Here is a 56,050-nt window from a genome sequence, read left to right on the forward strand (position 1 = left end):
GAGACCGCCGAAGAGGCCGTCGAAGCCGAAGAGGCCGTCGAAGAGGACGCGAACTGATGCGTCTCGACGTCGTCACGATCTTCCCCGAGTACCTGGAACCGCTGAACGTCTCCCTCGTCGGCAAGGCCCGCGCCCGCGGTGTCCTCGACGTCCAGGTGCACGATCTGCGCGAGTGGACGTACGACCGCCACAACACCGTCGACGACACCCCCTACGGCGGCGGTCCCGGCATGGTCATGAAGCCCGACCCGTGGGGCGCGTGCGTGGACCAGGCGCTCGCCGACGGGTACGAGGCGGGCGCGCACGGTCCCGTGATGGTCGTCCCCACGCCCAGCGGCCGTCCCTTCACCCAGGAGCTCGCGGTCGAGCTCTCCGAGCGGCCCTGGCTGATCTTCACGCCGGCGCGGTACGAGGGCATCGACCGCCGCGTCATGGACGAGTACGCGACCCGGATGCCGGTGTACGAGGTCTCCATCGGGGACTACGTGCTGGCGGGCGGCGAGGCGGCGGTCCTGGTGATCACCGAGGCGGTCGCCCGGCTGCTGCCCGGCGTACTCGGCAACGCGGAGTCGCACCAGGACGATTCGTTCGCCCCGGGCGCGATGGCCAACCTCCTGGAGGGGCCCGTGTACACGAAGCCGCCGGAGTGGCGCGGGCGCACCATCCCCGACGTACTGCTCAGCGGGCACCACGGGAAGATCGCCCGCTGGCGGCGGGACGAGGCGTTCCGCCGGACCGCGGCCCACCGGCCGGACCTGATCGAGCGCACGGACCCCGCGGCCTTCGACAAGAAGGACCGCGAAATGCTCTCCATCCTGGGCTGGCGGCCGGGGCCCGACGGCCGATTTGGGCCGGACCCCGAGGCCGTGGAAGAATAAGCAGCTGCTGTCCGTCCGCGTGCGCCCCTGCCACAGGGGGAACGACGCCCGTCCGACGTGACCGGCACTCCTTTTCATCTCCGATATGCCGCTGATGACCTGTGGCATCAGCGAAGAAAGCAGACAACATGTCTCACCTGCTCGACGCCGTCGACGCTGCCTCGATCCGCAGCGACGTTCCGGCCTTCCGCCCCGGTGACACCGTGAACGTTCACGTGCGCGTCATCGAAGGCAACCGCTCCCGTGTGCAGCAGTTCAAGGGTGTAGTCATCCGTCGCCAGGGTGCGGGCGTCCGCGAGACCTTCACGGTCCGCAAGGTCTCCTTCTCCGTCGGCGTCGAGCGCACCTTCCCGGTGAACTCCCCGATCTTCGAGAAGATCGAGGTCGTCACCCGTGGTGACGTGCGTCGCGCGAAGCTGTACTACCTGCGCGAGCTGCGCGGCAAGGCCGCCAAGATCAAGGAGAAGCGCGACAACTGATCGCGCCTCCGGCGTCCAGGACCGGCCGGATAGGCTCGGATCCGATGGACACCGAAGCAGCACAGCACCCGGAGCGCGACCGCTCCGCCGTCCCCGGCAACCGGGACGGCGAGCGGTCGCGCTCCGCGTGTTTGGCCGGACAGGAGGAACAGGCCGACGAGGCTTTGTCTGGACAAACCGAGCAGGGCGACGAAGCCTTGTCCGGACACACCGTCCGGACCCCGTGGCGGCGGCCGGTGTTCCTCGCCTTCGCGTGCCTCACCTTCCTGCTGCTGTTCAGCGGCTTCGTACTGCAGCCGTTCCTGATCCCCAGCACCTCGATGCAGCCCACGCTCCAGGTCGGCGACCGGGTCCTGGTGAACAAGCTGGCGTACCGTTTCGGGGCCGTCCCGCAGCGCGGGGACGTGGTGGTCTTCGACGGCACGGGATCGTTCGTACGGGAGGAGCCCGCGGTCAATCCCGTGACGGGGGCGCTGCGCTGGGCGGGAGCGGCACTCGGAATCGCCGAGCCCGCCGAGACCGACTTCGTGAAGCGGGTGGTGGGGGTGGGCGGCGACCGCGTGGTCTGCTGCGACAAGCGGGGGAGGATCCAGGTGAACGGGCAGGGCGTCGACGAGCCGTATCTGTATCCCGGCGACAGTGCGTCCCGGGTGCCCTTCGACATCGTCGTACCGGACGGGAAGCTGTGGATGATGGGCGACCACAGGTCCCGCTCCAGCGACTCCCGCGACCACCTGGGCAGCCCCGGCGGCGGCATGGTGCCGGTCGACCGGGTGATAGGCCGCACGGACTGGCTCGGCTGGCCCGTCGGACGGTGGGGCTCGCTGGAGCGCTCGGACGCCTTCACGCACGTACGGGCGCCGGCCGCCGGGTCCCATGGGTAGCCGCGGCCGGGACCGGGCTGCGCAGGACGTCCCGCTGCCGACGGGGAGCCGGCCCACCACGCCTGCCGCCGCCGTCGGTGGCGACGGGCGTACGGGGCCGGGACGGGCGGAGCGGCGGAAGCTCGCCCGCAAGGTGAAGCGGCGGCGGCGCAGGTCCGCCGTCAAGGAGATACCCGTCCTCATAGTCGTGGCGCTGCTCATCGCGCTCGTACTGAAGACGTTCCTGGTGCAGGCCTTCGTGATTCCGTCCGGCTCGATGGAACAGACGATCCGGATCGGCGACCGGGTGCTGGTGGACAAGCTGACCCCGTGGTTCGGGTCGCGTCCCGAGCGCGGTGAGGTCGTGGTCTTCAAGGACCCGGGTGGCTGGCTGGAGAAGGAAGCGGCCCCGGAGAAGGAGGACCCGGTGGTGGTCAAGCAGGTCAAGATGGGGCTGACCTGGATCGGACTGCTGCCGTCGGCCGACGAACAGGACCTCATCAAGAGGGTGGTCGCGGTCGGCGGGGACACCGTGCGGTGCTGCGACAAGAATGGTCAGGTCACCGTCAACGGCGTACCGCTCAGTGAACCCTATGTCTTTCCGAACGACCGGCCGTCGAAGATCCCGTTCGAGGTGAAGGTCCCCGAGGGACGGGTCTTCGTACTGGGGGACCACCGGTCGAACTCTGCCGACTCCCGGTACCACCTGGACGAGAAGTACCAGGGGACGGTCTCGGAGCAGGACGTACTGGGCCGGGCCGTCGTCATCGCCTGGCCGATCGGGCACTGGCGCCGACTGGAGGTCCCCGAGACCTTCGCCCGCGTCCCCGAACCGCGCGCCGGGACGGCGGCGGCCCCGGAACCGTCGAATAAGGTGGCGTCCCAGGATCGTCAGGTCCTACTCCCGAGCCCAGGGGAACTCCCGCTCGTTATGGGAGTGGTGGGCCTGCGCCTTCTCGGGCGCGGGCGGTGGCACGGAGTGAGGAGTGGACGTGGGGGATGTGGCGGTCGGTGCCCGGTCCGGACACGACGGACCCGAGGAAAAGCCCGAGCCGGAACGGCGTGCCGATGCGTCCCCGTCCGTGACCCCGGGCCAGGCGAGGGAGCAGCGGAGCGGTGAAGAGTTGAGCGACACGGAGAACGGCCCGCAGGACAGCGGCGCGCACGACGGCAGCAGCGAGGACGGTCACCGGGGCAGCCAGAAGAAGCCCCGTTCCTTCTGGAAGGAACTGCCGCTGCTGATCGGCATCGCCCTCCTCCTCGCACTGCTGATCAAGACCTTCCTGGTGCAGGCCTTCTCGATCCCCTCCGAGTCGATGCAGGAGACCCTCCAGAAGGGCGACCGCGTCCTGGTCGACAAGCTGACCCCGTGGTTCGGTGCGGAGCCGGAGCGCGGCGAGGTCGTGGTGTTCCACGACCCGGGCAACTGGCTCAACACCCCGGTGGAGGAGCCCAACGTCGTACAGAACGTCCTGAGCTTCATCGGCCTGATGCCGTCCGCCGAGGACAAGGACCTGATCAAGCGGGTCATCGCGGTCGGCGGCGACACCGTGGAGTGCAAGACCGGCGGTTCGGTGCACGTCAACGGCAAGGCTCTGGACGACAAGTCGTACATCTCGCCGCAGGGCACCCCGTGCGACGACCAGCCCTTCGGCCCGCTCAAGGTGCCCGACGGCAAGATCTGGGTGATGGGCGACAACCGGAAGAACTCCGAGGACTCCCGCTACCACCAGAACCTCCCCACCAAGGGCTTCGTGAACAACGACGAGGTCGTCGGGCGGGCCGTGGTCGTGGCCTGGCCGATCAGCCGCTGGTCGACCCTGCCCGTGCCGGACACCTTCGACCAGCCCGGCCTCGCGAGCGCCACCGCGGCTGCCGCGTCGGCCGCCCCCGGAGCGCTCGGTCTGGCGGGTGCGGTGCCGGTGGTGCTCTGGCGCCGCAGGAGGCTGACCCGCGGGCGTACCGCCGGGTAGGGTGCCGTCCCAGATCGTTGATCTCCGAAGCAGGGGGAGCGCTGGGATGGGCAATGCAGGACGTACGGAAGACGGCCGCGGCCGCCTCGGCAATGTGCTGTCGGGGCTGGTCGTGGCCGTCGGCTGTGTGCTCTTCCTCGGCGGGTTCGCCTGGGGAGCGCTGGTGTACAAGCCGTACACGGTGCCGTCGGACTCGATGACCCCGTCGATCAACACCGGGGACCGGGTGCTCGCCCAGCGCATATCCGGCACCGAGGTGCGGCGCGGCGACGTGGTGATCTTCACCGACGACGTGTGGGGTGCCATGCCGATGGTGAAGCGGGTGGTCGGAGTCGGCGGCGACACGGTCGTCTGCTGCGACAAGGACAAGCGGCTGACCGTGAACGGGAAGTCCGTGGAAGAACCGTATCTGCGCTCCAAGGACGGGGCCGGGTCGGAGTCCTTCAGTGCGACGGTCCCACCGGGCGAGCTCTTCCTCCTGGGGGACGAGCGCCGTACCTCGGTGGACTCCCGCAGGCACCTCGGTGACTCCACCGGGGGCACGGTCCCGGTGGGCAAGGTCGACGCCCGGGTGGACGCCGTGGCCTGGCCGGTCGGCGGCGTGCTGGAGCGGCCTGCGTCCTTCGCTTCGCTGCCCGGGGGCATCTCCGAGCCGGGCCCGGTGAGGCTGGTGGTGACCGCGATCGTGGTGGGTGTGGTGCTGATCTTCGGCGGAGCGGCGTACGGGCCGCTCGCCGGACTGGCCGGGCGACGGAAGGTGCGGGCATGACGACCGGGACGACGGGCGCGGGCGACCTGGCGGGCAGGCCGCTGCGGAAGGTCGCGCGGGTCATCCTGTTCGACCCGGCGGACCGGGTGCTGCTGATGCACGGCTTCGAGCCCGAGGACCCGGACCGCAGGTGGTGGTTCACCCCGGGCGGCGGCGTGGAGGGGGACGAGACCCTGGCCGAGGCGGCGCTGCGCGAGGTCGCCGAGGAGACGGGGATCACGGATGTCGAGCTCGGACCGGTGCTCTGGCATCGGATCTGCTCGTTCCAGTTCGACGGGCGCCGCTGGGACCAGGAGGAATGGTTCTTTTCGGCACGTACGAAGCAGACCGAGACGGTCCTGACCGGGCTGACCGAGCTGGAGCGGCGCAGCACCGCGGGTCTGCGGTGGTGGTCCTCCGCCGCCCTGTCGGCGACGCGTGAGACGGTGTACCCGACCAGGCTCGCCGAGCTGCTGCGCACGCTGCTCGACGAGGGTCCTCCGAGTACGCCGATCGTCCTGGCCCCGGAAATCGCATAGGGGCGTACGGGGCTGGCGCACAATAGGGGGACGTACGGCTGAAGGGGAACATGCCATGAGCGCCGAGGACCTCGAGAAGTACGAGACCGAGATGGAGCTGAAGCTCTACCGGGAGTACCGCGATGTCGTCGGTCTGTTCAAATATGTGATCGAGACCGAACGGCGCTTCTACCTCACCAACGACTACGAGATGCAGGTGCACTCGGTCCAGGGCGAGGTGTTTTTCGAAGTATCCATGGCGGACGCGTGGGTCTGGGACATGTACAGGCCCGCCAGGTTCGTCAAGCAGGTACGGGTGCTCACGTTCAAGGACGTCAATGTGGAAGAGCTCAACAAGAGCGATCTGGAACTTCCGGGTGGCTGAGCGCCCCTTGTGGGTGACTGAGTTTTCCACAACGGCGGAGCTGTCCACCAAGATCCACTAGTTCGCGGGGATTGCGTCACATTCGGTTCCGGAGGTGGAACCGAATGAACGCGAACAGCGAACGCAAGCAGCGCACCGCACGCGGAAACCTCGGCCGGTACGGCGAGGACCTGGCGGCCCGCTGGCTGACCGAAGTGGGCATGTCCGTACTGGAGCGCAACTGGCGCTGTCAGGCGGGAGAGATCGACATCGTGGCCCGGGACGGCGACTCGCTCGTCGTCTGCGAGGTCAAGACCCGCCGCACCGGCCCCTTCCAGCACCCGATGGAAGCGGTCACCCCCAGGAAGGCGCAGCGGCTGCGCACCCTGGCCGAGCTCTGGCTGTACGAGCACGGCGGGCCGCCGCCCGGCGGCGCCAGGATCGACCTCGTGGGCGTCACTCTGCCCAGACGCGGGGCCCCGGTCCTGGAGCACGCGCGGGGGGTGGCCTGATGGGATTCGCGCGTACGTGCTCGGTGGCGCTGGTCGGCGTCGAGGGCGTGGTCGTCGAGGTCCAGGCCGACCTGGAACCGGGTGTCGCGGCCTTCGCCCTGGTGGGGCTGCCGGACAAGAGCCTGACCGAGAGCAAGGACCGGGTGCGGGCGGCAGTGGTCAACTCGGGTGTCGCCTGGCCGCAGAAGAAGTTGACGGTGGGGCTCAGCCCCGCCTCGGTGCCCAAGGGAGGAAGCGGCTTCGACCTGGCCGTCGCGGTGGCGGTACTGAGCGCCGCCGAGCGGATCGACCCCCGGGAGATCGCCGACCTGGTGATGGTTGGCGAGCTGGGTCTCGACGGCCGGGTCAGACCGGTGCGGGGCATCCTGCCCGCGGTGCTCGCCGCCGCCGAGGCCGGCTATCGGCAGGTGGTCGTGCCCGAACAGTGTGCGGCGGAGGCCTCGTTGGTACCGGGCATCTCGGTCCTCGGCGTACGCAGCCTGCGCCAGCTCATCGCCGTGCTCGCCGGGGAGGAGGTGCCCGAGGAGGAACCGGCCGAGGAGGGCCGGCCCGACGCCATACTGGCCGGGCTCATGGTGCCCGGTGCGGGAGCGGGCACCGGACTGGCGCCCGGCAGCGCGAGCACGGGAGCGGACCTGGCGGACGTGGGCGGCCAGGAAGGGGCACGGCTGGCCCTGGAGATCGCCGCGGCGGGGAGCCATCACCTGCTGCTCTTCGGCCCGCCAGGGGCGGGCAAGACGATGCTGGCGGAGCGGCTGCCGGGGCTCCTGCCACCGCTCACCCGGCAGGAGTCCCTGGAAGTGACGGCGGTGCACTCGGTGGCGGGCATCCTGCCGCCGGGCGAACCGCTGGTCACCAGGGCGCCGTACTGCGCACCGCACCATTCGGCGACCATGCAGTCGCTCATCGGCGGGGGCAACGGACTGCCGAGACCCGGAGCGGTCTCGCTGGCCCATCGTGGAATCCTCTTCATGGACGAGGCGCCCGAGTTCACCGCGAAAGCCCTCGACTCTCTGCGCCAGCCGCTGGAGTCGGGGCATGTGGTGGTGGCGCGCAGCGCGGGAGTGGTGAAGTTTCCGGCCCGATTCCTGATGGTGCTGGCGGCGAATCCCTGCCCCTGCGGGCGGCACGGCTCCCAGGAGGCCACCTGTGACTGCGGCCCGGCGACGGTCCGCCGCTATCAGTCGAGGCTGTCGGGGCCGCTGATCGACCGGGTCGACCTGCTGGTCAGGGTCGAAGCGGTGACTCGCTCGGACCTGATGGGGCAGGGCGGCCGCGGGGAGTCGACCGAGCCGGTCGCCGCCCGGGTGCGCGAGGCACGGGAGCGGGCCGCGGCCCGGCTCGACGGAACCCCGTGGACCAACAACAGCGAGGTGCCGGGGCACGAACTGCGCACCCGGTGGCAGCCGGTGCCCGGAGCGCTCGGCGCAGCCGAACGGGACATGGAACGGGGCCTGCTGACCGCACGGGGCTTCGACCGGGTGCTGCGCGTCGCGTGGACCGTCGCGGATCTGGCCGGGCACGACCGGCCCGACGAGGCCGACCTGGCGGTGGCGCTCCAGATGCGGACCGGGATCGACAGGGGAGCGGTCCGCGACCGCAGTGCGGAAAGATCCCCGCTGGTGGCCGGAGGTGTGGTGTGAACACCGGGACCGGGAGGGGAACAGAGGCGGGGACAGGAGCGGGGACGGGAGCGGGGGAGGGGGCTGGTACGGGCGCGGTGGTGAGCGAGGCGGAGCGGCTGGCCAGGGCCGCGCTCACCGGCATCATCGAGCCGGGCGACGAGACGGGCGGACGCTGGCTGCGGGAGCACGGGCCGGTGGAAGTGCTGAGACGGCTGACGGCGCCCGGGCGGGACGCGGCTGAGCGGGAGGGGCTCGGGCGGGCGGAGACGATGCGGGAGGAGACCCGGCAGGAAAGGACCGGGCCGGAGAGGACCGGGCCGGAGGAGCTCGGGTCGCAGGAGCTTGGGCCGGAGGAGATCGGGCCGGAGAGGTTTCTCCGGGAAGCGGAGGTCTCGCTGACCGGGGCGAGCGGGAAACGGCTCGCCGGCTACCGGAACCGGGCCGCGGCCGTCGATCCGGCGCGCTACCTGGAAGCGGCGGCCGCCGTCGGGGGCCGCCTGGTGTGTCCGGGGGACGAGGAGTGGCCGACCCAGCTGGACGACCTCGGCGACGCCCGCCCGGTCGCACTCTGGGTGCGGGGCCGGCCGAACCTGCGGATGTGGGCGCTGCGGTCCGTCGCCGTCGTCGGGGCCCGCGCCTGCACACCGTACGGAGCACACATGGCGGCGACCCTCGGCGGCGGGCTCGCGGAGCGCGGCTGGGTGGTGGTGTCCGGGGCCGCGTTCGGGGTGGACGGGGCGGCGCACCGCGGGGTGCTGGCCGCCGGCGGGGCCACCGTCGCGGTGCTGGCCTGCGGGATCGACGTCGGCTATCCGCGCGGGCACGCCGAGTTGATCGGCCGCATCGCCGAACAGGGGCTGGTGGTGGGTGAGTTGCCGCCGGGGAGCCATCCGACGGCGAGCAGGTTCGTGCTGCGCAACCGGGTCATCGCCGCCCTCACCCGGGGCACCGTCGTCGTCGAGGCCGAGTACCGCAGCGGCTCGCTCGTCACCGCCCGCAGTGCCCAGCGCATCGGCCGCTTCACCATGGGGGTGCCCGGCCCGGTCACCAGTGGACTCTCCGCCGGGGTGCACGAACTGCTGCGCGGTGAGGGCGTACTGGTGACGGACGCCGCCGAGATCGTCGAACTGGTCGGCGAGATCGGCGATCTCGCCCCGGCCAGGCGCGGCCCCGTACTCCCCAGGGACCTCCTGGATCCCGTCACCGCACGGGTGCTTGAGGCGCTGCCCGCCCGCGGGACGGCCGACGCGCGGAGCGTCGCACGGGATGCGGGCACCACCGGCGACGAGGCGCTCGCCAGGCTGTACGAACTGCACTCGCTCGGGTTCGTCGAACGTCACGGCGACGCCTGGCAGTTGGCGTCAAGCGCCGTACGCGGTGCGCGTGCCCGGCGAGGCGGTGCTTGACCAGGGGCGTCCGAGTGAAAAGGTAAAGACGATGACCTTTGAATCGTGCACCGGATCCCGGGTGGAGCGGTCGTGTACGGCGGCGGCTCCGTCACCGGGGTGCGGGCCGGGGCTGTCAATCGTACGATCCGGTCTCATATCCTTCGCGCACTGCGACGCTCCAGTCACGCTACGCTCGCAAGGATTTCGCCCCGCTCAGGCATCACGCACGGCATCAAGTCCCCCCTCACATCACAGCAGAACGGCTCAAGGCAACGCATGCCCCAGCACACCTCCGGGTCTGACCGCGCGGCAGCGCCCCCGGCTGCCCGCGGTGCCGTACGGCCCCCGGCGCCCTCGTCCGTGGACGAGTTGTGGCGGTCGTACAAGACCACGGGCGACGAACGGCTGCGGGAGCAGCTGATCCTGCACTACTCGCCGCTGGTCAAGTACGTCGCGGGCCGGGTCAGCGTGGGGCTGCCGCCCAATGTCGAGCAGGCGGACTTCGTGTCCTCCGGGGTCTTCGGGCTGATCGACGCCATCGAGAAGTTCGACATCGAGCGCTCCATCAAGTTCGAGACGTACGCCATCACCCGCATCCGCGGCGCGATGATCGACGAACTCCGCGCCCTGGACTGGATCCCGCGCTCGGTGCGGCAGAAGGCGAAGGCCGTCGAGCGTGCGTACGCGACCCTGGAGGCGAAGCTGCGCCGTACCCCCTCCGAGGGCGAGGTCGCCTCGGAGATGGGCATCGCGGTGGAGGAACTGCACGCGGTTTTCAGCCAGTTGTCTCTCGCCAACGTGGTCGCGCTCGAAGAGCTGCTGCACGCAGGCGGCGAGGGCGGCGACCGGCTGAGCCTGATGGAGACGCTGGAGGACACCAGCGCGGACAATCCGGTCGAGGTCGCCGAGGACCGCGAGCTGCGCCGGCTGCTCGCCCGCTCCATCAACACCCTCCCCGACCGGGAGAAGACCGTGATCACCCTCTACTACTACGAGGGCCTCACCCTCGCCGAGATCGGCAATGTGCTCGGCGTCACCGAGAGCCGGGTCAGCCAGATCCACACCAAGTCGGTCCTCCAGCTCAGGGCCAAGCTGGCGGACGTCGGCCGCTGACCCCGCGGGGGCGGTGAAGGGGCGCTGAATCGTCCCTGCCGGGTGTACCCGTCGTCATCCCGGGCCCGCATCCGTAGAGTGGGGCCGTGCCAAGGATTCGAGCGGCCTCCGTGGCCGAGCACCGGACGATGCAGCGCAGTGCCCTTCTGGACGCCGCGCGATCCCTCCTGTCCGAGGGCGGTACGGAAGCGCTGACCTTCCCCGCCCTCGCCGAGCGCACGGGCCTGGCCCGCTCCTCGGTCTACGAGTACTTCCGGTCCAGGGGTGCGGTCGTCGAGGAGCTGTGCGCCGTCGACTTCCCCGTCTGGGCCGCCGAGGTCGAGTCCGCCATGGCGGCGGCCGACACCGCGGAGGACAAGGTCGAGGCGTACGTACGGCAGCAGCTGACGCTGGTCGGCGACCGCCGCCACCGTGCCGTGGTCGCCATCTCGGCGAGCGAGCTGGACGCCGGCGCCCGCGAGAAGATCCGTGCCGCGCACGGCGGTCTCGTCACGATGATCGGTGACGCCCTGCGCGACCTGGGCCACGAGCAGCCCCGGCTGGCGGCCATGATGCTGCAGGGCGTGGTCGACGCGGCCGTACGGCGTCTGGAGCTCGGCGGCGCCGCCGAGGAGCCCTGCCTCATCACCGAGGCGGCCGTCTCCATGGCGCTGCGCGGCGTCCGGGGCTGAGCCCGGGGCCCCGTGGTCCGGGAGCCTGGTCCAGGGCCCGGCCCGGGGCCGCGCAGCCGGTGTGTCCGGTGCGCCAGCACCGCGGCCACGGACAGCGCCAGCGCGTGCAGGGCGTCCGGTGCGAGCGCCGCGATCTTCGGAGGCGGCAGGGGCCCCGGGCCCGGCCCGGGCAGCGGGACGCCGAACACCGGCAGCAGCCGGGGCGGCCCCCGGCGCAGCAGCCCGGGCGGCAGCAGCGACAGCGGGTCGAGGTACTCCTCGCCCCGCAGCAGCCCCCAGTGCAGGCAGCTCTCTGCCGGGCAGTGGTACGTCCCGGGCTCCAGCACCGCCACCGGCTGCCCCGCCGTCACTTCGTCGCCCTCCGTGACCAGGGCGCGCACCGGTTCGTACGTCGTGCGCAGCGGTGGATCCCCGCTCGCGGTCAGCGTGATCGAGAGCACCCCGCGGCCGGCCACCCGGCCCGCGAACGAGACCCGGCCGGGTGCCGCGGCCCGCACCTCCGCACCCGCAGGCGCTGCCAGGTCCGCCCCCCGGTGCCCGGCCGCGTACGTCGACGGCGGCGGCTCCCAGCCCCGTACGACAGCAGGGCGCTCGCCCACCGGCCAGGCGCGGTCGGGGGCTTCCGCGGCGAGGGCCTCGGGCGCCCCCGGCAGTACGAGGGCGGCCAGTGCGGACAACGCTGTGATCACGAGTCGGTACATGCCGAAAACGGTCCCGTACCGGGCCCGATCGCGGGGATCATGGACCGTTTCTGTGGACGGCCGATCGGTTGTGGACAACGCCGTCACCCGGCACTGTGCGGGTCCCGTACACTTCTTGTGGCGATCCGGGTCACCGGATCGACTTCGCACGTCCCGCCACCACCCACTCTCAGCGGTCAGTGGCAGCGCTGCTCGGTCCTCAGGGGTTGTCAAGACCTCATGGGCACAGCGCGTGGGACGTCAGGCGCGACCGCCGTCCGGCGGGAGCGATAACCGAGTATCTCAAGGAGTACGGCCATGGCCGTCGTCACGATGCGGGAGCTGCTGGAAAGCGGCGTCCACTTCGGTCACCAGACCCGTCGTTGGAACCCGAAGATGAAGCGTTTCATCTTCACGGAGCGCAACGGCATCTACATCATCGACCTGCTCCAGTCGCTGTCGTACATCGACCGCGCCTACGAGTTCGTCAAGGAGACCGTCGCGCACGGCGGCTCCATCATGTTCGTCGGCACCAAGAAGCAGGCGCAGGAAGCGATCGCCGAGCAGGCGACGCGCGTGGGCATGCCCTACGTCAACCAGCGCTGGCTCGGCGGCATGCTGACCAACTTCTCCACCGTCTACAAGCGCCTCCAGCGCCTGAAGGAGCTGGAGCTCATTGACTTCGAGGACGTGGCCGCGTCGGGCCTCACCAAGAAGGAGCTCCTGGTTCTCTCGCGCGAGAAGGCCAAGCTGGAGAAGACCCTCGGCGGTATCCGCGAGATGTCGAAGGTTCCCAGCGCCGTCTGGATCGTCGACACCAAGAAGGAGCACATCGCCGTCGGTGAGGCGCGCAAGCTCCGCATCCCGGTCGTCGCGATCCTCGACACCAACTGCGACCCCGACGAGGTCGACTACAAGATCCCCGGCAACGACGACGCGATCCGCTCCGTCACGCTGCTCACCCGCGTGATCGCCGACGCTGTCGCCGAGGGCCTCATCGCCCGTTCCGGTGCCGCCACGGGCGACTCCAAGCCGGGCGAGAAGGCCGCCGGCGAGCCCCTCGCCGAGTGGGAGCGCGACCTGCTTGAGGGCGACAAGAAGGCTGACGAGGCTCCGGCCGCCGACGCCGCTGCCGCTCCGGCCGCCGACGCCGAGGCTGCCCCGGTCGCCGAGGCCGAGAAGCCGGCCGAGGCCGCTGCCGAGGCTCCGGCCGCGGACGCCGAGCAGGCCTGACCCAGCCCTCACGGCTGATCGACGGCGGGGGAGGGTGCGCCACCGGGCGCCCCGCCCCCGCCGTCCACCCGTAGATCACGTGTTCACGGCGATCGCGCAGGTCACGAGCTCGCGCAGATCACGTTGATCACGACCTTCGACTTTCGAGAAGAGATTCACAGACTCATGGCGAACTACACCGCCGCTGACGTCAAGAAGCTCCGCGAGCTCACCGGCGCCGGCATGATGGACTGCAAGAAGGCCCTCGACGAGGCCGACGGCAGCGTCGACAAGGCCGTCGAAGCCCTCCGTATCAAGGGCCAGAAGGGCGTCGCCAAGCGCGAAGGCCGTTCGGCCGAGAACGGCGCCGTCGTCTCCCTGATCGCCGACGACAACACCTCCGGTGTCATCGTCGAGCTCAAGTGCGAGACGGACTTCGTCGCCAAGGGCGAGAAGTTCCAGGCCGTCGCCAACCAGCTCGCCGCGCACGTCGCCGCCACCAAGCCGGCCGACCTCGCGACCCTGCTCGCCTCCGAGATCGAGGCCGGCAAGACCGTGCAGGCGTTCGTCGACGAGGCCAACGCCAACCTCGGCGAGAAGATCGTCCTGGAGCGCTTCGCCCAGTACGAGGGTGCCTTCGTCTCCGCGTACATGCACCGCACCATGCCCGACCTGCCCCCGCAGATCGGTGTTCTGGTCGAGCTGGACAAGGCCGACGCCGAGCTTGCTCGCGGCATCGCCCAGCACATCGCCGCCTTCGCGCCGAAGTACCTCACCAAGGAGGACGTTCCGGCCGAGGTCGTCGAGACCGAGCGCCGCGTCGCCGAGGAGACCACGCGCGCCGAGGGCAAGCCCGAGGCCGCCCTCCCGAAGATCGTCGAGGGTCGCGTCAACGGCTTCTTCAAGGAGGCCACCCTTCTTGGCCAGCCGTACGCGCTGGACAACAAGAAGTCCGTCCAGAAGGTCCTGGACGAGGCCGGTGTCACCCTGAAGCGCTTCTCGCGCATCAAGGTCGGCATCTGAGTCCGTACGTCCGACTCTGTCGACGTAACGCGAACATCGCCAGACCCGGCTAGGGTCTGATGCAGTCGTCGGCGTACGCGCCGGCCGGCCGCAGATCTGACGAGGAGGCCATTGCCGCAGAGGGAACCGCAAGGATCCACCGGCAATGGCCTTCTTCGTATGTGCACGAGGAGAAACCCCCCATGAATCAGGCGAATCAGGACAGCGGCAAGAAGACCGGGCGCTTCATGCTGAAGCTCTCCGGCGAGGCGTTCGCCGGCGGCGGTGCGCTCGGCGTCGACCCCGACGTCGTACACGCCATTGCCCGTGAGATCGCCGCGGTCGTACGGGACGGCGCGGAGATCGCGGTCGTCATCGGCGGCGGCAACTTCTTCCGCGGCGCCGAGCTGCAGCAGCGTGGCATGGACCGGGCCCGCTCGGACTACATGGGCATGCTCGGCACGGTCATGAACTGCCTCGCCCTCCAGGACTTCCTGGAGAAGGAGGGCATCGACTCCCGCGTGCAGACCGCCATCACCATGGGCCAGGTCGCCGAGCCGTACATTCCGCTGCGTGCCGTGCGGCACCTGGAGAAGGGGCGCGTCGTGATCTTCGGCGCGGGCATGGGCATGCCGTACTTCTCCACCGACACCACGGCCGCCCAGCGCGCCCTGGAGATCGACGCGGAAGCCCTGCTCATGGGCAAGAACGGGGTCGACGGGGTCTACGACTCCGACCCGAAGAAGAACCCGGAAGCGGTCAAGTTCGACGCGCTGGAGTACAGCGAGGTGCTGTCCCGCGACCTGAAGGTCGCCGACGCCACCGCCATCACGCTGTGCCGCGACAACGACCTGCCGATCCTGGTCTTCGAGCTGCTGGCCGAGGGCAACATCGCCCGCGCGGTCAAGGGTGAGAAGATCGGCACGCTCGTCAACGCGCAGGGCACCCGCGCCTGACCGGATGTGCGGTCCGTGATCCCGGTCCGCGCCCCCGATTGTGACCCCGGCCCGGCCGCAGGGACGGTCTCGGGGGATGGACAATGTCCTGCCGGTCGGACACCGTGCAGGAGAAGACGCCCGCAGCAGCGGTCCAGGCTGTGCAGCAGCCCGGGCCGTGCAGCAGTCCAAGCCATGCAGCAGCAGTTCACGACAGCAGGAGTACGTGGTGATTGAAGAGATCCTCCTCGAGGCCGAGGAGAAAATGGAAAAGGCCGTCGTGGTCGCCAAGGAGGACTTCGCCGCGATCCGCACCGGCCGTGCGCACCCGGCGATGTTCAACAAGATCGTGGCCGAGTACTACGGAGCCGTGACGCCGATCAACCAGCTGGCGTCGTTCTCGGTGCCCGAGCCGCGGATGGCCGTGGTGACCCCCTTCGACGCGAGCGCCCTGCGCAACATCGAGCAGGCGATCCGCGACTCCGACCTCGGCGTCAACCCGAGCAACGACGGCCGCATCATCCGAGTGACGTTCCCCCAGCTGACGGAGGAGCGCCGCAAGGAGTACATCAAGGTCGCGCGCAACAAGGCCGAGGACTCCCGGATCTCGATCCGCTCCGTCCGCCGCAAGGCCAAGGAGACCCTCGACAAGCTCGTCAAGGACAAGGAGTCCGGCGAGGACGAGGTCCGCCGTGCGGAGAAGGAGCTCGACGACACCACCGCGAAGTACGTCGCGCAGGTGGACGAGCTGCTCAAGCACAAGGAAGCCGAGCTGCTCGAGGTCTGATGAACGACTCTTCCTGGGGGGCCCCGCCGAGGGCGGGCTATGCCGGTGAATGGGTAACCCCCGACCAGGGGCCCCTCCCGGCGGGTCCCGCGTACGATGCGCATGACGCCCAGCACACTCGGCCCATGCCCATCGTGCCTGAGACAGGCAGAGACGCCGACGACCGCGACGACCGGAACCGGGGACCTGCTCCCACCGCGCGGAATTCCGCTGCCCCAGCTGCTTCGGCGGCCGGGTCCCCAGCCGGGATTTCCGCTGCCGGGGGCGGTCCCCTGTTCCGCGACGAGATGCCGCAGGAGCCCATGTCGACCCCGCCCCCGGCCCCGCAGCCGCCCCAGAAGAAGCGTGCGGGCCGAGACCTGCGTGCGGCGATAGGGGTCGGCCTCGGTCTCGGTGCCGTGATCGTCGCTTCGTTGTTCATCTGGCCGCCCGCCTTCATCGGCGTGATAGCGGTCGCCGTGGTCGTCGGGCTGTGGGAGCTCACCTCCCGTCTCGAAGAGCGCAAGGGCATCAAGGCGCCGCTGGTGCCGCTCGCGGTCGGCGGTGCGGCCATGGTCGTCGCCGGTTTCGTGCGCGGGCCCGAGGGTGCCTGGGTCGCCATGGCGCTCACCGCGCTGGCGGTGCTGGTCTGGCGGATGACGGAGCCGCCGGAGGGGTACCTCAAGGACGTCACCGCGGGAGTCTTCGCCGCGTTCTACGTGCCGTTCCTGGCCACCTTCGTCGCGATGATGCTCAGGGCGGACGACGGACCGCAGCGGGTGCTGACGTTCCTGCTGCTGACGGTGGTCAGCGACACCGGGGCGTACGCGGTGGGCTGGCGCTTCGGCAAGCACAAGCTGGCGCCGCGCATCAGCCCCGGCAAGACCCGGGAAGGACTGCTCGGCGCGATCGCCTTCGCGATGGTGGCCGGCGTGCTGTGCATGACGCTGCTGGTCGACGGCGGTACGTGGTGGCAGGGCGTACTGCTCGGCCTCGCGGTCGCCGCCAGTGCCACGCTCGGTGACCTGGGCGAATCCATGATCAAGAGGGACCTCGGGATCAAGGACATGGGCACGCTGCTGCCGGGCCACGGCGGCATCATGGACCGTCTTGACTCGCTGCTGCCGACCGCTCCGGTGGTCTGGCTGATGCTGGTGATCTTCGTCGGTTCGGCGTGACATTGCGTCTGTGACCTGCTGCGTTGTTGCGTGAGGGGCCCGTTGTCCACAGGACGGCGGGCCCCTTCTCGTACATCTGAGACACTGGTTTGACCATGCCTGTACCCGGAGAACTCACTTTCGTCGCGCCCCGCGGAGCCAAGAAGCCCCCGCGGCACCTCGCCGACCTCACGCCCGCCGAGCGCAAGGAGGCCGTGGCCGAGATCGGTGAGAAGCCGTTCCGCGCCAAGCAGCTGTCCCAGCACTACTTCGCGCGGTACGCGCACGACCCGGCGGAGTGGACCGACATCCCGGCCGGTTCGCGGGAGAAGCTGCGCGAGGCGCTGCTGCCCGAGCTGATGACGGTCGTGCGCCATCTGTCGACCGACCAGGAGACCACGCGCAAGACGCTGTGGAAGATGCACGACGGGACGCTCGTCGAGTCCGTGCTGATGCGCTACCCGGACCGGGTGACGATGTGCATCTCGTCGCAGGCGGGCTGCGGCATGAACTGCCCGTTCTGTGCGACCGGACAGGCCGGTCTCGACCGGAACCTGTCGACCGCGGAGATCGTGCACCAGATCGTGGACGGCATGCGCGCGCTGCGCGACGGCGAGGTTCCGGGCGGGCCCGCGCGGCTGTCGAACATCGTCTTCATGGGGATGGGCGAGCCGCTCGCCAACTACAAGCGCGTCGTCGGCGCGATCCGTCGGCTGACCGACCCCGAGCCGGACGGCCTCGGCCTTTCGCAGCGCGGGATCACCGTCTCCACGGTGGGCCTGGTGCCCGCGATGCTGCGGTTCGCCGACGAGGGCTTCAAGTGCCGCCTCGCCGTGTCGCTGCACGCCCCGGACGACGAGCTGCGCGACACCCTGGTGCCGGTCAACACGCGCTGGAAGGTGCGGGAGGTGCTGGACGCCGCGTGGGAGTACGCGGAGAAGTCCGGCCGCCGGATCTCCATCGAGTACGCGCTGATCCGCGACATCAACGACCAGGCGTGGCGCGGTGACCTGCTGGGCCGGCTGCTCAAGAACAAGCGGGTGCACGTCAACCTGATCCCGCTGAACCCGACGCCGGGCTCCAAGTGGACGGCCTCGCGCCCCGAGGACGAGAAGGCGTTCGTCGAGGCGATCGCGGCGCACGGGGTGCCGGTGACCGTGCGGGACACCCGTGGCCAGGAGATCGACGGGGCCTGCGGCCAGCTGGCGGCGTCCGAGCGCTAGCACGTTCGCGCCTGGTTGTACGCTGGGCCGCACATTTGCATATTCCGACAGGGGAGCGCCACAGCGCTGAGAGTGCAGTCCTCTACTGCAGACCCTCTGAACCTTGCCCAGGTCATTCTGGGTAGGAAGTTCGGTCGTTACTCAAGCTGTTGCGCCCTGCCCACCTTTCCCGAGGTGGGCAGGGCCGCGTCTCTTCCTGGTCATTCCAGGAGGAATTCACCAGTGAGCACCATCAAGCCAGTGAGCAGCATCAAGAGGCTCGCGGCGATCTCCGTGGCCGCCGCGCTCGGCGTCAGTACGCTCGCCGCCTGCGGCGGTTCGTCCGACGGCGGCAAGAAGGCCGACGGGGCCGGTTCCAAGACGGTCACCCTGGTCAGCCACGACTCGTTCGCCGTCTCGCCCGCGGTGCTGAAGGCGTTCACCCAGCAGACCGGTTACACGGTCAAGGTGCTGAAGAGCGGGGACGCGGGGGCCGCCCTCAACCAGGAGATCCTGACCAAGGGCTCGCCGCGCGGCGACGTCTTCTTCGGCGTCGACAACACCCTCCTCTCGCGCGCGCTCGACAACGGTCTGTTCCAGCCGTACGAGGCGAAGGGCCTGGACCGCGTACCCGCGGACCTCCAGCTCGACAAGGGCGAGCACCGGGTGACGCCGATCGACACCGGCGACATCTGCGTCAACTACGACAAGAAGTACTTCGCCGACAAGAAGCTCGCGCCACCGAAGTCGCTCGACGACCTGGTCAAGCCCGCGTACAAGAACCTCCTCGTCACCGAGAACGCCGCGACCTCGTCGCCGGGGCTCGGCTTCCTGCTCGCGACCGCCGGACAGTACGGCGACGACGGCTGGCAGGGCTACTGGCAGAAGCTCAAGGACAACGGCGTCAAGGTCGTCGACGGCTGGGAGCAGGCGTACAACGAGGAGTTCTCGGGGTCAGCGGGCGGCAAGAAGGCGAAGGCGGAGCGGCCGCTCGTCGTGTCGTACGCCTCCAGCCCGCCGGTCGAGGTGCTGTTCGCCGACCCGAAGCCGAAGGAGGCGCCGACCGGTGTCGCCACCGGGACCTGCTTCCGGCAGGTCGAGTTCGCCGGGCTGCTCGACGGCGCGAAGAACGAGGCGGGCGGCAAGGCGCTCCTCGACTTCCTCATCGGCAAGCAGTTCCAGGAGGACCTGCCGCTGAAGATGTTCGTCAACCCGGCGGTCAAGGACACCAGGCTGCCCGAGGTGTACGCCAAGTTCGGCGCGGTCGTCGACAAGCCGCTGACGGTGGAGCCCAAGAAGATCGCCGACAAGCGTGAGCAGTGGGTCAAGTCGTGGTCCTCGCTGGTGAAGAAGTAAGGAAGGTCCGACCGGGCGCCCGTGCCGGCGCCCGGCGGGGCTCTTGGCGCGGGAGCGCGGTGCGGCTGGCTCTGATGGCCGTGCCCGTCGCGTTCTTCGGGCTGTTCTTCGCCTACCCGGTCGTCGCCATCGTGGGGCGCGGGCTGAAGTCCGGCGGTGCCTGGCAGCTCGGCCGGATCGGCGAGGTGCTGGGCGACCCGGACATCCTCGGCGTGCTGTGGTTCACCACCTGGCAGGCGCTCGCCTCGACGGCGCTCACGCTGGTGCTTGCGCTGCCCGCGGCGTACGTCTTCGCCCGCTTCGACTTTCCGGGCAAGCAGCTGCTGCGGGCCGTGGTGACCGTGCCGTTCGTGCTGCCCACCGTGGTCGTCGGCACCGCCTTCCTGGCGGTGCTCGGGCGCGGCGGGCTCCTCGACGAGCTGTGGGGGATGCGGCTCGACACCACCGTGTGGGCGATCCTGCTGGCCCATGTCTTCTTCAACTACGCGGTGGTCGTACGGACCGTGGGCGGGCTGTGGTCGCAGCTCGACCCCCGGCAGGAGGAGGCCGCACGGGTGCTCGGCGCGGGGCGCTTCGCGGCCTGGCGGCGGGTGACCCTGCCGGCGCTCGCGCCCGCGGTGGCCGCCGCCGGACTGATGGTGTTCCTGTTCACCTTCACCTCCTTCGGCGTCGTACAGATCCTGGGCGGGCCCGCCTACTCCACCCTGGAGGTGGAGGTCTACCGGCAGACCGCGCAGCTCCTCGACCTGCCGACCGCGGCCGTGCTGACGCTGGTGCAGTTCGCGGCGGTGGGCGCGATCCTCGCCGTGCACGCGTGGACGGTGCGGCGGCGGGAGAGCGCGCTGAAGCTCGTCGACCCGGCGCAGACGTCGCGCAGGCCGCGCGGCGCCGGCCAGTGGACGCTGCTCGGCGGGGTGCTCGCGACCGTGCTCGCACTGATCCTGCTGCCGCTGTCCGTGCTGGTCGAGCGGTCGCTCGACGGGCCCGAGGGGTACGGATTCGGCTACTACCGGGCGCTGAGGTCGGTGGCCGACAGCGGCGGGACCTTCCTGGTACCGCCGCTGGAGGCGGTCTGGAACTCCCTGCAGTACGCCGTGGTGGCGACGGCGATCGCCCTGGTCGTCGGCGGTCTCGCGGCCGCCGCCCTCACCCGGCGGGCGGGCCGGCTGGTGCGGGGGTTCGACGCGCTGCTGATGCTGCCGCTGGGCGTGTCCGCCGTGACGGTGGGCTTCGGCTTCCTGATCACTCTCAACCGGCCGCCGCTGGACCTGCGCACCTCGTGGATCCTGGTGCCGCTGGCCCAGGCGCTGGTGGGCGTGCCCTTCGTCGTACGGACCATGCTGCCCGTGCTGCGCGCGGTGGACGGACGGCTGCGGGAGGCCGCGGCGGTCCTCGGGGCCTCGCCGCTGAGGGCGTGGCGGGAGGTCGACCTGCCGCTGGTGCGGCGGGCGCTGCTGGTGGCGGCCGGGTTCGCCTTCGCCGTCTCGCTCGGCGAGTTCGGCGCGACCGTCTTCATCGCGCGGCCCGACAACCCGACCCTTCCGGTGGCCGTGGCCCGGCTGCTCGGGCGGGCCGGTGACCTCAACTACGGGCAGGCGATGGCCCTCAGCACGATCCTCATGGTCGTGTGCGCCGTGTCGCTGCTGGTGCTGGAACGCATCCGGCCCGACCGATCCGTATCCGGGGAGTTCTGAATGACCGACGAGGTACGTCCCTTGCTGGAGCTGGCGGATCTCACCGTACGGTTCGGCGCACGGGCGGCGCTCGACGCGGTGGACCTGCGGGTGGCCGCGCACGAGATCGTCTGTGTGCTCGGGCCGAGCGGCAGCGGCAAGTCGACGCTGCTGCGGGTGGTGGCCGGGCTCCAGCGGCCCGACGCGGGGCGGGTACTGCTGGACGGCGCCGACCAGACGGGGGTGCCGGTGCACCGGCGGGGGGTGGGCCTGATGTTCCAGGACCACCAGCTCTTCCCCCAGCGGGACGTGGGAGGCAACGTCGCCTTCGGTCTGCGGATGCGGGGCGCGGGACGGACCGAACAGGCGCGCCGGGCCGACGAGTTGCTGGAACTGGTCGGCCTGCCGGGAGCCCAGCGGCGGGCCGTGGCCTCGCTGTCCGGCGGCGAGCAGCAGCGGGTCGCGCTCGCCCGTGCGCTGGCCCCCGAGCCCAGACTGCTGATGCTGGACGAACCGCTGGGCCAGCTCGACCGCGGTCTGCGCGAGCGCCTGGTGGTCGAACTCCGCCAGCTCTTCGGCCGGTTGGGCACCACCGTCCTCGCCGTCACCCACGACCAGGGAGAGGCCTTCGCCCTGGCCGACCGGGTCGTCGTCATGCGGGACGGCCGGATCGCACAGGCGGGCACCCCCCTCGACGTCTGGCAGCACCCCGCCTCGGAGTTCGTGGCCCGCTTCCTGGGCTTCGACAACGTGGTGGCGGCCACGGTGAGCGGCGAGGCCGCGGACACCGTGTGGGGCAAGATCCCCGTACCGGCCGGCTCCCCGCAGGGCGAGACCCGGCTGCTCGTACGCCCCGGTGGCGTCCGGCTCGTACCGGTCGAGGAAGGCCTGCCCTGCGAGGTGGCCGCACGCACCTTCCGCGGCACCCACGTCGCCGTACAACTGCACCCGGCGGACGGCCCGGTGCTGGAGGCCGAGTGCGCGCTGCGGGACGCCCCGGCGGAGGGCGCCGAGGTGGGGGTCGCCTTCGCGGCGGACGAGGTCGTGCTGCTGGAGGGCTGACCGGGCCCTGCCACGCCACGACGTCGTGCTGCTGGAGGGGCTGACCGGCTCCTGTCACCCCACGGGGTGACACGAAGGTTGGCACCAGGGTGTGATGCCGCGCGGGAGGCCGGACCCGCACCTTGGCCGCATGGGCGATGCGACGGCAGTTGTCGGCAGGCGGCGTGCGCGCCGGGGGACTGCGGGGACGGCGGGGAAGGGCGCCGGGTGGGCGCGCTTCGAGTGGGCGGGGTGGGTCGGGTGCGGTGTGGTCTCCCTGCTCTTCGGTCTTGTCTCCGGGCTGGGGCCGCACCGTGCGTGGGGGCTGACGGCCGCGTGCGGGTACGGGGTGGCCGGGTGGGCCGCCGTCCGGCCCCGGGCGGTGTTCGGGGTGCGGCTGAGGCCTGTGGTGGTGGCGCTGGCGGGGGCGGTGGCGCTGCCGCTGACGGCTCTCGTCCTGGCCGGGCGGGGGCAGTTGGAGGTGCGGGTGGTCGAGCGGTCGGCGGAGTTGCTGATGGCCGCGGGCAGTCCGTACGTGCCCGATCCGGCGGTGACCGCGGACTTCAATCCCTATCTGCCGGGCATGGCGCTCTTCGGACTGCCCCATGTGCTGTTCGGGGAAGGGCCGTTGGCGGCGCTGGGCGATGCCAGGTGGTGGATGGCGGCCGGATTCCTGGGCGCGCTGCTGGTGGCCTCGCGGCGTGCGGCGGCGCCGTGGGTCCTGGCCTGTCCGCTCGTGGCGCTGCCGCTCGCCGTCGGCGGGATCGACCTGCCGGTGGTGGGGCTGATGTGCCTCGGGGTCGCGCTGGCGGGACGGGGCAGGGCCGGGTGCGCCGGGCTGGTGCTCGGGGTGGCGGCCGCGTTGAAGTGGACCGCGTGGCCCGCGGTGCCGGTGGTACTGGCGCTGCTGGCGGTGAGCGTGGGGAGGCGGGCGGCGGTGCGGTGCGCCGTGCTCGCGGTCGGTGTCGCGGGGGCGCTCGTGGTGCCGGTGGCGCTGGCAGGACCGGGGGCGTTCCACCGCAATGTGGTCGCGTTCCCGCTGGGGCTGAGCGGGGTCGAGTCACCGGCGGCCAGCCCGCTGCCGGGGCATCTGCTCGCGGCGTACGTGCCGGGCGGGAAGGTCGCGGCCATGGTGCTGCTGGTGCTCGGCGCACTCCTCGTCGGGGTGTCGCTGGTCGTGCGGCCGCCGCGTACGACCCGTGCGGCGGCCGTACGGCTGGCGGGCGGGCTGGCTCTCGCCATGGCCCTCATGCCGGCCAGCCGGTTCGGCTACGTCGTCTATCCGCTGGTGCTGCTCGGCGTACTGGGGAGCCCGCTAGCGGGGCGTGTCCACCAGGTGCAGAGGCTCGTCGGCCGCCGCTCCCGTTTCGCCCTCGTGCTTGCCGTACCAGGCGACGGCGACCGCTCCCGCCACGGCCAGGACGAAGCCGGTCACCGCGACCCAGGCGAAACCGGGGCGCGAGGCGTCGCCCAGCCAGACCACGCCGATGAGTCCGGGCAGCACGGTCTCGCCGACCACCAGGGCGGCGGTGGCGCCGTTGACCGAGCCGATCTGCAGGGCCACCGTGTGCAGGTACATGCCGCCGACGCCGGCGACCAGGATGGCGTACAGGGCAGGGTCGGTGAGGAGCGTCCCCAGGTCGTAGGGGTCCACGCCGTTCAGGATGCGTACGCCCACGCCGAGTGCGCCGAAGCCGAGGCCCGAGAGGAGACCGGCGAGGATCGCGGCACCCGAGCCCATCAGACGTACGGCCACGGTGCCGCCGACCATCAGCACCACCGAGATCGCCAGCAGCCACCAGTGGGTCGCCATCTCGGTGTGCCCGCCGCCCTCGTGGCCCGCCGCCGTCGCCAGCAGCACCAGCGAACCGCAGACGACCGCGATCGACGTCCACTCCTTGCGGGTCAGCTTGATGCCGAGCATCTTGACGCTCAGCACCGCCGTGATCACCAGGTTGGCGCTGATCACGGTCTGGGACAGGAAGAGGGGGAGCATCCGCGCGGCCAGCGCACCGAGCGCGAAGCCGACGAAGTCGAGGATGGTGCCGACGATGAATTCCCAGGTCATCGCCGCCTTGTAGGTGGAGGACAGGCTGGGTCCTCCATGCTGGGTGACACCGGTGGTGGAGGCGGCTGCCGCCTCCCGGCGGGCCGACTTCCGTGATCCGACGGCTTGCAGGACCGAGCCCGTGCCGTAGCAGACCGACGCCAGAATGGCGGTGATGAGGCCGATGAGCACCAAAAGCTCCGTTCAGGGATTGTTCGTCGTTGTCCGACTACCAGACGTGAGAATGGCCCTGAACGTTGCTTCTGACGCGCCCGCATGTGCGGCGGATCGTGCCGGGGCGATCAGCCCTTGCGCTCGGCGGCGCTGCGCTCCACACAGAATTCGTTGCCCTCGGGGTCCGCGAGGAGGGCCCAGCCGGTGCCGTCGGGCTTGCGGTGGTCGGCCACCAGGGTGGCGCCGAGCTCCAGGACCCGCGCCACTTCCTCGTCGCGGGTGCGGTCCTGCGGCTGGAGGTCGAGGTGGACGCGGTTCTTGACCGTCTTGGCCTCGGGGACCTGGATGAACAGGACCCCGACGCCCGGTGCGTTCACCAGGGCCTCGGGGTCACCGGGGAAGTCGTCGTCCGCCAGCGGTGATTCGAGCACCGCCGCCCAGAAGCTGCCGAGCTCGTAGGCGTTGGCGCAGTCGATGGTGATGTGTCGTACGAGAGATGCCATGGCCGTCACTATGACCGTGCGGAGGCCCTGGGACTAGCGGATTTCGGCGGTGGTCCGGGTCGAGCGGAGCCTGGCCAGTGCTTCCGGCGCTTCGCCGACCGAGTCGACCAGTGCGATACGGAGTTCCATCGCGCGGTCCCTGGCGAGGGACTGGAGCAGGGGCCAGGCCGGGAGGCGTTCGGTCCAGTGGGTGCGGTCGACCAGCACCATGGGGGTGGGCTCGCCGCGCGACTCGTAGTAGTTCGGGGTCGCGTTGTCGAAGATCTCCTGGACGGTGCCGGCCGCGCCCGGGAGGAAGACGACGCCCGCGGTGGAGCGGGCCAGCAGGCCGTCCTCGCGGGTGGCGTTGGCGAAGTACTTGGCGATGTGCGCGGCGAAGGCGTTCGGCGGCTCGTGGCCGTAGAACCAGGTGGGGATGCCGACCGAGTCCCCGCCGTCCGGCCACCGGGACCGTACGGCGAAGGCGGCCGCGGCCCAGTCGGTGATGGACGGGGTGAAGGAGGGGGCCTTGCCGAGGATTTCGAGGGCCTCGTCCAGCATGGGGTCCGGGTGCGGGGCCGCGTACGCGCCGAGGTTCGCGGCCTCCATCGCGCCGGGGCCGCCGCCGGTGGCGACCGTCAGGCCCTCGCGGGCGAGCGTGCGGCCGAGGAGCGCCGCGCCCGCGTAGGCCTCGGTGCCCCGGGCCATGGCGTGGCCGCCCATGACGCCCACGACCGGTGCGCCGGCGAGGTGTCCGACGAGGTGTTCGTCGAGGGCGTCGGAGATCGCGTCGTCGTGGATCGAGCGCAGCATCGAGGCGAATATGTCGCCGTCGGACTTGGTGCGCTGGAACCAGGCGTAGGCGAGCGCGTCGGGAGTCGCCTCGTATCCGCCGTCGGCCAGGCCGTCGAAGAGGGAGTCCGGGGTGTAGAGCAGCCCCCGGTACGGGTCGAAGGGGAGGCCGGGGACCGGTGGGAAGACGAGCGCGCCGTCCGCCCTGACCTTGTCGGCGGCCTTGTCCGTCATCGGGCAGCCGAGGAAGACCGAGGCGGCGGTGTCGGTGGCCAGCAGGGCTTCCGTACGGGCCGTCAGGTCGAGGGACTGCAGGCGGTAGCCGGTGAGCGGGCCGGCGGAGACCGTCCGGTCGAACTCGGCCAGGGTCTCGATCTCGTGGTCGTGGTCCGGGTGTTGGGGCACGGGGCCATCGTAGGCGGCGGGCGGAGCGGGGCCCGTCCGGGGGCGGTGGAGCGGCGGTCCGGGGCGGTGGAACGGCCGTGGGATGGCGTCAGGCGGCCAGGGGGGTCGCGGCCAGGGTGGCTACCGCCCAGGTCAGAGGGGCGAAGAGGGCGAGGAGGGCCAGGGCCCGGGTGGCCGCGGCCGCGCGGAGGGTCTTGCAGGCGGCGCCCTGGCGGAGGAGCGCCCGGGTGGTTTCGGCGCGGGCCTGCTTCGTCTCCAGGGCGACGGTGAGGAGCGTCGCGGTGGTGCAGGCCAGGACCAGGACGGCGCCCAGGCCGGTGAGCGGGCCGAAGGAGGACGCGGGGTCCGGGCCGGGTCCGGTGCCGGGGACGTACAGGCTGGCCGCCGCGATCAGTCCTGAGGCCGTCGCGCAGACCACGCCGAGCGGGCGGCCGATGCGGTGGGCCTCGCCCTGGAGCGCGCGGCCCGCCAGGAGGCGTACCGCCCCGGGGCGTACGGCCTGGAGGAGGAGGCCGCAGAGATGGACCAGGCCGGGGCCCGCCAGCGCCAGGCCCAGCGCGGTCAGCGACCAGCCCGCGAGGACGCCCGCCGGGGCGATGTCCGGGTGGCCGGGGAGGGGGAGCGCCCCGCCGGTGCCGCCGCCCCGGCTCGCGTACGTCTCCACCGCGAGGCCGACGGCGGTCAGGGCGACGCCCCAGGGGAGTCCGGTGGGAGGGGCCGAGGGGAGCGGGGAGGGCGGAGCGCCGGGGGAGGTGGGGTGCGGGGGCGGTGTGCCGTGCGCGCCGGGCTTCGTGCCGGTGCGCGGGCGCAGGGTCAGGGCGCTCGCCGTCGCCGCGGTGAGCGGTACCACGGAGAGCAGGATCAGGACCGCGGGCAGGGGCAACGGGCGGTCGGCGGCGAGGAGTTCGGTGGCCGCGCCGTCGAACGGCAGCCCGGTCAGGTCGCCGCGCAGGTGCAGGAAGAAGAGCAGGGCCAGCATGGAGCCGAGAGTGCAGGACAGGGCCGTCGAGGCCGCCGCCGTCGCGGCCATCCTGGCCGGTCCCAGGCCCACCGCGGACAGGCCGGTGCGCGGCCGGGTGCTGGGGTCCGTGCGCGCCACGGCGACCGCGAACTGCACGGTCGCGGCGAGCGGGACCAGGCACCACAGGAGACGGAGCAGGGAGGGGGCGGCCGGCGACGGGTGCCCGAGGGCGTGGCCGAGGGTGCACAGCAGGAGGAATCCGACGCCGGCCGAGGCCGCCGCGACCAGCAGACGGCGCAGCAGTACGAGCGGGTGGCTGCCGCGGGCTAGACGGAGAGCGAGCACGCCGCCCGCCCTTCCGCGAGCTGCCCGGGGCTGACGCGGCGGCCGTCGAGGAGGGCCACCGTGCGGTCCGCGAGCGTGGCGACGTCCGGGTTGTGCGTGGCGAGGACGACGGTGATGCGGTGCGAGCGGGCCGCCGTGGTGAGCGTGCGCAGCACCTGCGCGCTGTCCGTGCGGTGCAGCGGAGCCGTCGGCTCGTCGGCGAACAGGACCGTGGGGCTGGTGGCCAGGGCGCGGGCGATCGCGATGCGCTGGCGCTGCGACTGCAGGAGCGCGGCCGGGCGCCTGCGGGCGACGGCGGCGATGTCGAGCCGCTCCAGCCAGTCCATGGCCGTCGACTTCGCCGTGCGGTGCCCCTCGCCGCGCAGCAGCAGGGGGAGGGCCGCGTTCTCCCAGGCGGTGAGCTCCGGTACGAGGCCGGGCTCGGGGGCGATCCAGGCGAACCGGTCCCGGCGCAGCCGCTCCCTGGACAGTGCGCCCATGGTGTGCACGGGGACGCTGTTGAACCACACCTCGCCTTCGTCCGGGACCAGTTGGCCCGAGAGGCAGCCGAGGAGGGTCGTCTTGCCGCTGCCGCGCGGGCCCGTCACGGCGAGGATCTCGCCCTCGCGGACACCGAGCGAGACGCCGCTGAGCGCGGGGGAACCGCCGTGGGTGTGGTGCAGGGAGCGGGCCCAGAGGACGTCGTTGTCCGGCGGGGCGTTGTCCGTCGGGACCACCATGGCGTACACCTCGTTCACGGTTTTCCAGGATGGGTGTCGGATCAGATTTCCGTTCCCCCTTGCGGGGGAACGAAAGAGAGAGCCGTTTCGTCACTGGGCACCGTAGGGATTCGCCGTGCGAGGGGCGCGTCGGCACGGCAGACGTACGGCCCGGAGGCGGACGTTCTCACTCGAACGGACGCATCCGGGCCGCAGCCGGGGATCAGCGGATGATCTCAGGGGTCAGAGCTTGGTCCAGGCCTCCGTGAGGACCGCCCGCAGGATGGACTCGATCTCGTCGAAGGTCTCCTGGGTGGAGATCAGCGGCGGGGCCAGCTGCACGACCGGGTCGCCGCGGTCGTCGGCCCGGCAGTACAGGCCGTTCTCGTACAGCGCCTTGGAGAGGAAGCCGTACAGGACGCGCTCGGTCTCCTCGTCGGTGAAGGTCTCCTTGGTGGCCTTGTCCTTCACCAGCTCGATGCCGTAGAAGAAGCCGTTGCCGCGGACGTCGCCGACGATCGGCAGGTCGTGGAGCTTGCGGAGCGTCTGGAAGAACGCGTCCTCGTTGTCCAGGACGTGCTGGTTGAGGCCCTCGCGCTCGAAGATGTCGAGGTTGGCGAGGCCGACCGCCGCGGAGACCGGGTGGCCGCCGAAGGTGTAGCCGTGCAGGAAGGTGTTGTCACCCGCGTAGAACGGCTCGGCGATCCTGTCCGAGACGATGCAGGCGCCGATCGGGGAGTAGCCCGAGGTCATGCCCTTGGCGCAGGTGATCATGTCCGGTACGTAGTCGAACTTGTCGCACGCGAACATCGTGCCGAGGCGGCCGAAGGCGCAGATGACCTCGTCCGAGACCAGCAGCACGTCGTACTTGTCGCAGATCTCGCGGACCCGCTGGAAGTACCCGGGCGGCGGCGGGAAGCAGCCGCCCGCGTTCTGCACCGGCTCCAGGAAGACCGCGGCGACGGTGTCCGGGCCCTCGAAGAGGATCTCCTGCTCGATCTGGTCGGCGGCCCAGCGGCCGAAGGCCTCCGGATCGTCGCCGTGGATCGGGGCGCGGTAGATGTTGGTGTTCGGCACCTTGTGCGCGCCCGGTACGAGCGGCTCGAACGGGGCCTTGAGCGCGGGCAGACCGGTGATGGACAGGGCGCCCTGCGGGGTGCCGTGGTAGGCGACCGCACGCGAGATGACCTTGTACTTGGTGTGGTGGCCGCGCAGCTTCCAGTACTGCTTGGCGAGCTTCCACGCGGTCTCGACGGCCTCGCCGCCGCCCGTCGTGAAGAAGACCTTGTTCAGGTCGCCCGGCGCGTAGTGCGCGAGCCGCTCGGCCAGCTCGACGGCCTTCGGGTGGGCGTACGACCAGATCGGGAAGAAGGCCAGTTCCTGGGCCTGCTTGTACGCGGTCTCCGCGAGCTCGTGGCGGCCGTGCCCGGCGTTCACCACGAACAGGCCGGAGAGGCCGTCGATGTAGCGCTTGCCCTTGTCGTCGAAGATGTACGTCCCCTCGCCGCGCACGATGGTCGGCACGGGGGCGTTCTCGTACGACGACATGCGGGTGAAGTGCATCCACAGGTGGTCGTACGCGGTCTTCGAGAGGTCCTTGCCGGCGGCAGGGTTGCTGGTGGCACTCACGGCTATCGGGTTCCCCACATATAGGTCTGCTTCTTGAGCTTGAGGTAGACGAAGCTCTCGGTGGAGCGCACTCCGGGGAGGGTCCGGATGCGTCGGTTGATCATCTCCAGGAGGTGGTCGTCGTCCTCGCACACGATCTCCGCGAGCAGGTCGAAGGAGCCCGCCGTGACCACGACGTACTCGACCTCCGCCATCTCGGTGAGTGCGTCCGCGACCGGATCGAGGTCGCCCTCCACGTTGATGCCGACCATCGCCTGCCGGCGGAATCCCACGGTGAGCGGGTCCGTGACGGCGACGATCTGCATGACGCCCTGGTCGAGCAGTTTCTGAACGCGCTGGCGTACGGCGGCCTCGGAGAGACCGACCGCCTTGCCGATGGCGGCGTACGGACGGCGGCCGTCCTCCTGGAGCTGTTCGATGATCGCCAGGGAGACGGCATCGATCGCCGGGGAGCTTCCGCTGCCCGGCCTGGGTTCTGCGCTACGACTGACCACGGGGCCACTGTGCATCACGTATCGCCCGTCCCGCAAGAGCAGACCGATGAATTTCGTTGTGTGAGGGGCATGATTTAACTGAATCCGAAGTTCTCAACGGGGAGGTATGTCGAAAGCGTCGCTCCACTGACTAATGTGGGTGTCTCACCCACCGGACATCGACAAGGGAGAGTGGCCGTGACCACCGAGCTGCGCCGTCTGCGCAACTACATCGCCGGGGAGTTCCGGGACGCCGCCGACGGGCGGACCACCGAGGTGATCAATCCGGTGACGGGCGAGGCGTACGCGACCGCGCCGCTCTCCGGCCAGGAGGACGTCGACGCCGCGATGACCGCCGCAGCCGAGGCGTTCCCCGCCTGGCGCGACCTGACGCCCGCCGAGCGCCAGAAGGCGCTGCTGAAGATCGCGGACGCCTTCGAGGAGCGCGCGGAGGAGCTGATCGCCGCCGAGTCGGAGAACTGCGGCAAGCCCCTCGGCCTGACCCGCACCGAGGAAGTCCCGCCCATGGTCGACCAGATCCGCTTCTTCGCGGGTGCGGCGCGGCTGCTCGAAGGCCGCAGCGCCGGCGAGTACATGGAGGGTCTGACCTCCATCGTCCGCCGTGAGCCGGTCGGCGTCTGCGCGCAGGTCGCGCCGTGGAACTACCCGATGATGATGGCCGTGTGGAAGTTCGCCCCGGCGCTCGCCGCGGGCAACACGGTCGTGCTGAAGCCGTCCGACACGACCCCCGCCTCGACGGTCCTGATCGCCGAGATCATCGGTGGCATCGTCCCCAAGGGCGTCTTCAACGTCGTCTGCGGCGACCGCGACACCGGTCGCGCGATGGTCGAGCACAAGACCCCCGCGATGGCCTCCATCACCGGTTCCGTACGGGCCGGCATGCAGGTCGCCGAGTCCGCGTCCAAGGACCTCAAGCGGGTCCACCTGGAGCTGGGCGGCAAGGCGCCGGTCGTCGTGTTCGAGGACACCGACATCGCCAAGGCCGTCGAGGACATCTCGGTGGCGGGCTTCTTCAACGCGGGCCAGGACTGTACGGCGGCCACCCGGGTGCTCGTGCAGGAGTCGATCCACGACGAGTTCGTGACCGCGCTCGCCAAGGCGGCCGCCGACACGAAGACCGGCCTGCCGGACGACGAGGACGTGCTCTACGGGCCGCTCAACAACGCCAACCAGCTGAAGCAGGTGTCGGGCTTCGTCGACCGGCTGCCCGCCCACGCCAAGGTCGAGGCGGGCGGCCACCGGGTCGGCGACAAGGGCTACTTCTACGCCCCGACCGTCGTCTCCGGCCTCAAGCAGGACGACGAGATCATCCAGAACGAGGTCTTCGGCCCCGTCATCACCGTCCAGTCCTTCACCGACGAGGCCCAGGCCCTGGAGTGGGCCAACGGCGTCGAGTACGCCCTCGCCTCCTCCGTCTGGACCAAGGACCACGCGCGCGCCATGCGCATGTCCAAGAACCTCGACTTCGGCTGTGTGTGGATCAACACCCACATCCCGCTCGTCGCGGAGATGCCGCACGGCGGATTCAAGCAGTCCGGCTACGGCAAGGACCTCTCGGCGTACGGCTTCGAGGACTACACCCGCATCAAGCACGTCATGACGTCGCTCGACGGCTGAGCCAAGGATCCGGGGCGGGCGGTAGGCAGACTGTCTATTGCCCGCCCCTCGTGCGTTCCGAAAGGGTGGGGTCCATGGGTGATCTTGGTCGCGTTTCGCGTCGTCTCTCGCGCCGTACGGTGCTCCGCGGTATCGGGTACGGAATCGGTACGACGGGTGCGCTCGCCGCGCTCACCGGGTGCGGCGTCCCCGCCGCGTACGTCAAGCCGGGCGACCGGGCGGGCACGGACTCCTCCGACCGGGACCGGAACCTCCAGTTCGCCAACTGGCCGCTCTACATCGACACCGACGACGAGGACAAGTCCAAGCGGCCGACGCTGGACGAGTTCACCAAGCGGACCGGGATCTCCGTCAAGTACACCGAGGAGATCAACGACAACGACGAGTTCTTCGGCAAGGTCAGCCCGGCGCTGATGAACCACCAGGAGACCGGCCGCGACCTGATCGTCATGAGCGACTGGATGGCCGCCCGCTTCGTGCGCCTGGGCTGGGTCCAGGAGATGGACCGCGCCAAGCAGCCGAACGTGGCGAAGTACCTGGACCCGCAGCTGCGCACCCCCGCCTTCGACAACGGCCGGCTGCACACCGTGCCCTGGCAGTCCGGCATCACCGGCATCGCGTACAACCGCAAGAAGCTCGGCCGCGAGATCAAGCACACCTCGGACCTGTGGCGCCCCGAACTCAAGGGCAGGGTCACGCTCCTGTCCGGCCTCGACGAGAGCTTCTCGCTGCTGATGCAGGGCCTCGGCGCGGACGTCACCCGGTGGACCGCGGACGACTTCCACAAGATGTGCGACCAGGTCGAGAAGCTGGTCAAGGCCAAGCACATCCGTCGCTTCACCGGCAACGACTACGTCAAGGACCTGGCCTCGGGCGACGTGCTGGCCTGCCAGGCGTACTCGGGCGACATCATCCAGCTCCAGGCGGACAACCCGGACATCGAGTTCGTGGTGCCGGAGGAGGGCGCGGAGCTCTGGGCCGAGTCGCTGATGATCCCCAACCTCGCCAAGCACAAGCGCAACGCCGAGAAGCTGATCGACCACTACTACGACCCCGAGATCGCCGCCGAACTCGCCACCTGGGTCAACTACGTCTGCCCGGTGCCGGCCGCCCGCGACATCATCGCCTCGTCCAAGGACGAGGAGACCGCCGAACTGGCCGAGGACCCGCTGATCTTCCCCGACGGCGAAGTCCGCAAGCGGCTCGTCATCGCGCGCGACATCACCGCGGAGGAGCGGCTGGAGTTCGCGAAGACATGGAACGGCATCGTGGGGCTGTAGGGCGCGCACGGGCGTACGCGGTGCGGCGGCCAAACCACCAGTCTCTCCCGTACGCATCCGGCCATGAATGCGGGGGACCTGTAAAGCTCGGGTAAAGGCCCTCGTACGCTGCGGACATGAACGAGCCCGCCGCCCATCTGAGGCGCATCCGTATGTGGTTGATCTTCTTCATCGTGTGCCTCGTCCTGAGCGGGCTGACCGCCTTCCCGCTCGTCACGGAGCTCGACTGGCTGACCGGCGCACTGAAGTCGTCCCCGCTGCCCGATGTCATGCCCGGCTTCATGGAGTGGGTCGAGCGCTGCCGGGAGGGGCTCGTCGCCACCGAGGCGAAGTACCCGTTCGTGCTGTACGGGACGGACTGGCTCGCCTTCGCCCACCTGGTGATCGCGGTCGCCTTCTACGGGCCGTACCGCGACCCGGTCCGGAACATCTGGGTCGTCGAGTTCGGGATGATCGCCTGTGCCGGGATCATTCCGCTCGCCCTGATCTGCGGGCCGATCCGGGGGATTCCCTTCGGCTGGTCGCTGATCGACATGGCCTTCGGGGTGTTCGGGGTGATCCCGCTGGCGATCGTGCGGCGGAGGATCAAGCGGCTGGAGGCGCTGACGGCGCCGGTCGCGGTGTCGGGACCGGCGCTCGCGTCGCTGAGGTAGTGCCGGGCGCGAGGGCGGCCGACTGCGCCGTCCCGACTACCGCTTGACGGCCACCGCGCCGAACTGGGCCACGGACGGGCCCTCGCCGCGCCACTGCGCGCACGACACGATCCCCGGCTCCAGGACCTCAAGACCGTCGAGGAACGAGGCGAACTCGGCGCCGGTGCGGGCGGTGATCGGCGGCGTCGCGTTCTCGTTCCAGAACGCCATCGCGGCCTTGTTGCCCTCGCCGCCCAGCTCCAGGGTCGGGTGGGTGAGCGCGAGATGGCTGCCGGCCGGGAGGGCGTCCAGGAGGGTGCGTACGATCTCCCGGGCCTCGGCCGTGTCCGCCACGAAGTTGAGGATGCCCAGCAGCATCAGCGCCACCGGGCGGTCCAGGTCCAGGGTCAGACCCGCCTCCCGGAGGATCCTGTCCGGGTCGTGGGCGTCCGCGTCGATGTACGCGGTGCGGCCCTCGGGGGTGCCGGTCAGCAGGGCGCGGGCGTGGGCCAGGACGACCGGGTCGTTGTCGACGTACACGATCCGGGCGTCGGGGGCGATGCGCTGGGCGACCTGGTGGGTGTTGTCGGCGGTGGGGAGCCCGGTGCCGACGTCCAGGAACTGGCGCAGCCCCGCCTCGCCCGCCAGGTACGACACCGCGCGGCCGAGGAACAGCCGGTCGGCGCGGGCGACTTCGCCGATGCTCGGGTAGAAGGACGTGACCTGCTCGCCCACCGCCGTGTCCACGGGGTAGTGGTCCTTGCCGCCGAGCCAGTAGTTCCAGACCCGGGCGTTGTGGGCGATGTCGGTGCGTATTGCTTCGGGCATCCGTGGCTCCCTCTCTCTCCTCCGGTACGGGGGTGACGAGGGGCAATCATGCCGGAAAGGTCAACTCCGCTGTTCGCCGCGGTACTTGGCGACGGTCTTCGCGAGCAGGTCGAGACGGTTGGTGGTGATCGCGTCCACGCCCGCGGCGAGCAGGCGGTGCATGCTGCGCGCGGTGTCCGGGGTCCACGCGGAGACCAGCAGACCCTGCCGGTGGGCGTACGCGGTGAGCGTGCGGTCGACGAGGCCGAAGCGGTGGTTGAGCCAGCGCGGGCCGATCGCGGCCAGGAGCTCGGGACGGGGCGGGGCACAGGACTTCCAGGTGAGGGCGGTCTCGGCCTGCGGGTCCGCGGCCCGTACGCGCAGCATGGCGGTCGGGCCGCCGCAGTAGTACGTGCGCTCGCTCGCGCCCGCCTCGTGGACGGTGCCCACCACCGTGCGCACCCCGGCGTCGTACGCACCCGGGAGGTCGATCATCAGGCGGCGCGCGCCGACCGCGAGGACCGCCTCGCGCAGGGTCGGCACGCCGTGCCCGGTCAGCTCGTCGACCTCCGCCTTGGTGAGGTCGACGAGCCAGCGGTCGTGGCCCCAGAGCCGCTTCAGCGTCTCGTCGTGCAGCAGCACCGGGACGTTGTCGCGGGTCAGCCGCACGTCCACCTCGACCGCGTCGGCGCCGAGGGCCAGCGCCGAGCGGATCGAGGCGAGCGTGTTCTCGCGGAAGCGGTACGGGTCGCCGCGATGACCCACGGCATGGACGACGGCGGTGTGGCTGTCGGTGCTCATGGGGTCATTCTTGGTGAGGGGGCCGGGCGCCGCTCAGTGAGTGCCGCGTCGGCCGGGGCGCCGCCCCGGTCGGCGCGGGTCCTCAGCGAGTGCCGCCGAGGTCGGTGCGGGGTCCTCAGCGGGCGAGCCACTCCGCCGTGTAGGCGTCGATCTCGGCGGCCAGTCGCGCCTTGCCCGCCGGGTCGAGGAAGGACGCCTCGACGGCGTTCTTCGCGAGGTCGGCCACGCCCTGCTCGTCCAGGTCGAGGAGGCGGGCCGCGACCGCGTACTCGTTGTTGAGGTCGGTGCCGAACATCGGCGGGTCGTCGCTGTTGATCGTGACCAGGCAGCCCGCCGCGACCATCTCCTTGATCGGGTGCTCGTCGAGGTCGGCGACGGCGCGGGTCGCGATGTTCGAGGTCGGGCAGACCTCGAGCGGGATCCGGTGCTCGGCCAGGTGCGCGAGGAGCTTCGGGTCCTGGACGGCGCTGGTGCCGTGGCCGATGCGCTCGGCGCGCAGGTCGGTCAGCGCGGACCAGATGGTCTCCGGGCCCGTCGTCTCACCGGCGTGCGGGACGGAGTGCAGGCCGGCCTCGATCGCCCGGTCGAAGTACGGCTTGAACTGCGGGCGCGGCACACCGATCTCGGGACCGCCGAGACCGAACGACACGAGGCCCTCCGGACGGTGCTCCAGGGCGAGACGAACCGTCTCCTCGGCCGACTCCAGACCGGCCTCGCCGGGGATGTCGAAGCACCAGCGCAGGACGACGCCCAGCTCGGACTCGGCGGCCTTGCGGGCGTCCTCGATGGCGGCCATGAAGGCATCGGCCGGGATGTTGCGGCGGGTCGAGCTGAAGGGGGTGACGGTCAGCTCGGCGTACCGGATGTTCTGCCGGGCCATGTCCCGGGCCACCTCGAAGGTGAGGAGACGGACGTCCTCGGGCGTGCGGATCACGTCCACGACGGACAGGTACACGTCGATGAAGTGCGCGAAGTCCGTGAACGTGAAGAACTCGGCGAGCGCTTCCGGGTCGGAGGGCACCTTGGAGTCCGGGTGCCGGGCGGCCAGCTCGGCGACGATGCGGGGCGAGGCGGATCCGACGTGGTGGACGTGCAGCTCTGCCTTGGGCAGGCCCGCGATGAAGGGGCGCAGGTCTGACATCGGATCCTCCTGATGCGGGTGTACGCCGGGTGGCGTGTGACTGACTCGGGATCATCGTAGGCGGGGCGCTGGGCCATGTGGGGTACGCCGTAAGCTGACGGGGAACCACGATGGGGGAGGGCCCATGTCAGACAACACGCCGCAGCCTTCGGGGGCGCCGGACCCGTGGGCGCCGCCGGAGGATTCCGGGAACAGGGTGCCGCTGGACAAGCCGGGTGCAGGTGCGCCGGGTGGGTCGGGCGCGCCGGGCGGGTCGGGCGCGCCGGGTGGGAATCCGGTGTTCGACCAGCCGACGGTGACGTCGATGCCGGGGCCCATGGATGCTGTCCCCGGTTCTGTCCCCGGGTCCGTCCCTGGTGCTGCTCCTGGGGCTCCTGCCACGTACGGGTATCCGACGCCGGGCGGTACTCCGGGGGAGTACGGATACCCGGCGGCGTATCCCACGGGGCCGGGGAACGGGGCCGCGCCGTACGGCGGCGGATACCCCGGCTACCCCGGGTACTCGGGCCCGGCCGGATGGACCGGACAGACACCGCCGCAGAACGGTCTCGGCGTCGCGGCGATGGTGCTGGGAATCCTCTCCATCTGCCTGTTCTGCCTGTACGGGGTACTCAGCATCGTCCTCGGCGTGATGGGTCTGATCTTCGGGATCCTGGGCCGGAAGAAGGCCGAACGGGGCGAGGCGAACAACGCGGGGATGGCGTTGGCGGGGATCATCACGGGGTCGATCGGCATTGCCATCGGGGCTGTGATGGTGGGGTTCATCGTGTGGGCGGTCGTGAGCAGCACATAGCGGTGGCTTTACGGGACCGGGCCCGGCCGGGCTGCGTGGTGGGCGTGCTGCCCCCTCCCGCTCCGCTGTGGGCATGCGTTCCGCTAGGGGCGGAACGGGTGGGCACAGCGGAACCCTCGCTCCGGGCAGGAGCTGTTCGGTCCTCCTCGCCCTCTGTTCGGCGTGCCAGCGGGGCGGGAGCGAGCGTGGACCGGAGCCAGGGGGCGTGCGGCAGTGGGGGCCGCCCCCTTGCCCACCCGTTCCGCCCCCGGGGGGCGGCCCCGCTGCCCAAGGAGGCGGCGGGGGGCGGGTGCTACCCAAGCCCCCGTTAGCTGCCCAACGCCCCCATCAGGGGGTGAGGTGGGTTCGGGTTTGGATGAGGGCGAAGCCGAGGAGGTTCTGGCCGAGCCATTCGGCGGGGGACGAGGCACGGGGGTCGTCGGCGGCGAGGCCGATTCCCCAGATGCGGTCCAGCGGGCTCGCCTCGACCAGCACCCGCGAGCCCGTGCCCAGCAAGTACGCGCCCAGCTCCGGGTGTTGGGTGAACTTGTGGATGTTGCCGGCGACGACGATGTCGTAGCGGGACCGCTCCCAGACGTCCGGGTCGAAGTCGCGGACCAGGCGGCCCGCCTTCTTCGCGGCCGCGGGTGAGGTCGCCGAGAGCGCCGCCCGCTCCGCCTCCGCGTCGCCGAAGAGGACCGCCTTGCGGGCCATCATCCAGTGCTCGGCGGTGGCGTAGACCGTCCCGTCCACGGTGAAGGGCGAGGGCCACCACTGGCTGAAAATGCTCGACCCGAGCGACCCGTCCGGTCGCGGACGGTGACCCCAGAAGTGCAGGAACTTGACCCGCTCGCCCCCATTGACCTGCGCGATAAGCTCTTCGATCTTCCCCATGCATGCGAGTCTGGCATCCGCCACTGACACTCCGTACGGAATTTCCGCGCCGACTCGACACACGGTCGACCGAATCCGTCGCGTAACCAAAAGGCAACAACGGAATCACTTGTTGGTGGCTTCCTGCTCTGCCAGGATCGGCAATCAAATCAAGCTGGAGCTACGCCGACCCCCGTATGACGGGGTGAACGGCGGAGGAGAGCGTCATGGGCAACCGCTTCCAGGTGCAGGACCGTTTCGAAGGCGGCGCACAGTACATCGGCGGGCAGTTGCGTCCCGGTACCTCGGGTCGTACTCACACGGTCGTGAACCCCGCCACGGGCGAGGGGATCTACACGTACGAGTTGGCCGGAAGAGATGACGTGGACGCGGCCGTGGCGGCTGCCAAGGAGGCCTTCCCCGGCTGGTCGGGCGCCACCCCCGGCGAGCGCTCCGACGCCATGCACAGGTTCGCGGCCGTGCTCGCCGAGCAGGCCGAGGACTTCGCGTACGCCGAGTCCCTCCAGTGCGGCAAGCCGATCAAGCTGTCGCGGGAGTTCGACGTCCCGGGGACGGTCGACAACGTCGCCTTCTTCGCGGGGGCCGCCCGCCATCTGGAGGGCAAGTCGGCAGGGGAGTACGACGGCGACCACACCTCGTACGTCCGCCGTGAGGCGATCGGCGTGGTCGGGTCGATCGCGCCCTGGAACTACCCGCTCCAGATGGCCGCGTGGAAGGTCCTCCCGGCGATCGCGGCAGGCAACACGATCGTGCTGAAGCCCGCCGAGACGACCCCGTTCACCTCGATCATGTTCGCGCAGGCCGCCAAGGAGGCGGGCCTGCCGGACGGCGTCGTCAACATCGTCACCGGCGCGGGCAAGGACGCGGGCGAGCACCTCGTCGGCCACCCCGACGTCGCCATGACCTCCTTCACGGGCTCCACCCCGGTCGGCAGGCGCGTCGCCGAGATCGCCACCTCGACGGTCAAGCGGCTGCACCTGGAGCTGGGCGGCAAGGCGCCGTTCGTCGTCTTCGACGATGCCGATCTGGAAGCGGCGGTCCACGGCGCGGTCGCGGGGTCGCTCATCAACACCGGCCAGGACTGCACCGCCGCCACGCGCGCGTACGTACAGCGCCCGCTGTACGACGCCTTCGTGAGCGGCGTCGCCGAGCTGATGGAGTCCGTACGCCTCGGTGATCCCTTCGACGAGTCGACCGACCTCGGGCCGCTCATCAGCTTCGCCCAGCGCGACCGCGTCGCCGCCATCGTCGACCGGGCCCGCGGTTACGCGCGTGTGGTCACGGGCGGCGAGGCCCCCGGCGGCGACCTCAAGGACGGTGCGTACTACCGCCCGACCCTGATCGCCGACGCCGCCCAGGACAGCGAGGTCGTCCAGGACGAGATCTTCGGTCCGGTCCTCGTGGTGCTGCCGTTCGACAGCGACGACGAGGGCATCGCGCTCGCCAACGACACTCCGTACGGCCTGGCCTCCTCCGCCTGGACCCGCGACGTGTTCCGCGCGAACCGCGCCACCCGCGAGATCAAGGCGGGTTGTGTGTGGGTCAACGACCACATTCCGATCCTCAGCGAGATGCCGCACGGCGGGTACAAGGCCAGCGGCTTCGGCAAGGACATGTCGGTGTACTCCTTCGAGGAGTACACGCAGGTCAAGCACGTCATGTTCGACAACACCGCGGTGGCCCGCAAGGACTGGCACCGCACGATCTTCGGGGACCGATAAAGAGTCCGCCTGACCCGCGGCAACCCACCCGAAAGGGCAATCGCGCATGGAGCAGTTCCAGTACGGGAGACTCTCCGCCGGCTCCGCGGAATCCGTGAGTGCCACGGAATCCGTGAGCGCCGTGGAGAGCGCCATGCGGCGCAGCGTCACGAGCGGCCGGGGTGCACTGACCCGCCGTTCGCTGATGCGCGCCGCGGGCGGCGGCGCCCTCGCCGTCGGCGGCATCGGCGCGCTGAGCGCCTGCGGCATTCCGGCCGCCGGCGGCAAGGGCGAGAAGGCAGCGGTCTCGGACGACCTGTCGGCCAAGGAGAAACAGGTCGTCTTCTCCAACTGGACCGAGTACATGGACGTCGGGGAGGGCGACAAGGGCTATCCGACCCTCGAAGCCTTCACGAAACGCACCGGGATATCCGTCAAGTACACGGCGGACATCAACGACAACAACGAGTTCTTCGGCAAGATCCAGCAGCAGCTGCACAACGGCCAGCCCATCGGCCGCGACCTCATCTGCGTCACCGACTGGCTGGCCGCCCGGCTGATCCGGCTCGGCTGGGTACAGAAGCTCGACCCCACGCACCTGCCGCACGCGTACACCAACCTCACCGCGCAGTTCCGCAACCCCTCCTGGGACCCCGGCCACGCCTACTCGTACCCCTGGACCGGCATCTCCACGGTCATCGCGTACAACGAGAAGGCCACCGGCGGCCGCAAGGTCGACTCGGTCTCCCAGCTGCTGGACGACCCCAGGCTCAAGGGGAAGGTCGGCTTCCTCTCCGAGATGCGCGACACCATCGGGATGACGCTGCTCGACCTCGGCAAGGACCCGGAGAAGTTCACCGACGACGACTACTCGGCGGCGATCGCCCGGCTGCAGAAGGGCGTCGACTCCAAGCAGATCCGCCGCTTCACCGGCAACGACTACACCGCCGACCTGGAGAAGGGCGACCTGGCGGCGTGCGTGGCCTGGGCCGGTGACATCGTGCAGCTCCAGGCGGACAACCCGGCCGTCAAGTTCGCGATTCCGGACGTCGGTTACATCTCCTCGTCGGACAACCTGCTGGTCCCCGCCAAGGCCCGGCACAAGACCAACGCCGAGAGGCTGATCGACTACTACTACGAGCCGGGTCCCGCCGCGCGGCTCGCCGCGTACATCAACTACGTGTGCCCCGTCGACGGCGTGCGCGAGGAACTGGCCAAGCTGGACAAGGCGTTGGCCGCTTCCCCGCTGATCCTGCCCGACAGGGCGATGGCCGCCCGGTCGCACCCGTTCCGCCCGCTGAGCGAGGCGGAGGAGAAGGCGTACGAGGAGAAGTTCGCCAAGCTCATCGGCGCGTAGCCGCCACCGCTTTGAGGCGCCACCGGTCGCCTGCACGTGTCACCGCGTACGCGGCAGACCCCCGCACCCCCTGACGCACCCCGACTCCCCCCTGGGACCGCAACCCATGACTCAGAAGACCGAAGGCGGCGACGTCCGCCTCGCCGGGATCAGCAAGACCTACGGCTCCTTCACCGCCGTGCACCCCCTCGACCTGACCGTCCCGCAGGGCTCCTTCTTCGCCCTGCTCGGCGCGTCAGGATGCGGCAAGACGACGACGCTGCGGATGATCGCCGGTCTGGAGGACCCCTCCACCGGCACCGTCTCCCTCGGCGACCGGGACGTCACGCACCTGCCGCCGTACAAGCGCCCGGTGAACACCGTCTTCCAGAGCTACGCGCTCTTCCCGCACCTCGACATCAGCGAGAACGTCGCCTTCGGACTGCGCCGCCGCGGCATCAAGTCCGTCAAGAAGCAGGTCGACGACATGCTGGAACTGGTCCAGCTGGGCCAGTTCGCCAAGCGCAAGCCGCACCAGCTCTCCGGCGGCCAGCAGCAGCGCGTCGCCGTCGCCCGCGCCCTGATCAACCACCCGCAGGTGCTGCTCCTCGACGAGCCGCTGGGTGCCCTGGACCTCAAGCTGCGCCGTCAGATGCAGCTGGAGCTCAAGCGCATCCAGACCGAGGTCGGCATCACCTTCGTGCACGTCACCCACGACCAGGAGGAGGCCATGACGATGGCCGACCAGGTCGCGGTCATGAACGGCGGGCGGGTCGAGCAGCTGGGCGCCCCCGCCGACCTGTACGAGAACCCGAGGACCACCTTCGTCGCCAACTTCCTCGGCACCTCCAACCTCATCGAGGCCCAGGTCACCTCGACCGCCGCCGACGTGACCACCGTGATCTGCGGCGACGCCAGGCTCAAGGTGCCCGGCAAGCGATGTCAGGCGCAGACCGCCACCGGCGACAAGCTCCTGGTGGGCGTCCGCCCGGAGAAGGTGTCGATCGCGCACGCGGACGACGCGGGCACGGTCCCCGACGGCCGCAACCGCCTCACGGGGCGCATCGTCGCCTCCAGCTTCATCGGCGTCTCCACCCAGTTCGTCGTCGACAGCCCCGCGTGCGCCGACTTCGAGGTGTACGTACAGAACATCGAGCGGGACGCCCGCCTGGTCCCCGGCACCGAGGTCGTCCTGCACTGGAACCCGGAGCACACCTTCGGGCTCGACGCCGACCAGGCCATCGACGCGGGCGTGCAGTCGGTGGAGGACGCCTCGTGACCGTCACCGAAGCGCCTCCCGCGGCAGAACCCCCCGTGCACAAGGCGTCGGTGCGCAAGCGCCTCGTCCCGTACTGGCTGCTGCTGCCCGGCATCCTGTGGCTCGTCGTCTTCTTCGCGCTGCCGCTGGTCTACCAGGCGTCGACCTCCGTCCAGCAGGGTTCGCTCGAAGCCGGCTTCAAGGTCACCTGGCACTTCCAGACGTACTGGGACGCCTTCGCCGAGTACTGGCCGCAGTTCGTCAGGTCCCTGCTGTACGCGGGCACGGCGACGATCCTGTGCCTGCTGCTCGGCTATCCGCTCGCGTACCTCATCGCCTTCAAGGCGGGGCGCTGGCGCAATCTGGTCCTGGTGCTGGTCATCGCGCCGTTCTTCACCAGCTTCCTGATCCGCACGCTCGCCTGGAAGACGATCCTCGCGGACGGCGGCCCGGTCGTCGACGTGCTCAACACGCTGCACGTGCTGGACGTGACGAGCTGGCTGGGCTGGACCGAGGGGGGCCGGCTGCTCGCCACCCCGCTCGCGGTGGTCTGCGGTCTCACGTACAACTTCCTGCCCTTCATGATCCTGCCGCTCTACACCTCCCTGGAGCGCATCGACTCCAGGCTGCACGAGGCGGCGGGGGACCTGTACGCGACCCCGGCGACGACCTTCCGGAAGGTGACGTTCCCGCTGTCCATGCCGGGTGTCGTCTCCGGCACGCTGCTGACCTTCATCCCGGCGGCCGGTGACTACGTCAATGCCGAACTGCTCGGCTCGACCGACACCAAGATGGTCGGCTCGGTGATCCAGTCGCAGTTCCTGCGGGTGCTCGACTATCCGACGGCCGCCGCGCTGTCCTTCATCCTGATGGCGATCGTGCTGATCATGGTCACCGTCTACATGCGCAAGTCCGGGACGGAGGACCTCGTCTGATGGCCACGCCTTTGAATCGACCCGTGAAGTGGCTCCGGCGCAATCTCGTCGTCATCGCGGGCCTGCTGACGCTCGCGTACATGATCCTGCCGAACATCGTCGTGATGGTCTTCTCGTTCAACAAGCCCAACGGGCGCTTCAACTACGCCTGGCAGCAGTTCTCGACGGACGCCTGGCAGGACCCCTGCGGCGTCGCCGACCTGTGCGGCTCGCTCGCCCTTTCGCTCCAGCTCGCCGCCTGGGCGACGCTCGGCGCGACCGTGCTCGGCACGATGATCGCCTTCGCGCTGGTCCGCTACCGCTTCCGGGCGCGCGGCGCGATCAACTCGCTGATCTTCCTGCCGATGGCGATGCCCGAGGTCGTCATGGCCGCCTCGCTGCTGACGCTCTTCCTCAACATGGGCGCCCCGCTCGGCTTCTGGACCGTGCTCATCGCGCACATCATGTTCTGCCTCAGCTTCGTCGTGACGGCCGTGAAGGCGCGCGTCATGTCGATGGACCCGAGGCTGGAGGAAGCGGCCCGCGACCTGTACGCGGGGCCCGTCCAGACTTTCGTACGAGTGACCCTGCCGATCGCCGCCCCCGGCATCGCGGCGGGTGCGCTGCTCGCCTTCTCGCTGTCGTTCGACGACTTCATCATCACGAACTTCAACGCGGGCTCGACCGTCACCTTCCCCATGTTCGTATGGGGCTCGGCGCAGCGCGGCACACCCGTACAAATCAACGTCATTGGTACAGCTATGTTCGTCATTGCCGTACTGGTGGTCCTCGGCGGTCAGTTCCTTGCGAACCGCCGCAAGAGTGCAACGCCCAAGTAAGCCCCGAAGGAGTTGGAAACCATGGCCCCGGTTGCCATGCGTAGTGCCGCACAGTCCCTTTCCGGCGCGAAGCCGCTGTCGTACTGGCTGGACGACCCCGCCAGGCCCGCCCCCGAACCGTCCCTCACCGGGGACGAGCGCTGTGACCTGCTGGTCGTCGGCGGCGGATACAGCGGACTGTGGACCGCGCTGATCGCCAAGGAGCGCGACCCGCAGCGGGACGTCGTCCTCATCGAGGCCGGCGAGGTGGGCTGGGCCGCCTCCGGGCGCAACGGCGGATTCTGCGCCGCGTCCCTCACCCACGGCCTCGGCAACGGCATCGCCCGCTGGCCCGACGAGATCAAGAAGCTCGAAGAGCTCGGGACGCGCAACCTCGACGCCATCGAGGAGGCCGTCGCCAAGTACGGCATCGACTGCGACTTCGAGCGCTCCGGCGAGATCGACGTGGCCACCGAGCCGCACCAGCTCGAAGATCTCCAGGAGATGTACGAGGAGGCCGAGAAGCTCGGCCTCGCCGAGCACATGGAGCTCCTCGACGCGGAGGCCGTGCGCGCCGAGGTCGACTCCCCGACGTTCCTCGGCGGCCTCTGGGACAAGCGCGGCGTGGCCATGCTCAACCCGGCCGCGCTGGCCTGGGGCCTCAAGCGGGCCTGCCTCGACCTGGGCGTCCGCATCTACGAGAACACCAAGGGCACCCAGCTCGCCTCGGACGACAACGGCACCGCGGTGCGCACCTCGTACGGCCGGATCTTCGCCCGTCGGGTGGCCCTGGGCACAAACGTTTTTCCCTCCCTGGTGAAGCGGATGCGCCACTTCACGGTCCCGGTCTACGACTACGCGCTGATGACCGAGCCGCTCGACGAGGAGCAGCTGGCGTCGATCGGCGGCTGGCGGAACCGGGCGGGCCTCGGCGACAGCGCCAACCAGTTCCACTACTTCCGGATCTCCGCGGACAACCGGATCCTGTGGGGCGGCTACGACGCCGTCTACCACTTCGGCGGCAGGCTGAGCAGCGAGCTGGACTCCCGCCCGGAGACCTTCCTCAAGCTGGCCGAGCACTTCTTCACCTGCTTCCCGCAGCTGGCGGGCCTGCGCTTCACGCACGCGTGGGGCGGCGCGATCGACACCTGCACCCGGTTCTCGGCCTTCTTCGGTACCGCGCACGCGGGCAAGGTCGCTTACGCGGCCGGCTACACCGGCCTCGGCGTGGGCGCGACGCGCTTCGGCGCCGAGGTGATGCTCGACCTGCTCGACGGCCGGAAGACCGAGCGCACCGAGCTGGAGATGGTGCGCAGCAAGCCGCTCCCGTTCCCGCCCGAGCCGGTCGCCTGGGCGGGCATCGAGATCACCAAGCGCTCGATGGCCCGCGCCGACGACAACGGCGGCAGGCGCAACCTGTGGCTGAAGGCCATGGACAAGGTGGGCCTGGGCTTCGACAGCTGAGCCGGAGCCGCGCCCGTCCGTGACGGGCGAGTGCGCCCCCGGTCGCCCCGGGGGCGCACAACCACGATCTTGCGGTGACCCACCTCACTGCCAACACATGGCGAAACCCGCGTAATGATCGCGCCCCTGCCCGCTCTCCCCTGTGTACGCACTGTCCGTGCACAGCGAAGAAGGAGGCCGAGCACGATGGTTGGCTCGGAAGCGAAGACCGCGGTGGAGTGGCTGGTCTCGGTGGCCCCGGACCCCGACGCGTGCCGGTGGGAGTGGGAGCGCAACCCCCTGGGCGTGGCACTGCTGCCCGCCGGCCGCCGCTGGGACGTCCTGATCCTGCCGGGCGAACTCGGCTGTCCCACGCTCGACGTCCTGTCCCGCCTGGTCGACCGGCCGGGACCGGTGCTCGCCGACTTCGGCGACTCCCGGACGGGGTTCTTCGTCCCGGCGGGCACGGCCGCCCGCTGGCTCGGTACGGGGGTACGGGGCGCAGGCCGCGGCACCTGGATCGTGGTGCCCTACCCCGGCCGGGCCACCACGGGCGGCGTCCGCTGGCTGGTCGCCCCGGACGGCCGGGGCACCCTCACCGACCCGGCGCTCCTGGAGCTCGCGATGCACGAGGCGGCGAGCCGGCTGCCGCGCGGCGACTGAGCCACCACGCGGGTGCGAGCAGCAGGACGCTCAGGCACCAGCTGCCGAGCACGTCCAACGGCCAGTGGTAGCCGCGCAGTACGAGGCCGATGCCGGTCGTCGCAGTGAGCACGAACGCGACGGCCGCCGGCCACCGGCCGCCCGCCCCCGCCCGGAGCAGCAGCGCGGCCCCGCAGTACGCGACGGCCGCGGTCGCCCCGTGCCCGGACGGGAAGTAGCCGGTCTCGGCCGGATCGAGCGGGGACGGCCGGTCGATCAGCGCCTTCAGCGGTACGACGACGGCCGGGACCGCCGCCATCGCCAGCGCGGTGGCGAGCGGCAGCGCCCCATGGGGGCGCGGGGAACCGCGCGACCAGCCACGACGGCGCCGCAGATGAGCAACGGCACCTCGCGGCACATCCAGCGGAGCGCTTGGCACGCGTCGGCCGCGCCGCAGCACGTACAAGATCGCCAGTGCGAGGACCGGGAGGGCGACCTGCAGGTTGCCCAGGTCGGCACAGAACTCGGTGAGCCCGCGCGGTCCCCGGCCGACGAGGGAGTGGTCCAGACCCATGTCGGCGGAGAGCAGCGGGCCCCGTGCCACTACCTGCCAGGTGATCAGTGCGAAGAGCAGCGCGCTCGTCAGAACGGTGCAGAGAAAGGCCGACCGCCCCGGAGCAGGGGGGGAGGCTCCGAAGCGGTCGGCAGGACCGGAGGGCCGGCCGCCCCGGGGGGTGTGGGGCGTGCCGCCGTCCGATCGGTGAGGATTTCCGGAGCCAGAGGCTCCGGGGGTGGTGTGCGCGAAGGCACGACCAGGGAAGTGCTCGGAAAGCGCGTCCCCGGTGTCGCCCGCAGTCCCCTGCGGGCGGGGTGTTTCTCTCATCTGCCAGGAACCGTACGGGAGGAAGCGGGGGACCGACAGCGGGAGTGCGATCCCGCCATTGGCCCCCCACACGTTCTTCACAGGGTCAGTCTGGCCTGAGCGCGGCCTGAGCGCGGCCCGGGCGCGGCCCGAGCACGGTCCCGGCACGGACTCGGATCCGGCTCAGATCCCGGCGAAGGCCGCTTCCAGGATGTCCAGGCCCTCGTTCAGCAGGTCCTCGCCGATCACCAGCGGCGGCAGGAAGCGCAGCACGTTGCCGTAAGTGCCACAGGTCAGGACCAGCAGGCCCTCCGCGTGGCAGGCCTTGGCGAGGGCGCCGGCGGCCGCCGCGTTCGGAGTCTTCGCACCGTCCTTGGTGCCCGACTCGACCAGCTCGATGGCGATCATGGCGCCACGGCCGCGGATGTCGCCGATGACGTCGTACTTCTCCTGCATCGCGGCGAGGCGGCCCTTCATGACCTCCTCGATGCGCTTGGCCTTCCCGTTGAGGTCCAGCTCCTTCATCGTCTCGATGGCACCGAGGGCGGCGGCGCAGGCGACCGGGTTTCCGCCGTAGGTGCCGCCGAGGCCGCCGCCGTGCGGGGCGTCCATGATCTCGGCGCGGCCCGTGACGGCGGCGAGCGGCAGGCCGCCCGCGATGCCCTTGGCGGTGGTGATCAGGTCCGGGACGACGTTCTCGTCCTCGCACGCGAACCACTGGCCGGTGCGGCAGAAGCCGGACTGGATCTCGTCGGCGACGAAGACGATGCCGTTGTCGGTGGCGAACTTCGAGATCGCGGGCAGGAAGCCCTTGGCCGGCTCGATGAAGCCGCCCTCGCCGAGGACCGGCTCGATGATGATCGCGGCGACGTTCTCGGCGCCGATCTGCTTGTTGATCATGTCGATGGCCTGCGCGGACGCCTCGGCACCCGCGTTCTCGGCGCCGGTCGGCCAGCGGTAGCCGTACGCGACCGGGACGCGGTAGATCTCCGGGGCGAACGGACCGAAGCCGTTCTTGTACGGCATGTTCTTGGCGGTCATGCCCATGGTGAGGTTCGTACGGCCGTGGTAGCCGTGGTCGAAGACGACGACGGCCTGGCGCTTGGTGTACGCACGGGCGATCTTGACGGCGTTCTCGACGGCCTCGGCGCCCGAGTTGAACAGCGCCGACTTCTTCGCGTGGTCGCCCGGCGTCAGCTCGGCGAGCTGCTCGCAGACCTCGACGTAACCCTCGTACGGCGTGACCATGAAACAGGTGTGCGTGAAGTCCTGGAGCTGCGCGGTGGCGCGGCGCACCACGGCCTCGGCGGACGCGCCGACCGAGGTCACGGCGATGCCGGAACCGAAGTCGATCAGACGGTTGCCGTCGACGTCCTCGACGATGCCGCCGCCCGCGCGGGTCGTGAAGACGGGCAGTACGGAACCCACCCCACCGGCGACCGTGGCCGTACGGCGGGCCTGAAGCTCCAGCGACTTCGGGCCGGGAATGGCGGTGACGACGCGGCGCTCCTGCGGAACTGCGCTCATGAGGGGCTCCTCGGGAAGGGGGTGGGGTGAAACGGGACGCTCCGGGACACACTCCGGTACTTCGCAGGCTAGGGGCGGCGCGACGCGGTGGGCATGTTCCGTTCGGGAGAAGTACGGGAGGCGCCTTGTCCGGTACGGACATAGCGGGCTCACGGGTTCGGGAGCCCGGAAGCCGGGGCCTGGGCCACTAGATTGGGCGCGGCAGTGGGACGCGTACAGCTGGTTCGTGGGGACGAGGGGCAGCACATGAACACCGGTGACAGGCACGACGCACGCTCCACCCGGGCGGGTGCGGTGCCCCGGCCGGCCGGACCGCCGCCCGCGCACCTGCCGCCCGTGCCGTCCGCGGCGCCGCCGCTGTCCCGTACGGAGGACTGGCTGACCACCTCCCGCCCGGACGCGGGACCCGGGATCTGGCGGTACGCGCACGTGCCGCGCCCCGAGCGGCCCGAGCAGGACGTGGTGAGCGACCGGTCGCTGCTGGTCGGCGCGGTCATCTCGCTCCTGACCGGACTGCTGATCTGGTCGCTCTGGTGGAACAACTACATCCCGTACTGGCTGGTCCCCATGAAGCTCGTCACGCCGAGCGAGTGGTGGAACCCGGGGATGTACGGCGGCCCCCGCACCCCGGACGCCTACGAGGGCGTCGCCGTGTACACCGGGCTCTTCGGGGCGGCGCTCGTCTACTGGTTCGGCAGGCTCGGCAACTGGGCCGAGGTGTTCCGCCGCTTCGTCCGCAGCCGCGAGCAGCCCTTCCGCGCGCTGGCCGCCGCCGCCCTCGCCGCCCTCGTCCAGGTCCTCACCTGGACCGGCACGCTGCCCGTCGTCGACCCGGTGATGATCCTGCTGCCCGACGCCTGGCTGGGCGGCGGCGGCAACCGCTACGTCGCCGCGCTCGTCGTCTACGCCGTCTACGCACTGATCGTCCTCGCCCTCCTCTACCCCTTCGCCCGCATGGGCGACTGGGCGGGCGCCCTGCGCCGCAGGCCCGCGCCGAGCGCCCCCGCCGCGCCCGCGCACCCCGCCGCCGACCCCGCCCGCTGGCCCGAGTTGCGGGCGGCCGGGGAGCGGGAGGCCGCCGACCTGCTCACCGCGGAGGTGCGCGGCGGGCGGATGGGCGACCTCGATCTCGTACGGATCCGGCAGGCCTGGGACACGGCAGGGGACGACCCCGAGCGCCGCGCCTTCTTCACCGCCACCGTGCTGCGCGACGGCGCCGAGGCCTTCACGCACCCCTCCGGCGCCCGCGACCTGCCCCGCCGCACCGCCACGCACGACCTCCTCGCCGGGCAGGTGCGGATCGGCGCGTACGTCGACGACGAGCCCAACCCGTATCAGCGCAGGGGAGCGGGCACCGCCCTCGAACCCGCCGCACTCGGCACCTCGCTCCTCGCCGTCGGCCCGCCGGGCGCGGGCAAGACGCAGCGGCTCACCGCGCCCGTCGTCGAGTCCCTCGCCCTCCAGGCCCTCGCCGGGAAGTGCAGCGTGATCGTCGTGTGCGCGGCCGGGACGGACCTGCTCGGCGACGAGGCGTACGACGTCGTGGTCAAGCTCGGCGACCGCGGCTCCGTCCACGACCTCGACCTCTACGGCACGGCCACCGACGCCGAAGCCGCCTCCACGGTCCTCGCCGAGGCACTCGTCGGCGACCTCGACACCGTCGACACCGGGCGGGCGGCGACCGCGCTGGCCCAGCTGGTCGGCCCGTACCACGCGGTGCACGGCTGCTTCCCCGCCGTTCCCGAGCTGTACGAACTCCTGCGCGCGGACCCCGCCGCGCTCCAGCGGCTCGCCGCCGAACTGGACGCCGCGGGAGCCGACGCGATGCTCAGGGACCTGTCCTCGCGGGTCCGCCAGATGGGCACCGCGTCCGACCCCTGCCCGGCCCTCGCCGACCGGCTCGCCCTCCTCGACCGGCCCGCCTTCACCGACTTCTTCGACACCTCGGCCACCGCCCGCCCCTTCTCCCTGCGCGCCCTCCAGCACCACCCCATGCGGGTCCGCGTCGAGCTGCCCGAACGCGGGCACGCGGAGGCGTCCCGGCTCCTCGCCCGGCTGGTCCTGGCCCAGTTCCTGGTCGCGGTCACCGCCAGGACCGACCGGTCGCTGTTCAGCTGCCTGGTACTCGACGACGCGACGGCCACCCTCACCGCCGAGACCGTGCGGGGCATCAGCCGGATCCGCTCCGCCAACGCGGGGGTCGTGCTCAACCTCCGTACCGTCGACGACGTGCCCGAGGCGCTGCACATCCCGCTCCTCGGCGCGGTCGGCTGCCACATGGCGTTCTCCGGGGTCACCACCTGGGACGGCCGGCGCTTCACCGAGGCGTGGGGCACCGAGTGGGTGGAGACCACCGAGGTCGCCCAGCACACCGTCTTCGCCAACCAGCCGCTGACCCGGGCGATCCACTGGCTGCGCAAGCTCGTCACCGGCAAGGCCGTCGTCACCAGCGCCGTCACCGTCAGGAAGGTGGAACGCGAACGCTGGTCCGCATCGGAGCTGGCCCGCGGGGTACCCGCAGGACACGCGGTGCTGTCACTGACCACGGTGCACGGGGAACACGCCCCGCCGCTGCTGGTGGACCTGCGGGGCTGAGCCCCGACGGGCGGCATCCGTGCGGCCGGTGCGACGCGCGCCTTACGTACGCCCTGGCAGAATTGGCAGTGCCGTTCATACGGGACGGCACATTTCTCCTGAGAAGGTCTCGCCCTCCGATGCCGCCCACGCTCGCCTCCCTCGTCCACCACTCCGCGCTCAAGCTCGTCGTGCGTGCGGGCGAGGACCGGCTGGAGACCCCCGTCCGCTGGGCGCACGTCAGCGAACTCGCCGATCCCGTCCCGTACATGGAGGGCGGCGAGCTGCTCCTCATCACGGCGATGAAGCTGGACGCCGAGAACCCGGAGACCATGCGGCGGTACGTGCGCCGGCTGGTCGGCGCCGGAGTCGTCGGCCTCGGCTTCGCGGTCGGCGTCTCGTACGACGACATCCCGCACGCGCTGCTCGCCGCCGCGAAGGAGGAAGGCCTCCCGCTGCTCGAAGTCCCGCGCCGCACCCCCTTCCTCGCCATCTCCAAGGCGGTCTCGGCCGCGATCGCCGCCGACCAGTACCGGGCGGTCACGGCGGGCTTCGAGGCCCAGCGCGAACTGACGAAGGCGGCACTGACAGGCCCCGCCGAGCTGGTGGCCCGCCTCGCCTCCCACGTCAGCGGCTGGGCGGCCGTCTACGACGCGTCCGGGGCGGTGGTCGCCGCGGCCCCCGACTGGGCGGCCAGGCGCGCCGCCCGCCTCGTACCCGATGTGGAACGGCTGCGGGAGCGGCCCGCACCGGCCAGCGCGGTGGTGGCGGGCCCGGTCGAGGGCGGCGGCACGGAGGACCGGGTCGAGCTCCAGTCCCTGGGCGCGGGCCGCCGCGCCCGCGGCACGCTCGCCGTCGGCACGGCAGCACCCCTGGGCACGGCCGAGCGGTACGCCGTCCACTCAGCGATCGCCCTCCTCACCCTCACCACCGAACGCACCAGGGCCCTCCAGGCCGCCGAGACCCGCCTCGGCGCGGCGGTCCTGCGCATGCTCCTGGCCGGCGAGCCCGACCACGCGCGCGCGGTGGCGGGCGACCTCTACGGAGGCCTGCTCGACGCCCCCTTCCGCCTCATGATCGCCGAGGCGGCGGGCGAGGGCACGGACGCGACCGAACCCCTCCAGGCACTGGTCGACGCCCTCGAATCGGCGGCGGCGCGGGCGGGCGAGGTCATCCTGGTCGTCCCCGACGGCGGCCGCGTCGTGATACTGGCGGCCGACGGCGGCGAGTCCGTCGCCGCGTGCGCGGCCCACACGGCGGTACGGCGCGGGGACGCGGCCCGCCCGATGGAACCGGCGGAGGAGGGCGAACTGGTCGTCGGGCTCTCGGCCCCGGCGGGCCCCATCGCCGCGGCCACCGCCTTCAAACAGGCCGAACAGGCGCTGTCGGTGGCCCGCCGCAGGGGCCGCACCCTCGTCGAGCACGAGGAACTGGCGACGGGCTCCGTCTTGCCTTTGTTGGCTGACGACGCGGTCCGCGCCTTCGCCGACGGAATGCTGCGCGCCCTCTACGAGCACGACGCGACGGGCCGCGGCGACCTGGTCGCCTCACTCCGCGCCTGGCTCTCCCGCCACGGCCAGTGGGACGCGGCGGCGGCCCAACTGGGCGTCCACCGGCACACGCTGCGCTACCGGATGCGGAGGGTGGAGGAGATCCTCGGGCGGTCCTTGGACGACCCGGACGTCCGCATGGAGCTCTGGCTCGCCTTGAAGGCGACTTCGGCGGGGACGGGGACGTAGGGCGTTCGGCGGGTGGTCGTCGTGCGGGTGCGTCGTGGCTGATCGCGCAGTTCCCCGCGCCCCTAAATGCCTGCCCCCTAGCCCCTTTGGGCAGTGAGCCCGCCCTAGCCCCCTTGGGCAGCGGGGCCGCCCCCCGGGGGCAGTGGGGTCTCCCCTGCTCCTTAAGAGCTTGGGGAAGGGTGGGCAAGGGGGCGGCCCTCCACCGCGGCACGCCCCTCCACGACCGCACGCCCGCTCGTCACCGCAACGCCAATCCGGCACCCACCCCGCCCCCAACACTCCACCCCGGACAAACGACGCCAAGCGCCCCCACCCCTACGGTGGAGCCCACAACCCACCTCGTTCCATCCCGCACTCTCGGAAGGGCCGGATCCCCTATGACTTCCACTTCCACCCACGCCTTCTGGCTCGCCGGCCGCCAGGCCACCGGCGACGACACCTTCGACGTGACGTCCCCGTGGGACGGCCGCACGGTCGGCACCGTCAGCGTCCCCACCGACGCCCAGGTCGAGGAAGCCGTCGCCGCCGCGCACGCGGTGCGCGACGAGTTCGCCGCCACCCCGGCCCACACCCGCGCCGCCGCCCTCAACCACGTCGCGGACCGCCTCGCCGAGCGCACCGAGGAGATCGCCCAGCTGATCTCCGCCGAGAACGGCAAGCCCATCAAGTGGGCCCGCGGCGAGCTCGGCCGCGCCATCTCCGTGTTCCGGTTCGCGGCCGAGGAGGCCCGCCGGTTCAACGGCGGCGAGGCCCAGCGCCTGGACACCGACGCCGGCGGCGTCGGCCGCCTCGCCCTGACCCGCCGCTTCACCCGCGGCGTCGTCCTCGGCATCGCGCCGTTCAACTTCCCGCTCAACCTCTGCGCGCACAAGGTCGCCCCCGCGATCGCCGTCGGCGCGCCGATCATCCTCAAGCCGGCCCCGGCCACCCCGCTCTCCGGCCTGATCCTCGGCGAGCTGCTCGCCGAGACCGAGCTGCCCGTCGGCTCCTGGTCGGTCCTGCCGGTCGCGAACGACAAGATGCCCGCCCTGGTCCAGGACGAGCGCCTGCCCGTCATCTCCTTCACGGGCTCCGACAAGGTCGGCTACGCGATCATGGACTCGGTGCCGCGCAAGCACTGCACCCTGGAGCTCGGCGGCAACGGCGCGGCCGTCGTCCTCGGAGACTTCTCCGACGAGAAGGACCTGGACTGGGCCGCGACCCGCATCGCGACCTTCTCCAACTACCAGGGCGGCCAGTCCTGCATCTCGGTCCAGCGCGTGATCGCGGACGCCTCCGTCTACGACCGCCTGGTGCCGAAGATCGTCGCGGCCGTCGAGAACCAGGTCACCGGCGACCCGTCCGACGCCGCCACCGACGTCGGCCCGCTCGTCAGCGAGGACGCCGCCAAGCGCGTCGAGTCCTGGGTCGACGAGGCCGTCAAGGCCGGCGCCGAGCTGCTGACCGGCGGCAAGCGCGACGGCGCCAGCTACGCGCCGACCGTCCTCGCCGCCCTCCCGGCCGACACCACGCTCTCCTGCGAGGAGGTCTTCGGCCCGGTCCTGTCCGTGCAGAAGGTGGACGGCGAGGCCGAGGCCTTCGCGGCGGTCAACTCCTCCAAGTACGGCCTCCAGGCGGGCCTGTTCACCCACGACATCCAGGCCGCCTTCCGCGGCCACCGCGCCCTGGAGGTCGGCGGCGTGATCGTCGGCGACGTCCCCTCCTACCGCGCGGACCAGATGCCGTACGGCGGTGTGAAGCAGTCCGGCGTGGGCCGCGAGGGCGTCCGCTACGCCATGGACGACTACACGTACGAGCGCGTGCTGGTCCTCACCGGCATCGACCTGTAACGAGGCGTCGACCTGCAACGAAGCAGCGGGCCTGCGACGAAGCGGCGGGAGGGGAGGCCAGTAGGCTCGTCAGCACCATGACGAGCAGCTCACCGGCCTCCCCTCCGGCGTCCCCGCCACCCCGTTCCCTCGGCGCCAAGGCCGACAAGGACACCGTGCGCCGGCACAACCTCAGCCTGGTGCTGCGGGCCGTGCACGACGAGGGCGAGATCACCCGGGCCCGGGTCGCCGCCCGCGTCGGCCTCACCCGCGCCGCCGTGTCCTCCCTCGTCGAGCAGCTCCTCGAAGGCGGCTTCCTCGCCGAGTCGGGGAAGACGTTCAGCGGGCAGGCCGGGCGCCCCGGCACGGTCCTCAAGGTGGCCCGCACCGGTGCGGCGGGGCTCGGCATCGAGATCAACGTCGACTACGTGACCGTGTGCGCCGTCGACCTCGGCGGTACGGACCGGGTCCGCCTCACCGAGCACCTCGACAACCGCGACACCCCGCCCGCCGACGTCTTCCGCCGGGTGGCCGGTATCGCCGTACGCGCCATGGAGTCGGCGGAGGCGCAGCAACTCCGGCTGGTGGGCGTGCAGTTGGCACTCCCCGGCCTCGTCTCCGGCGGCACCGTACGGCACGCCCCCAACCTCGGCTGGAGCCGGGTCGCAGTCGAGGGTCCTTTCGCGCAGGCCCTCGCAGCCCTCTACCCCGGCCGCCGCGCCCTGCCCGTCGGCGCCGACAACGAGGCCAACCTCGCCGCTCTCGCGGAACTCTGGTTCGGCGGGCGCAGCGCGGACCGTTCCTTCCTCTACCTCAGCGGTGAGGTCGGCGTCGGCGGCGCGCTCGTCCTCGGCGGACAACTCCTGCACGGCGCCCACGGGTTCGCGGGCGAGATCGGCCACGTCGTGGCCCGCTCCGACGGCCCGCCGTGCCGCTGCGGCGCCCGCGGCTGCCTGGAGCAGTACGCGGGCCAGCCCGCCCTGCTGCGCAACGCGGGTCTCGACGCGCACGCCGGAGTACCGGGCGTGGCCGAACTGGAACGGCGGGCCGCCGCCGGTGACGCCCAGGCCCTCGCCGCACTCGGTACGGCGGGCGAGAAGCTGGGCGTCGTCCTGTCCGGCGCGGTCAACCTGCTCGACCCGCAGGCGGTCGTCCTGGGCGGCATCTACCGCTCTCTCGCCCCCTGGCTGGTCCCGGCCGTCGAGCGCGAACTGGCGTCCCGCGTCGTCTCGGACCTGTGGCTCCCGGGCTCGGGCCGCCTGCGCGCTTCGTCCCTGGCCGGGGACGCGGCACGGGGGGCGG

The 56,050-nt window shown here is 71.0% G+C and carries 51 protein-coding genes, 2 pseudogenes and 1 riboswitch (2 of these 54 cut by a window edge); of the genes and pseudogenes, 39 read left to right on the forward strand and 14 right to left on the reverse strand.

The features are described from left to right. From rimM to ACH4SP_RS33500, 14 genes are all read left to right on the forward strand, one after another. Positions 1-57 carry the 3' end of a ribosome maturation factor RimM gene (gene rimM, locus ACH4SP_RS33435; RefSeq protein ID WP_398420565.1) on the forward strand. 543 nt of this gene lie to the left of the window's left edge, so the window shows 57 of its 600 coding nt (coding positions 544-600); its start codon lies off the left edge, out of view; its stop codon occupies positions 55-57. After that, positions 57-878 (forward strand): tRNA (guanosine(37)-N1)-methyltransferase TrmD, encoded by an 822-nt coding sequence (gene trmD, locus ACH4SP_RS33440; protein WP_398420567.1) that lies wholly within the window; start codon positions 57-59, stop codon positions 876-878. Before rimM ends, trmD begins: the two co-directional genes overlap by 1 nt. Before the next feature lie 128 nt (positions 879-1,006). Beyond that, positions 1,007-1,357 (forward strand): 50S ribosomal protein L19, encoded by a 351-nt coding sequence (gene rplS, locus ACH4SP_RS33445; protein WP_389245118.1) that lies wholly within the window; start codon positions 1,007-1,009, stop codon positions 1,355-1,357. Positions 1,358-1,401: 44 nt separating this feature from the next. Then, a complete protein-coding gene (lepB, locus tag ACH4SP_RS33450) occupies positions 1,402-2,241 on the forward strand; it encodes a signal peptidase I (protein WP_398420570.1) in 840 nt (279 codons plus the stop codon). Then, positions 2,234-3,340 (forward strand): signal peptidase I, encoded by a 1,107-nt coding sequence (gene lepB, locus ACH4SP_RS33455; protein ID WP_398420572.1) that lies wholly within the window; start codon positions 2,234-2,236, stop codon positions 3,338-3,340. Before lepB (ACH4SP_RS33450) ends, lepB (ACH4SP_RS33455) begins: the two co-directional genes overlap by 8 nt. 4 nt (positions 3,341-3,344) lie before the next feature. Beyond that, positions 3,345-4,193: a signal peptidase I gene (lepB, locus tag ACH4SP_RS33460; RefSeq protein WP_398420574.1), complete on the forward strand. Its 849-nt coding sequence runs from the start codon at positions 3,345-3,347 to the stop codon at positions 4,191-4,193. A 46-nt stretch (positions 4,194-4,239) separates the two neighbouring features. Continuing rightward, the gene (gene lepB, locus ACH4SP_RS33465) at positions 4,240-4,962 is read left to right on the forward strand and encodes a signal peptidase I (protein WP_398420576.1); all 723 of its coding nucleotides are present in this window, start codon (positions 4,240-4,242) and stop codon (positions 4,960-4,962) included. Then, the gene (locus tag ACH4SP_RS33470; protein ID WP_398420578.1) at positions 4,959-5,480 is read left to right on the forward strand and encodes an NUDIX hydrolase; all 522 of its coding nucleotides are present in this window, start codon (positions 4,959-4,961) and stop codon (positions 5,478-5,480) included. The genes lepB (ACH4SP_RS33465) and ACH4SP_RS33470 overlap by 4 nt, the downstream gene beginning before the upstream one ends. A 55-nt stretch (positions 5,481-5,535) precedes the next feature. Next, on the forward strand, positions 5,536-5,844 hold the full coding sequence (locus tag ACH4SP_RS33475) for a DUF2469 domain-containing protein (RefSeq protein ID WP_185034425.1): 309 nt from the start codon (positions 5,536-5,538) through the stop codon (positions 5,842-5,844). A 104-nt stretch (positions 5,845-5,948) separates the two neighbouring features. After that, the gene (locus ACH4SP_RS33480) at positions 5,949-6,335 is read left to right on the forward strand and encodes a YraN family protein (protein ID WP_398420581.1); all 387 of its coding nucleotides are present in this window, start codon (positions 5,949-5,951) and stop codon (positions 6,333-6,335) included. Beyond that, on the forward strand, positions 6,335-7,978 hold the full coding sequence (locus ACH4SP_RS33485; RefSeq protein ID WP_398420583.1) for a YifB family Mg chelatase-like AAA ATPase: 1,644 nt from the start codon (positions 6,335-6,337) through the stop codon (positions 7,976-7,978). Before ACH4SP_RS33480 ends, ACH4SP_RS33485 begins: the two co-directional genes overlap by 1 nt. Before the next feature lie 80 nt (positions 7,979-8,058). Then, on the forward strand, positions 8,059-9,366 hold the full coding sequence (gene dprA, locus ACH4SP_RS33490) for a DNA-processing protein DprA (RefSeq protein WP_398420585.1): 1,308 nt from the start codon (positions 8,059-8,061) through the stop codon (positions 9,364-9,366). Between the two features lie 258 nt (positions 9,367-9,624). Further along, the gene (gene whiG, locus ACH4SP_RS33495; protein WP_398420587.1) at positions 9,625-10,461 is read left to right on the forward strand and encodes an RNA polymerase sigma factor WhiG; all 837 of its coding nucleotides are present in this window, start codon (positions 9,625-9,627) and stop codon (positions 10,459-10,461) included. A 110-nt stretch (positions 10,462-10,571) separates the two neighbouring features. Next, positions 10,572-11,132, forward strand: a complete 561-nt coding sequence (locus ACH4SP_RS33500) for a TetR/AcrR family transcriptional regulator (protein WP_398420796.1) — start codon at positions 10,572-10,574, stop codon at positions 11,130-11,132. A gap of 254 nt (positions 11,133-11,386) precedes the next feature. On the opposite strand, the pseudogene ACH4SP_RS33505 reads toward ACH4SP_RS33500, so the two are convergent. Continuing rightward, positions 11,387-11,833: pseudogene (locus ACH4SP_RS33505) on the reverse strand (peptidoglycan DD-metalloendopeptidase family protein); the annotation flags it as partial. A 297-nt stretch (positions 11,834-12,130) separates the two neighbouring features. On the opposite strand from ACH4SP_RS33505, the gene rpsB reads away from it, so the two are divergent. The 10 genes and pseudogenes from rpsB to ACH4SP_RS33555 form a co-directional block, all read left to right on the forward strand. Then, the gene (rpsB, locus tag ACH4SP_RS33510; protein WP_398420589.1) at positions 12,131-13,045 is read left to right on the forward strand and encodes a 30S ribosomal protein S2; all 915 of its coding nucleotides are present in this window, start codon (positions 12,131-12,133) and stop codon (positions 13,043-13,045) included. Positions 13,046-13,210: 165 nt separating this feature from the next. Next, a complete protein-coding gene (tsf, locus tag ACH4SP_RS33515) occupies positions 13,211-14,047 on the forward strand; it encodes a translation elongation factor Ts (protein WP_398420591.1) in 837 nt (278 codons plus the stop codon). A gap of 182 nt (positions 14,048-14,229) precedes the next feature. Continuing rightward, on the forward strand, positions 14,230-14,982 hold the full coding sequence (pyrH, locus tag ACH4SP_RS33520) for a UMP kinase (RefSeq protein ID WP_398420593.1): 753 nt from the start codon (positions 14,230-14,232) through the stop codon (positions 14,980-14,982). Between the two features lie 208 nt (positions 14,983-15,190). Next, positions 15,191-15,748: a ribosome recycling factor gene (frr, locus tag ACH4SP_RS33525; RefSeq protein ID WP_398420595.1), complete on the forward strand. Its 558-nt coding sequence runs from the start codon at positions 15,191-15,193 to the stop codon at positions 15,746-15,748. Beyond that, complete coding sequence (locus tag ACH4SP_RS33530) at positions 15,748-16,905, forward strand: phosphatidate cytidylyltransferase (protein WP_398420596.1); 1,158 nt, start codon at positions 15,748-15,750, stop codon at positions 16,903-16,905. The genes frr and ACH4SP_RS33530 overlap by 1 nt, the downstream gene beginning before the upstream one ends. Positions 16,906-17,000: 95 nt before the next feature. Continuing rightward, a complete protein-coding gene (gene rlmN / locus ACH4SP_RS33535; protein ID WP_398420598.1) occupies positions 17,001-18,107 on the forward strand; it encodes a 23S rRNA (adenine(2503)-C(2))-methyltransferase RlmN in 1,107 nt (368 codons plus the stop codon). A 39-nt stretch (positions 18,108-18,146) separates the two neighbouring features. Beyond that, positions 18,147-18,253: riboswitch (TPP riboswitch) on the forward strand. Between the two features lie 94 nt (positions 18,254-18,347). Then, entirely contained in the window at positions 18,348-19,442 is a 1,095-nt protein-coding gene (locus ACH4SP_RS33540) for a thiamine ABC transporter substrate binding subunit (protein WP_398420600.1), read from the forward strand. Between the two features lie 74 nt (positions 19,443-19,516). Next, positions 19,517-21,136, forward strand: a complete 1,620-nt coding sequence (locus ACH4SP_RS33545; protein WP_398420798.1) for an ABC transporter permease — start codon at positions 19,517-19,519, stop codon at positions 21,134-21,136. Continuing rightward, on the forward strand, positions 21,137-22,177 hold the full coding sequence (locus ACH4SP_RS33550) for an ABC transporter ATP-binding protein (RefSeq protein ID WP_398420602.1): 1,041 nt from the start codon (positions 21,137-21,139) through the stop codon (positions 22,175-22,177). Positions 22,178-22,739: 562 nt separating this feature from the next. Beyond that, positions 22,740-23,342: pseudogene (locus ACH4SP_RS33555) on the forward strand (glycosyltransferase 87 family protein); the annotation flags it as partial. Positions 23,343-23,471: 129 nt separating this feature from the next. Here the strand turns inward: ACH4SP_RS33555 and ACH4SP_RS33560 are convergent. From ACH4SP_RS33560 to ACH4SP_RS33590, 7 genes are all read right to left on the reverse strand, one after another. Next, positions 23,472-24,395: a hypothetical protein gene (locus tag ACH4SP_RS33560; RefSeq protein ID WP_398420604.1), complete on the reverse strand. Its 924-nt coding sequence runs from the start codon at positions 24,393-24,395 to the stop codon at positions 23,472-23,474. A 110-nt stretch (positions 24,396-24,505) separates the two neighbouring features. Beyond that, positions 24,506-24,880: a VOC family protein gene (locus ACH4SP_RS33565; RefSeq protein ID WP_398420606.1), complete on the reverse strand. Its 375-nt coding sequence runs from the start codon at positions 24,878-24,880 to the stop codon at positions 24,506-24,508. 33 nt (positions 24,881-24,913) lie between these two features. Beyond that, complete coding sequence (locus ACH4SP_RS33570) at positions 24,914-26,056, reverse strand: LOG family protein (protein WP_398420607.1); 1,143 nt, start codon at positions 26,054-26,056, stop codon at positions 24,914-24,916. An 88-nt stretch (positions 26,057-26,144) separates the two neighbouring features. Continuing rightward, positions 26,145-27,362, reverse strand: a complete 1,218-nt coding sequence (locus tag ACH4SP_RS33575) for a hypothetical protein (RefSeq protein ID WP_398420609.1) — start codon at positions 27,360-27,362, stop codon at positions 26,145-26,147. Continuing rightward, positions 27,344-28,081 carry an ABC transporter ATP-binding protein gene (locus ACH4SP_RS33580; RefSeq protein ID WP_398420800.1) on the reverse strand — a complete coding sequence of 246 codons (738 nt, stop codon included), beginning with the start codon at positions 28,079-28,081 and terminating at the stop codon, positions 27,344-27,346. The genes ACH4SP_RS33575 and ACH4SP_RS33580 overlap by 19 nt, the downstream gene beginning before the upstream one ends. 222 nt (positions 28,082-28,303) lie before the next feature. Continuing rightward, on the reverse strand, positions 28,304-29,707 hold the full coding sequence (locus tag ACH4SP_RS33585) for an aspartate aminotransferase family protein (protein ID WP_398420612.1): 1,404 nt from the start codon (positions 29,705-29,707) through the stop codon (positions 28,304-28,306). Further along, a complete protein-coding gene (locus ACH4SP_RS33590) occupies positions 29,692-30,183 on the reverse strand; it encodes an Lrp/AsnC family transcriptional regulator (RefSeq protein WP_362416383.1) in 492 nt (163 codons plus the stop codon). Before ACH4SP_RS33590 ends, ACH4SP_RS33585 begins: the two co-directional genes overlap by 16 nt. 177 nt (positions 30,184-30,360) lie before the next feature. On the opposite strand from ACH4SP_RS33590, the gene ACH4SP_RS33595 reads away from it, so the two are divergent. From ACH4SP_RS33595 to ACH4SP_RS33605, 3 genes are all read left to right on the forward strand, one after another. Beyond that, on the forward strand, positions 30,361-31,800 hold the full coding sequence (locus ACH4SP_RS33595) for a gamma-aminobutyraldehyde dehydrogenase (protein ID WP_398420614.1): 1,440 nt from the start codon (positions 30,361-30,363) through the stop codon (positions 31,798-31,800). Between the two features lie 74 nt (positions 31,801-31,874). Then, entirely contained in the window at positions 31,875-33,080 is a 1,206-nt protein-coding gene (locus ACH4SP_RS33600) for a spermidine/putrescine ABC transporter substrate-binding protein (RefSeq protein ID WP_398420616.1), read from the forward strand. Between the two features lie 116 nt (positions 33,081-33,196). Further along, positions 33,197-33,733: a hypothetical protein gene (locus ACH4SP_RS33605; protein WP_398420618.1), complete on the forward strand. Its 537-nt coding sequence runs from the start codon at positions 33,197-33,199 to the stop codon at positions 33,731-33,733. A 36-nt stretch (positions 33,734-33,769) separates the two neighbouring features. On the opposite strand, the gene ACH4SP_RS33610 is transcribed toward ACH4SP_RS33605, so the two are convergent. The 3 genes from ACH4SP_RS33610 to ACH4SP_RS33620 all read right to left on the reverse strand — a co-directional run bounded on the left by ACH4SP_RS33610 (position 33,770) and on the right by ACH4SP_RS33620 (position 36,461). After that, positions 33,770-34,540 carry an SAM-dependent methyltransferase gene (locus ACH4SP_RS33610; protein ID WP_398420620.1) on the reverse strand — a complete coding sequence of 257 codons (771 nt, stop codon included), beginning with the start codon at positions 34,538-34,540 and terminating at the stop codon, positions 33,770-33,772. A 60-nt stretch (positions 34,541-34,600) separates the two neighbouring features. Continuing rightward, complete coding sequence (locus ACH4SP_RS33615) at positions 34,601-35,320, reverse strand: glycerophosphodiester phosphodiesterase (RefSeq protein ID WP_398420621.1); 720 nt, start codon at positions 35,318-35,320, stop codon at positions 34,601-34,603. A gap of 115 nt (positions 35,321-35,435) precedes the next feature. Further along, a complete protein-coding gene (locus tag ACH4SP_RS33620; protein WP_398420623.1) occupies positions 35,436-36,461 on the reverse strand; it encodes an adenosine deaminase in 1,026 nt (341 codons plus the stop codon). Between the two features lie 124 nt (positions 36,462-36,585). On the opposite strand from ACH4SP_RS33620, the gene ACH4SP_RS33625 reads away from it, so the two are divergent. Further along, the gene (locus ACH4SP_RS33625) at positions 36,586-37,254 is read left to right on the forward strand and encodes a DUF4190 domain-containing protein (RefSeq protein WP_398420625.1); all 669 of its coding nucleotides are present in this window, start codon (positions 36,586-36,588) and stop codon (positions 37,252-37,254) included. Positions 37,255-37,581: 327 nt separating this feature from the next. Here ACH4SP_RS33625 and ACH4SP_RS33630 read toward each other — a convergent pair whose 3' ends face one another. Beyond that, a complete protein-coding gene (locus tag ACH4SP_RS33630) occupies positions 37,582-38,127 on the reverse strand; it encodes an NADAR family protein (protein WP_398420627.1) in 546 nt (181 codons plus the stop codon). 206 nt (positions 38,128-38,333) lie between these two features. Here ACH4SP_RS33630 and ACH4SP_RS33635 point away from each other — a divergent pair, with 206 nt between their 5' ends. From ACH4SP_RS33635 to ACH4SP_RS33665, 7 genes are all read left to right on the forward strand, one after another. Continuing rightward, complete coding sequence (locus tag ACH4SP_RS33635; protein WP_398420628.1) at positions 38,334-39,848, forward strand: gamma-aminobutyraldehyde dehydrogenase; 1,515 nt, start codon at positions 38,334-38,336, stop codon at positions 39,846-39,848. Positions 39,849-39,894: 46 nt separating this feature from the next. Then, positions 39,895-41,184, forward strand: coding sequence for a PotD/PotF family extracellular solute-binding protein (locus ACH4SP_RS33640; protein ID WP_398420630.1), 1,290 nt, complete (start codon positions 39,895-39,897; stop codon positions 41,182-41,184). 106 nt (positions 41,185-41,290) lie between these two features. After that, positions 41,291-42,442 carry an ABC transporter ATP-binding protein gene (locus tag ACH4SP_RS33645; protein ID WP_398420632.1) on the forward strand — a complete coding sequence of 384 codons (1,152 nt, stop codon included), beginning with the start codon at positions 41,291-41,293 and terminating at the stop codon, positions 42,440-42,442. Beyond that, positions 42,439-43,356, forward strand: a complete 918-nt coding sequence (locus ACH4SP_RS33650; protein ID WP_398420634.1) for an ABC transporter permease — start codon at positions 42,439-42,441, stop codon at positions 43,354-43,356. The genes ACH4SP_RS33645 and ACH4SP_RS33650 overlap by 4 nt, the downstream gene beginning before the upstream one ends. Continuing rightward, entirely contained in the window at positions 43,356-44,174 is an 819-nt protein-coding gene (locus tag ACH4SP_RS33655) for an ABC transporter permease (RefSeq protein ID WP_398420636.1), read from the forward strand. The genes ACH4SP_RS33650 and ACH4SP_RS33655 overlap by 1 nt, the downstream gene beginning before the upstream one ends. Before the next feature lie 21 nt (positions 44,175-44,195). Continuing rightward, positions 44,196-45,617, forward strand: coding sequence for an NAD(P)/FAD-dependent oxidoreductase (locus ACH4SP_RS33660; RefSeq protein WP_398420638.1), 1,422 nt, complete (start codon positions 44,196-44,198; stop codon positions 45,615-45,617). 186 nt (positions 45,618-45,803) lie between these two features. Beyond that, complete coding sequence (locus ACH4SP_RS33665; RefSeq protein ID WP_398420641.1) at positions 45,804-46,259, forward strand: hypothetical protein; 456 nt, start codon at positions 45,804-45,806, stop codon at positions 46,257-46,259. On the opposite strand, the gene ACH4SP_RS33670 is transcribed toward ACH4SP_RS33665, so the two are convergent. Both ACH4SP_RS33670 and gabT read right to left on the reverse strand, forming a co-directional pair. Next, the gene (locus tag ACH4SP_RS33670; protein WP_398420643.1) at positions 46,192-46,842 is read right to left on the reverse strand and encodes a phosphatase PAP2 family protein; all 651 of its coding nucleotides are present in this window, start codon (positions 46,840-46,842) and stop codon (positions 46,192-46,194) included. The two genes, ACH4SP_RS33665 and ACH4SP_RS33670, sit on opposite strands and share 68 nt — an antisense overlap. Positions 46,843-47,283: 441 nt before the next feature. Further along, the gene (gabT, locus tag ACH4SP_RS33675) at positions 47,284-48,627 is read right to left on the reverse strand and encodes a 4-aminobutyrate--2-oxoglutarate transaminase (RefSeq protein WP_398420645.1); all 1,344 of its coding nucleotides are present in this window, start codon (positions 48,625-48,627) and stop codon (positions 47,284-47,286) included. A 246-nt stretch (positions 48,628-48,873) separates the two neighbouring features. Between gabT and ACH4SP_RS33680 the strand changes: the two genes are divergently transcribed. The 4 genes from ACH4SP_RS33680 to ACH4SP_RS33695 all read left to right on the forward strand — a co-directional run. Next, on the forward strand, positions 48,874-51,222 hold the full coding sequence (locus tag ACH4SP_RS33680; protein ID WP_398420647.1) for an ATP/GTP-binding protein: 2,349 nt from the start codon (positions 48,874-48,876) through the stop codon (positions 51,220-51,222). Positions 51,223-51,341: 119 nt separating this feature from the next. After that, positions 51,342-52,940: a PucR family transcriptional regulator gene (locus tag ACH4SP_RS33685; protein ID WP_398420649.1), complete on the forward strand. Its 1,599-nt coding sequence runs from the start codon at positions 51,342-51,344 to the stop codon at positions 52,938-52,940. A 377-nt stretch (positions 52,941-53,317) separates the two neighbouring features. Beyond that, a complete protein-coding gene (locus ACH4SP_RS33690; RefSeq protein WP_398420651.1) occupies positions 53,318-54,769 on the forward strand; it encodes an aldehyde dehydrogenase family protein in 1,452 nt (483 codons plus the stop codon). A gap of 77 nt (positions 54,770-54,846) precedes the next feature. Beyond that, positions 54,847-56,050 carry the 5' portion of an ROK family protein gene (locus ACH4SP_RS33695; RefSeq protein WP_398420653.1) on the forward strand. It continues 77 nt past the right edge of the window, so 1,204 of the gene's 1,281 nt are visible here — the first part of the coding sequence; the start codon lies at positions 54,847-54,849; its stop codon lies off the right edge, out of view.

This window comes from Streptomyces sp. NPDC021093 (assembly GCF_044333135.1).
Taxonomy (GTDB): Bacteria; Actinomycetota; Actinomycetes; order Streptomycetales; family Streptomycetaceae; genus Streptomyces.

Excerpts from the sequence above, each read along its gene's own strand:
- ACH4SP_RS33605 (WP_398420618.1), top strand. The coding sequence starts at position 33,197 with ATGAACGAGCCCGCCGCCCATCTGAGGCGCATCCGTATGTGGTTGATC.
- ACH4SP_RS33635 (WP_398420628.1), top strand. The coding sequence starts at position 38,334 with ATGGGCAACCGCTTCCAGGTGCAGGACCGTTTCGAAGGCGGCGCACAG.
- ACH4SP_RS33620 (WP_398420623.1), bottom strand. The coding sequence starts at position 36,461 with ATGTCAGACCTGCGCCCCTTCATCGCGGGCCTGCCCAAGGCAGAGCTG.
- ACH4SP_RS33475 (WP_185034425.1), top strand. The coding sequence starts at position 5,536 with ATGAGCGCCGAGGACCTCGAGAAGTACGAGACCGAGATGGAGCTGAAG.
- ACH4SP_RS33685 (WP_398420649.1), top strand. The coding sequence starts at position 51,342 with ATGCCGCCCACGCTCGCCTCCCTCGTCCACCACTCCGCGCTCAAGCTC.
- ACH4SP_RS33580 (WP_398420800.1), bottom strand. The coding sequence starts at position 28,081 with ATGGTGGTCCCGACGGACAACGCCCCGCCGGACAACGACGTCCTCTGG.
- ACH4SP_RS33680 (WP_398420647.1), top strand. The coding sequence starts at position 48,874 with ATGAACACCGGTGACAGGCACGACGCACGCTCCACCCGGGCGGGTGCG.
- ACH4SP_RS33625 (WP_398420625.1), top strand. The coding sequence starts at position 36,586 with ATGTCAGACAACACGCCGCAGCCTTCGGGGGCGCCGGACCCGTGGGCG.
- ACH4SP_RS33485 (WP_398420583.1), top strand. The coding sequence starts at position 6,335 with ATGGGATTCGCGCGTACGTGCTCGGTGGCGCTGGTCGGCGTCGAGGGC.
- ACH4SP_RS33470 (WP_398420578.1), top strand. The coding sequence starts at position 4,959 with ATGACGACCGGGACGACGGGCGCGGGCGACCTGGCGGGCAGGCCGCTG.
- ACH4SP_RS33600 (WP_398420616.1), top strand. The coding sequence starts at position 31,875 with ATGGGTGATCTTGGTCGCGTTTCGCGTCGTCTCTCGCGCCGTACGGTG.
- ACH4SP_RS33690 (WP_398420651.1), top strand. The coding sequence starts at position 53,318 with ATGACTTCCACTTCCACCCACGCCTTCTGGCTCGCCGGCCGCCAGGCC.
- pyrH (WP_398420593.1), top strand. The coding sequence starts at position 14,230 with ATGAATCAGGCGAATCAGGACAGCGGCAAGAAGACCGGGCGCTTCATG.
- ACH4SP_RS33615 (WP_398420621.1), bottom strand. The coding sequence starts at position 35,320 with ATGAGCACCGACAGCCACACCGCCGTCGTCCATGCCGTGGGTCATCGC.
- gabT (WP_398420645.1), bottom strand. The coding sequence starts at position 48,627 with ATGAGCGCAGTTCCGCAGGAGCGCCGCGTCGTCACCGCCATTCCCGGC.
- lepB (WP_398420572.1), top strand. The coding sequence starts at position 2,234 with ATGGGTAGCCGCGGCCGGGACCGGGCTGCGCAGGACGTCCCGCTGCCG.
- lepB (WP_398420570.1), top strand. The coding sequence starts at position 1,402 with ATGGACACCGAAGCAGCACAGCACCCGGAGCGCGACCGCTCCGCCGTC.
- lepB (WP_398420576.1), top strand. The coding sequence starts at position 4,240 with ATGGGCAATGCAGGACGTACGGAAGACGGCCGCGGCCGCCTCGGCAAT.
- rpsB (WP_398420589.1), top strand. The coding sequence starts at position 12,131 with ATGGCCGTCGTCACGATGCGGGAGCTGCTGGAAAGCGGCGTCCACTTC.
- ACH4SP_RS33665 (WP_398420641.1), top strand. The coding sequence starts at position 45,804 with ATGGTTGGCTCGGAAGCGAAGACCGCGGTGGAGTGGCTGGTCTCGGTG.
- rlmN (WP_398420598.1), top strand. The coding sequence starts at position 17,001 with ATGCCTGTACCCGGAGAACTCACTTTCGTCGCGCCCCGCGGAGCCAAG.
- ACH4SP_RS33645 (WP_398420632.1), top strand. The coding sequence starts at position 41,291 with ATGACTCAGAAGACCGAAGGCGGCGACGTCCGCCTCGCCGGGATCAGC.
- ACH4SP_RS33530 (WP_398420596.1), top strand. The coding sequence starts at position 15,748 with ATGAACGACTCTTCCTGGGGGGCCCCGCCGAGGGCGGGCTATGCCGGT.
- ACH4SP_RS33640 (WP_398420630.1), top strand. The coding sequence starts at position 39,895 with ATGGAGCAGTTCCAGTACGGGAGACTCTCCGCCGGCTCCGCGGAATCC.
- whiG (WP_398420587.1), top strand. The coding sequence starts at position 9,625 with ATGCCCCAGCACACCTCCGGGTCTGACCGCGCGGCAGCGCCCCCGGCT.
- ACH4SP_RS33660 (WP_398420638.1), top strand. The coding sequence starts at position 44,196 with ATGGCCCCGGTTGCCATGCGTAGTGCCGCACAGTCCCTTTCCGGCGCG.
- ACH4SP_RS33610 (WP_398420620.1), bottom strand. The coding sequence starts at position 34,540 with ATGCCCGAAGCAATACGCACCGACATCGCCCACAACGCCCGGGTCTGG.
- ACH4SP_RS33565 (WP_398420606.1), bottom strand. The coding sequence starts at position 24,880 with ATGGCATCTCTCGTACGACACATCACCATCGACTGCGCCAACGCCTAC.
- ACH4SP_RS33550 (WP_398420602.1), top strand. The coding sequence starts at position 21,137 with ATGACCGACGAGGTACGTCCCTTGCTGGAGCTGGCGGATCTCACCGTA.
- ACH4SP_RS33655 (WP_398420636.1), top strand. The coding sequence starts at position 43,356 with ATGGCCACGCCTTTGAATCGACCCGTGAAGTGGCTCCGGCGCAATCTC.
- rplS (WP_389245118.1), top strand. The coding sequence starts at position 1,007 with ATGTCTCACCTGCTCGACGCCGTCGACGCTGCCTCGATCCGCAGCGAC.
- ACH4SP_RS33480 (WP_398420581.1), top strand. The coding sequence starts at position 5,949 with ATGAACGCGAACAGCGAACGCAAGCAGCGCACCGCACGCGGAAACCTC.
- tsf (WP_398420591.1), top strand. The coding sequence starts at position 13,211 with ATGGCGAACTACACCGCCGCTGACGTCAAGAAGCTCCGCGAGCTCACC.
- ACH4SP_RS33630 (WP_398420627.1), bottom strand. The coding sequence starts at position 38,127 with ATGGGGAAGATCGAAGAGCTTATCGCGCAGGTCAATGGGGGCGAGCGG.
- ACH4SP_RS33545 (WP_398420798.1), top strand. The coding sequence starts at position 19,517 with ATGGCCGTGCCCGTCGCGTTCTTCGGGCTGTTCTTCGCCTACCCGGTC.
- trmD (WP_398420567.1), top strand. The coding sequence starts at position 57 with ATGCGTCTCGACGTCGTCACGATCTTCCCCGAGTACCTGGAACCGCTG.